At 44.5% G+C, this 55871-nt stretch carries 65 protein-coding genes and 1 tRNA gene (1 of these 66 running past the window's edge); 22 read left to right on the top strand and 44 right to left on the bottom strand.

Going from position 1 to position 55871, the window contains the following annotated elements; genetic code table 11:
* Positions 1-319: the beginning of a succinate--CoA ligase subunit alpha gene (gene sucD, locus BP688_RS03825; protein WP_290623231.1), read on the bottom strand. 545 nt of this gene lie to the left of the window's left edge; only the first 319 of its 864 coding nucleotides appear in the window; the start codon lies at positions 317-319; the stop codon falls past the left edge of the window.
* 4 nt (positions 320-323) lie between these two features.
* Positions 324-1457 carry an ADP-forming succinate--CoA ligase subunit beta gene (sucC, locus tag BP688_RS03820; protein ID WP_290623233.1) on the bottom strand — a complete coding sequence of 378 codons (1134 nt, stop codon included), beginning with the start codon at positions 1455-1457 and terminating at the stop codon, positions 324-326.
* 104 nt (positions 1458-1561) lie between these two features.
* Between sucC and BP688_RS03815 the strand changes: the two genes are divergently transcribed.
* Both BP688_RS03815 and BP688_RS03810 read left to right on the top strand, forming a co-directional pair.
* Entirely contained in the window at positions 1562-2401 is an 840-nt protein-coding gene (locus tag BP688_RS03815; RefSeq protein ID WP_290595585.1) for a triphosphoribosyl-dephospho-CoA synthase, read from the top strand.
* Positions 2389-2967 carry a DUF447 domain-containing protein gene (locus tag BP688_RS03810; RefSeq protein ID WP_290624512.1) on the top strand — a complete coding sequence of 193 codons (579 nt, stop codon included), beginning with the start codon at positions 2389-2391 and terminating at the stop codon, positions 2965-2967. The genes BP688_RS03815 and BP688_RS03810 overlap by 13 nt, the downstream gene beginning before the upstream one ends.
* Here BP688_RS03810 and BP688_RS03805 read toward each other — a convergent pair.
* The 13 genes from BP688_RS03805 to BP688_RS03745 form a co-directional block, all read right to left on the bottom strand.
* Positions 2964-4034 (bottom strand): Coenzyme F420 hydrogenase/dehydrogenase, beta subunit C-terminal domain, encoded by a 1071-nt coding sequence (locus tag BP688_RS03805; protein WP_290595588.1) that lies wholly within the window; start codon positions 4032-4034, stop codon positions 2964-2966. The two genes, BP688_RS03810 and BP688_RS03805, sit on opposite strands and share 4 nt — an antisense overlap.
* Positions 4031-4786, bottom strand: a complete 756-nt coding sequence (locus tag BP688_RS03800; protein ID WP_290595589.1) for a 4Fe-4S binding protein — start codon at positions 4784-4786, stop codon at positions 4031-4033. The genes BP688_RS03805 and BP688_RS03800 overlap by 4 nt, the downstream gene beginning before the upstream one ends.
* Positions 4783-5889, bottom strand: coding sequence for an NADH-quinone oxidoreductase subunit NuoH (gene nuoH / locus BP688_RS03795; protein WP_290595590.1), 1107 nt, complete (start codon positions 5887-5889; stop codon positions 4783-4785). The genes BP688_RS03800 and nuoH overlap by 4 nt, the downstream gene beginning before the upstream one ends.
* A 9-nt stretch (positions 5890-5898) precedes the next feature.
* Entirely contained in the window at positions 5899-7131 is a 1233-nt protein-coding gene (locus BP688_RS03790; RefSeq protein ID WP_290595592.1) for an NADH-quinone oxidoreductase subunit D, read from the bottom strand.
* A 4-nt stretch (positions 7132-7135) separates the two neighbouring features.
* A complete protein-coding gene (gene nuoB / locus BP688_RS03785; protein ID WP_290595594.1) occupies positions 7136-8188 on the bottom strand; it encodes an NADH-quinone oxidoreductase subunit NuoB in 1053 nt (350 codons plus the stop codon).
* Positions 8181-8555 carry an NADH-quinone oxidoreductase subunit A gene (ndhC, locus tag BP688_RS03780; protein ID WP_290595596.1) on the bottom strand — a complete coding sequence of 125 codons (375 nt, stop codon included), beginning with the start codon at positions 8553-8555 and terminating at the stop codon, positions 8181-8183. Before ndhC ends, nuoB begins: the two co-directional genes overlap by 8 nt.
* 3 nt (positions 8556-8558) lie before the next feature.
* Complete coding sequence (locus BP688_RS03775; protein ID WP_290595599.1) at positions 8559-9773, bottom strand: NADH-quinone oxidoreductase subunit N; 1215 nt, start codon at positions 9771-9773, stop codon at positions 8559-8561.
* A complete protein-coding gene (locus BP688_RS03770; protein WP_290623235.1) occupies positions 9770-11725 on the bottom strand; it encodes an NADH-quinone oxidoreductase subunit 5 family protein in 1956 nt (651 codons plus the stop codon). The genes BP688_RS03775 and BP688_RS03770 overlap by 4 nt, the downstream gene beginning before the upstream one ends.
* Positions 11722-13185: a complex I subunit 5 family protein gene (locus BP688_RS03765; protein ID WP_290595603.1), complete on the bottom strand. Its 1464-nt coding sequence runs from the start codon at positions 13183-13185 to the stop codon at positions 11722-11724. Before BP688_RS03765 ends, BP688_RS03770 begins: the two co-directional genes overlap by 4 nt.
* Positions 13182-13502 (bottom strand): F420H(2):quinone oxidoreductase, encoded by a 321-nt coding sequence (locus tag BP688_RS03760; RefSeq protein ID WP_290595605.1) that lies wholly within the window; start codon positions 13500-13502, stop codon positions 13182-13184. The genes BP688_RS03765 and BP688_RS03760 overlap by 4 nt, the downstream gene beginning before the upstream one ends.
* Entirely contained in the window at positions 13499-13963 is a 465-nt protein-coding gene (locus tag BP688_RS03755; RefSeq protein ID WP_290595606.1) for a hypothetical protein, read from the bottom strand. Before BP688_RS03755 ends, BP688_RS03760 begins: the two co-directional genes overlap by 4 nt.
* Before the next feature lie 72 nt (positions 13964-14035).
* On the bottom strand, positions 14036-14851 hold the full coding sequence (locus tag BP688_RS03750) for a metallophosphoesterase (RefSeq protein ID WP_290623237.1): 816 nt from the start codon (positions 14849-14851) through the stop codon (positions 14036-14038).
* 118 nt (positions 14852-14969) lie between these two features.
* Positions 14970-15698, bottom strand: coding sequence for an enoyl-CoA hydratase/isomerase family protein (locus BP688_RS03745; protein ID WP_290595610.1), 729 nt, complete (start codon positions 15696-15698; stop codon positions 14970-14972).
* A 260-nt stretch (positions 15699-15958) separates the two neighbouring features.
* Here BP688_RS03745 and BP688_RS03740 point away from each other — a divergent pair, with 260 nt between their 5' ends.
* Positions 15959-16903 carry an inorganic phosphate transporter gene (locus BP688_RS03740; protein WP_290595612.1) on the top strand — a complete coding sequence of 315 codons (945 nt, stop codon included), beginning with the start codon at positions 15959-15961 and terminating at the stop codon, positions 16901-16903.
* On the opposite strand, the gene BP688_RS03735 is transcribed toward BP688_RS03740, so the two are convergent.
* Complete coding sequence (locus BP688_RS03735) at positions 16875-17570, bottom strand: DUF72 domain-containing protein (protein ID WP_290595614.1); 696 nt, start codon at positions 17568-17570, stop codon at positions 16875-16877. The two genes, BP688_RS03740 and BP688_RS03735, sit on opposite strands and share 29 nt — an antisense overlap.
* A 113-nt stretch (positions 17571-17683) precedes the next feature.
* On the opposite strand from BP688_RS03735, the gene BP688_RS03730 reads away from it, so the two are divergent.
* Positions 17684-18310, top strand: coding sequence for a Yip1 family protein (locus BP688_RS03730; RefSeq protein ID WP_290595616.1), 627 nt, complete (start codon positions 17684-17686; stop codon positions 18308-18310).
* Here the strand turns inward: BP688_RS03730 and BP688_RS03725 are convergent.
* Positions 18246-19253 carry a phosphate signaling complex PhoU family protein gene (locus tag BP688_RS03725; protein WP_290595618.1) on the bottom strand — a complete coding sequence of 336 codons (1008 nt, stop codon included), beginning with the start codon at positions 19251-19253 and terminating at the stop codon, positions 18246-18248. The two genes, BP688_RS03730 and BP688_RS03725, sit on opposite strands and share 65 nt — an antisense overlap.
* A 107-nt stretch (positions 19254-19360) precedes the next feature.
* Between BP688_RS03725 and BP688_RS03720 the strand changes: the two genes are divergently transcribed.
* From BP688_RS03720 to cofH, 4 genes are read left to right on the top strand one after another with little or no spacing between them, the layout of a single operon-like run.
* Entirely contained in the window at positions 19361-20224 is an 864-nt protein-coding gene (locus BP688_RS03720; protein ID WP_290595620.1) for a KaiC domain-containing protein, read from the top strand.
* Between the two features lie 14 nt (positions 20225-20238).
* The gene (locus BP688_RS03715; RefSeq protein ID WP_290595622.1) at positions 20239-20844 is read left to right on the top strand and encodes a KaiC associated regulatory domain-containing protein; all 606 of its coding nucleotides are present in this window, start codon (positions 20239-20241) and stop codon (positions 20842-20844) included.
* Positions 20845-20881: 37 nt separating this feature from the next.
* Positions 20882-21856, top strand: coding sequence for a 7,8-didemethyl-8-hydroxy-5-deazariboflavin synthase subunit CofG (cofG, locus tag BP688_RS03710; protein ID WP_290623239.1), 975 nt, complete (start codon positions 20882-20884; stop codon positions 21854-21856).
* Positions 21831-22847, top strand: coding sequence for a 5-amino-6-(D-ribitylamino)uracil--L-tyrosine 4-hydroxyphenyl transferase CofH (gene cofH / locus BP688_RS03705; RefSeq protein WP_290595626.1), 1017 nt, complete (start codon positions 21831-21833; stop codon positions 22845-22847). Before cofG ends, cofH begins: the two co-directional genes overlap by 26 nt.
* Before the next feature lie 80 nt (positions 22848-22927).
* Here the strand turns inward: cofH and BP688_RS03700 are convergent, their stop codons facing one another.
* The 5 genes from BP688_RS03700 to BP688_RS03680 form a co-directional block, all read right to left on the bottom strand.
* Entirely contained in the window at positions 22928-23473 is a 546-nt protein-coding gene (locus BP688_RS03700) for a YfcE family phosphodiesterase (RefSeq protein ID WP_290595628.1), read from the bottom strand.
* Positions 23470-24729 carry a diaminopimelate decarboxylase gene (gene lysA / locus BP688_RS03695; protein WP_290595630.1) on the bottom strand — a complete coding sequence of 420 codons (1260 nt, stop codon included), beginning with the start codon at positions 24727-24729 and terminating at the stop codon, positions 23470-23472. The genes BP688_RS03700 and lysA overlap by 4 nt, the downstream gene beginning before the upstream one ends.
* A 30-nt stretch (positions 24730-24759) precedes the next feature.
* Entirely contained in the window at positions 24760-25218 is a 459-nt protein-coding gene (locus BP688_RS03690) for a 30S ribosomal protein S15 (protein WP_290595632.1), read from the bottom strand.
* Positions 25219-25353: 135 nt separating this feature from the next.
* Positions 25354-25428: transfer RNA gene (locus tag BP688_RS03685), tRNA-Arg, on the bottom strand.
* A gap of 27 nt (positions 25429-25455) precedes the next feature.
* A complete protein-coding gene (locus tag BP688_RS03680; protein WP_290595634.1) occupies positions 25456-25965 on the bottom strand; it encodes a type 1 glutamine amidotransferase domain-containing protein in 510 nt (169 codons plus the stop codon).
* A 32-nt stretch (positions 25966-25997) separates the two neighbouring features.
* Between BP688_RS03680 and BP688_RS03675 the strand changes: the two genes are divergently transcribed.
* From BP688_RS03675 to trxA, 3 genes are read left to right on the top strand one after another with little or no spacing between them, the layout of a single operon-like run.
* Positions 25998-26585: a hypothetical protein gene (locus BP688_RS03675; protein WP_290595636.1), complete on the top strand. Its 588-nt coding sequence runs from the start codon at positions 25998-26000 to the stop codon at positions 26583-26585.
* 22 nt (positions 26586-26607) lie between these two features.
* Positions 26608-26913: a hypothetical protein gene (locus tag BP688_RS03670; protein ID WP_290595638.1), complete on the top strand. Its 306-nt coding sequence runs from the start codon at positions 26608-26610 to the stop codon at positions 26911-26913.
* 53 nt (positions 26914-26966) lie between these two features.
* Positions 26967-27368, top strand: a complete 402-nt coding sequence (trxA, locus tag BP688_RS03665; RefSeq protein ID WP_290595640.1) for a thioredoxin — start codon at positions 26967-26969, stop codon at positions 27366-27368.
* Here the strand turns inward: trxA and BP688_RS03660 are convergent.
* Complete coding sequence (locus BP688_RS03660) at positions 27365-28423, bottom strand: AAA family ATPase (protein WP_290595642.1); 1059 nt, start codon at positions 28421-28423, stop codon at positions 27365-27367. The two genes, trxA and BP688_RS03660, sit on opposite strands and share 4 nt — an antisense overlap.
* Before the next feature lie 233 nt (positions 28424-28656).
* Between BP688_RS03660 and BP688_RS03655 the strand changes: the two genes are divergently transcribed.
* Positions 28657-30105, top strand: coding sequence for a flippase (locus BP688_RS03655; protein WP_290595644.1), 1449 nt, complete (start codon positions 28657-28659; stop codon positions 30103-30105).
* Here the strand turns inward: BP688_RS03655 and BP688_RS03650 are convergent.
* The 14 genes from BP688_RS03650 to BP688_RS03585 form a co-directional block, all read right to left on the bottom strand.
* Positions 30094-31296: a sulfatase-like hydrolase/transferase gene (locus BP688_RS03650; RefSeq protein WP_290595646.1), complete on the bottom strand. Its 1203-nt coding sequence runs from the start codon at positions 31294-31296 to the stop codon at positions 30094-30096. The two genes, BP688_RS03655 and BP688_RS03650, sit on opposite strands and share 12 nt — an antisense overlap.
* A complete protein-coding gene (locus BP688_RS03645; RefSeq protein ID WP_290595648.1) occupies positions 31293-32216 on the bottom strand; it encodes an alkaline phosphatase family protein in 924 nt (307 codons plus the stop codon). The genes BP688_RS03650 and BP688_RS03645 overlap by 4 nt, the downstream gene beginning before the upstream one ends.
* A gap of 24 nt (positions 32217-32240) precedes the next feature.
* A complete protein-coding gene (locus BP688_RS03640) occupies positions 32241-32930 on the bottom strand; it encodes a class I SAM-dependent methyltransferase (RefSeq protein ID WP_290595650.1) in 690 nt (229 codons plus the stop codon).
* Positions 32917-33954, bottom strand: a complete 1038-nt coding sequence (locus BP688_RS03635; protein ID WP_290595652.1) for an ATP-grasp domain-containing protein — start codon at positions 33952-33954, stop codon at positions 32917-32919. The genes BP688_RS03640 and BP688_RS03635 overlap by 14 nt, the downstream gene beginning before the upstream one ends.
* A complete protein-coding gene (locus tag BP688_RS03630; protein ID WP_290595654.1) occupies positions 33944-34837 on the bottom strand; it encodes an NAD-dependent epimerase/dehydratase family protein in 894 nt (297 codons plus the stop codon). Before BP688_RS03630 ends, BP688_RS03635 begins: the two co-directional genes overlap by 11 nt.
* A complete protein-coding gene (locus BP688_RS03625) occupies positions 34834-35550 on the bottom strand; it encodes a PHP domain-containing protein (protein WP_290595656.1) in 717 nt (238 codons plus the stop codon). The genes BP688_RS03630 and BP688_RS03625 overlap by 4 nt, the downstream gene beginning before the upstream one ends.
* Before the next feature lie 39 nt (positions 35551-35589).
* On the bottom strand, positions 35590-36582 hold the full coding sequence (locus tag BP688_RS03620; protein ID WP_290595657.1) for an NAD-dependent epimerase/dehydratase family protein: 993 nt from the start codon (positions 36580-36582) through the stop codon (positions 35590-35592).
* On the bottom strand, positions 36583-37749 hold the full coding sequence (locus BP688_RS03615) for a DegT/DnrJ/EryC1/StrS family aminotransferase (protein WP_290595658.1): 1167 nt from the start codon (positions 37747-37749) through the stop codon (positions 36583-36585).
* Between the two features lie 20 nt (positions 37750-37769).
* Positions 37770-38882 carry a glycosyltransferase family protein gene (locus BP688_RS03610; RefSeq protein WP_290595659.1) on the bottom strand — a complete coding sequence of 371 codons (1113 nt, stop codon included), beginning with the start codon at positions 38880-38882 and terminating at the stop codon, positions 37770-37772.
* Between the two features lie 789 nt (positions 38883-39671).
* A complete protein-coding gene (locus BP688_RS03605) occupies positions 39672-39800 on the bottom strand; it encodes a hypothetical protein (RefSeq protein WP_290595661.1) in 129 nt (42 codons plus the stop codon).
* 126 nt (positions 39801-39926) lie between these two features.
* Positions 39927-40847 carry a glycosyltransferase gene (locus BP688_RS03600; protein WP_290623243.1) on the bottom strand — a complete coding sequence of 307 codons (921 nt, stop codon included), beginning with the start codon at positions 40845-40847 and terminating at the stop codon, positions 39927-39929.
* A gap of 433 nt (positions 40848-41280) precedes the next feature.
* Complete coding sequence (locus BP688_RS03595; RefSeq protein WP_290595664.1) at positions 41281-41670, bottom strand: DUF473 domain-containing protein; 390 nt, start codon at positions 41668-41670, stop codon at positions 41281-41283.
* A 4-nt stretch (positions 41671-41674) separates the two neighbouring features.
* Positions 41675-42394 (bottom strand): proteasome assembly chaperone family protein, encoded by a 720-nt coding sequence (locus BP688_RS03590; RefSeq protein WP_290623245.1) that lies wholly within the window; start codon positions 42392-42394, stop codon positions 41675-41677.
* 25 nt (positions 42395-42419) lie between these two features.
* The gene (locus BP688_RS03585) at positions 42420-43859 is read right to left on the bottom strand and encodes a pyruvate carboxylase subunit B (protein WP_290595668.1); all 1440 of its coding nucleotides are present in this window, start codon (positions 43857-43859) and stop codon (positions 42420-42422) included.
* A gap of 79 nt (positions 43860-43938) precedes the next feature.
* Here BP688_RS03585 and BP688_RS03580 point away from each other — a divergent pair, with 79 nt between their 5' ends.
* Together BP688_RS03580 and BP688_RS03575 are read left to right on the top strand one after the other, a co-directional pair.
* On the top strand, positions 43939-44142 hold the full coding sequence (locus tag BP688_RS03580; RefSeq protein ID WP_290595670.1) for a hypothetical protein: 204 nt from the start codon (positions 43939-43941) through the stop codon (positions 44140-44142).
* Positions 44143-44224: 82 nt separating this feature from the next.
* Positions 44225-44755, top strand: coding sequence for a GNAT family N-acetyltransferase (locus BP688_RS03575; protein WP_290595695.1), 531 nt, complete (start codon positions 44225-44227; stop codon positions 44753-44755).
* Here BP688_RS03575 and argF read toward each other — a convergent pair.
* Genes argF through purQ form a run of 6 tightly spaced genes read right to left on the bottom strand, consistent with a single transcriptional unit; the run spans position 44752 to position 49013 of the window.
* Positions 44752-45675 carry an ornithine carbamoyltransferase gene (gene argF, locus BP688_RS03570; protein WP_290595672.1) on the bottom strand — a complete coding sequence of 308 codons (924 nt, stop codon included), beginning with the start codon at positions 45673-45675 and terminating at the stop codon, positions 44752-44754. The two genes, BP688_RS03575 and argF, sit on opposite strands and share 4 nt — an antisense overlap.
* 24 nt (positions 45676-45699) lie before the next feature.
* On the bottom strand, positions 45700-46068 hold the full coding sequence (locus BP688_RS03565; RefSeq protein WP_290595674.1) for a response regulator: 369 nt from the start codon (positions 46066-46068) through the stop codon (positions 45700-45702).
* A 40-nt stretch (positions 46069-46108) separates the two neighbouring features.
* Positions 46109-47074, bottom strand: coding sequence for a TIGR01177 family methyltransferase (locus tag BP688_RS03560; RefSeq protein ID WP_290595676.1), 966 nt, complete (start codon positions 47072-47074; stop codon positions 46109-46111).
* Entirely contained in the window at positions 47071-47379 is a 309-nt protein-coding gene (locus BP688_RS03555; RefSeq protein ID WP_290595678.1) for a signal recognition particle subunit SRP19/SEC65 family protein, read from the bottom strand. Before BP688_RS03555 ends, BP688_RS03560 begins: the two co-directional genes overlap by 4 nt.
* A gap of 3 nt (positions 47380-47382) precedes the next feature.
* Positions 47383-48162, bottom strand: a complete 780-nt coding sequence (locus tag BP688_RS03550; protein WP_290595680.1) for a CBS domain-containing ParB/RepB/Spo0J family partition protein — start codon at positions 48160-48162, stop codon at positions 47383-47385.
* Between the two features lie 35 nt (positions 48163-48197).
* Entirely contained in the window at positions 48198-49013 is an 816-nt protein-coding gene (gene purQ, locus BP688_RS03545) for a phosphoribosylformylglycinamidine synthase subunit PurQ (protein WP_290595681.1), read from the bottom strand.
* A 120-nt stretch (positions 49014-49133) separates the two neighbouring features.
* On the opposite strand from purQ, the gene BP688_RS03540 reads away from it, so the two are divergent.
* From BP688_RS03540 to BP688_RS03510, 7 genes are all read left to right on the top strand, one after another.
* The gene (locus tag BP688_RS03540) at positions 49134-49391 is read left to right on the top strand and encodes a SpoVG family protein (RefSeq protein ID WP_290595682.1); all 258 of its coding nucleotides are present in this window, start codon (positions 49134-49136) and stop codon (positions 49389-49391) included.
* Positions 49392-49473: 82 nt separating this feature from the next.
* Positions 49474-50448 (top strand): 2-hydroxyacid dehydrogenase, encoded by a 975-nt coding sequence (locus BP688_RS03535; protein WP_290595683.1) that lies wholly within the window; start codon positions 49474-49476, stop codon positions 50446-50448.
* Positions 50449-50452: 4 nt separating this feature from the next.
* The gene (locus tag BP688_RS03530) at positions 50453-52090 is read left to right on the top strand and encodes a thiamine pyrophosphate-binding protein (RefSeq protein ID WP_290623247.1); all 1638 of its coding nucleotides are present in this window, start codon (positions 50453-50455) and stop codon (positions 52088-52090) included.
* Between the two features lie 34 nt (positions 52091-52124).
* Entirely contained in the window at positions 52125-53393 is a 1269-nt protein-coding gene (locus BP688_RS03525) for an NfeD family protein (RefSeq protein WP_290623249.1), read from the top strand.
* Positions 53383-53622 carry a DUF357 domain-containing protein gene (locus BP688_RS03520; RefSeq protein ID WP_290595687.1) on the top strand — a complete coding sequence of 80 codons (240 nt, stop codon included), beginning with the start codon at positions 53383-53385 and terminating at the stop codon, positions 53620-53622. The genes BP688_RS03525 and BP688_RS03520 overlap by 11 nt, the downstream gene beginning before the upstream one ends.
* Entirely contained in the window at positions 53609-54352 is a 744-nt protein-coding gene (rsmA, locus tag BP688_RS03515) for a 16S rRNA (adenine(1518)-N(6)/adenine(1519)-N(6))-dimethyltransferase RsmA (RefSeq protein WP_290595689.1), read from the top strand. Before BP688_RS03520 ends, rsmA begins: the two co-directional genes overlap by 14 nt.
* Entirely contained in the window at positions 54333-54866 is a 534-nt protein-coding gene (locus BP688_RS03510) for a HemK2/MTQ2 family protein methyltransferase (protein ID WP_290595691.1), read from the top strand. The genes rsmA and BP688_RS03510 overlap by 20 nt, the downstream gene beginning before the upstream one ends.
* Here the strand turns inward: BP688_RS03510 and BP688_RS03505 are convergent.
* Positions 54847-55422: a metal-dependent transcriptional regulator gene (locus tag BP688_RS03505; protein ID WP_290595693.1), complete on the bottom strand. Its 576-nt coding sequence runs from the start codon at positions 55420-55422 to the stop codon at positions 54847-54849. The two genes, BP688_RS03510 and BP688_RS03505, sit on opposite strands and share 20 nt — an antisense overlap.
* 159 nt (positions 55423-55581) lie before the next feature.
* Here BP688_RS03505 and BP688_RS03500 point away from each other — a divergent pair.
* Positions 55582-55871: acyl-CoA dehydrogenase family protein (locus BP688_RS03500; RefSeq protein WP_290624509.1), on the top strand; the 290-nt coding region annotated here is incomplete at its 3' end.

Genomic DNA, 55871 nt, shown 5'->3' with positions numbered 1-55871 from the left:
TCAGCTCATCATGAACAGGAATGCCCTCGGTTATGCAGACTATAACACCCAACCCTGCATCTACAGCCTCCATCACTGCATCAGCAGCAAATGGAGCGGGAACGAAGATAACAGAAGCGTTCGCATCCGTTTCCTTTACAGCCTCCTTAACACTGTCGAAAACTGGCACACTGAGAACCTCCGTACCACCCTTCCCCGGAGTGACGCCTGCAACAATTCTTGTTCCATATTTGAGCATCCTCTCCGTATGGAATTTTCCCTGATATCCAGTTATTCCCTGCACAATAACTCTTGTGTTTTCATCAACGATTATCGCCATTTTATCACCCCAGACTAACCGCCTTCTCTGCTCCCTCCTCCATCGTCTCGACGATGTGGAAGTTGGGTCTGTCTTTTGCAAATTCCTCCATAATTTTCCTCCCCTCTTCCTCGTTTGTGCCTGCAAGTCTCACAACCACGGGAATCTTAACATCGCTCAGTGCCTCAACCAAGCCCTTAGCAACTTCATCACACCTCGTTATTCCCCCAAATATGTTGATGAAGACCACCTTAACGTTTCTGTCACTCAAAATCACATTCATAGCTTCTCTAACTACCTCTTCTGAGGCTCCACCCCCAATGTCGAGGAAGTTTGCCGGCTTCCCACCGTAGAGGTAAATCAAATCCATGGTTGCCATTGCCATTCCAGCTCCGTTTGCAAGTACTCCAACACTTCCATCGAGCTTTACGTAGTTCAAACCCTTCTCCATTGCTACTCTCTCCATCTGATCAGCTTCTGTGTAATCTCTAAGCTCTTCAAGCTCCTTGTGTCTGAACAGAGCACTATCGTCAATGTTCAGTCTTGCATCTGCCGCGACGAGCCCGTCAGGAGTTGCAACGAGTGGATTTATCTCAACAAGCTCCGCCTCGTAGTGAACCATTATTCTATACAGGGTTTTCAGGATTGAAGTAACTTCCCTCCAGTATTCCCTTGGCATTTCGGACTTTATCAAAAGCTCCCTTATCTGATAATCCCATAGACCCCACTTCGGGTTTACTGTAACTCTCGCTATCTTTTCAGGATACTTAACGGCGATCTCTTCAATGTCCATTCCACCAACGGAGCTCAAAATGGCTGCAATACCCTTATTGGCTCTATCTATGGTCAAACCGGCATACATTTCTTGCCTAATGTCAACCATCTCCTCAACATAAATCTTATCAACCACATGGCCTTTGATTACAGAACCGAACATATTCTTGGCTTTTTCAACAGCCTCTTCAACACTATAAACCCTCTTTATTCCACCTGCCTTCCCTCTGCCTCCAACAAGAATCTGCGATTTCAGCACAACTTTCCCACCGAGGTCTTCTGCAATCCTCCTTACATCATCAATGGTAGTCGCAAGTTCTCCCCTTGCAACCTTTATACCATGCTTTGAGAAAATCTGCTTCGCCTGATACTCGTGAAGTCTCATGGAGTTAGTTGTCGAGAAGTAAATTAAATTTCCCATTTCAATCTTTAATTGCACAGGATTGGCAGGCAGAAAGAATTTTTATTGATTGACAAGAAAATCAGAACATGTTCAAAAGCCCCGTTGATGCAGCCATTGCTGCGAGTCTTTCTCTGTTGCTTGAGGTTTCCGGCAACCCCAAAGCGGGGAATGTGGATAGGGAGCATGACCTTGAAGATTTGAAATACGAGCACTTTATTGCCTCCTCGGTAGGAGCTTTTCCAGCTTTTCTGATGGTTGCTGAAAAGGGTAAAATCGGTGAAGGTGTATTTTTAGCGGTTAAGGAGAGCATGAGGTGGCATAAAGCTGAAAACGTTCATTTTGGGGCATTCCTACTTCTCATTCCTCTGATCGCATCTTGGAGAGGGGCTGGAATGAGGAGGATTGCAGAAAAAGCGGTTGGAATGCTTAAAAATACAGGATATGAGGATAGTCTGAGGGTTCTTGAGGCTTTCAAAATGTGTGGTGCGAGGGTTGTAAGGGCTGAGAAGCTGAATCTTCAGAACGAGAAGACCGAGAAGGATATAAGAGAGAAAAAAATAAACCTCTACGAGTGGATGAAAATGGCTCCTGAAGAGAACCTGATAGCCAAAGAGCTTGTTGAAGGTTATAAAATCAGCCTTTACGGAGCAGATTTTATTCTAAACTCGAAAATGGATGTGAACGCAACCATCACTGCACTGTACCATGATCTTCTTTCCAAGTATCCTGATCCACTTATCATGGCAAAGAAGGGAAGAGACTACGCACTGAAAGTTGTGGAGTGGGCAAAAAGTGCGAATGGTAATCTGGAAAAACTCAGAGAACTTGACGAAAGGCTCATAAGGGACGATGCAAACCCCGGAACGATAGCCGACCTTACCGCTTCGTCAATTTACCTCGCAATTTCAGAGGGGTGGAGAATTTGAGACTTGCAGATTTCGGATTCGTTGAGGGAATAAACGAGATAATCGCAATAACCAGAAATGCTGACGGAACCTGGAACACTGCACCGATCGGAGTTATGGTTGAAGACAGCAGTTCGACATCGGCAAAGGCAAGACTCTACAGGTCACATACGAGAGAGAATGTAAAAAGAGAGGGGATTATGTATGCAAACGTTGTATGGGACGCTGAAATCTTCGCCATCGCATCCTTTGACGATCTTGGAGAGAGCTTTTTCGAGAGTCTCAATCCACCAGTATTGAGAAACTCTGCGGGATGGTGCAAATTCAGAGCCATGCTGAAAGGAGCTTATGCTAACCTTGAGCTTCTCGATGGAGAGATTCTGAGGAGAGAAATCAGGACAGTCAATAGAGGATTCAATGCTGTGATTGAGGCTTTGGTTCACGCAACAAGACACGTCATTCTGAAGGATGAGAAGATGAGAAAAGAGTTGCTTGAAAAAATCCTTTATTACAGAGAAATCGCTGAGAAATGTGGGGGAGAGAAGGAAAAAAAGGCATTTAAAGTAATTATGGATAGATTGCGCTAACTCTGCCCTTCCCCTTCCTCTCCCTTCTCCTCTCCCTTCTCTTCCTCCTTCTTCGGAGGCCATGGGTGAATCTTTATTTTGTGGTCACATAGCTTCTGCACTATTTCGAGCTTTGGTTCTCTGAATTCAGCATAGTCCTTCTCCCTGATGTAGTCAAGAATCTCCTTGGCTACATCTGTTCTGACCATCACCGTGGAAAAGCGGTTGGCACTGCCAACACTTCCTACGCTGACGTCACTCTCCACTGCTGCAAAATCCTGACAGACTTTGCAGCCTGAAGGTATTATTTCCTCAAAATCTTTGACGGGAATTCTCACCTTGCTTCCATCCTTCATTTCCACAATAAACTTGCCCTTTTTTATGTCAGTCTTAACGGCATTCCTCAAATCAGCGTTCGCCTTCTCCAGCAAGAAGTTGTATAGATCGTGATGATAGAAGTTTTCGGTGCAGAACAGACCGATTGCAAGTTTAACTCTTTCAAACTTCTTGAAGGCCTTTTGCATTTTTCTCACAGCAGATACCATGCAGGGAGTACCGACAAATCCAACAGCCTCAGATTTAAGCACCGCTTCTTTCAGAGCGGGCAAAACATCAGCATAGCAGTACTTCGTCCCTGTTATCTTGCGGTCGTAAAGTTGCTCTGCCGATTTTATAGTGACGATCTTTGTTCTCCAGTTGGAATCTCTCGCAACAAAAATCGCTCTCTCTATCACACCCATTTCAAGGGCTGAAGCTGTGAACTCAGTAACCATTGCTCCATCCTGCCCGACAAACCTCTTTGACCTTGCTGCCACAATTTCTTTGTACTCGCCAAGCCCACTTAGCGGAGTGTATTCCCATCTCGGGCATACCTTAATGCAAGCTCCACAGTCAACACACTCCTTTATCCAGTTCGGAAAGTCAATGGGGACGTCTCCGGCTGTTATGCCATCAACAGGGCATATTGATGCACAGGCAGCGCAGTGGCAGCATAAACCTGTGTCAATTACCTCAGCCTTCAAATTACCAAAATACTTTTTCTTGTGCTTTTTCTCAGGCAATGGAAACTGCCACTCCCTCGCGATCATTCTCCCACCTCTTCAAGCGTCAGTATCTGCATCGGGCACTGCCTCACGCATAATCCGCATCCCGTGCACAGCTCTGTCTGAACTTCCAAAATACATCCGGTGCCCGTAACCTCTTCTTCTATAGTTATCTCACACCTCTCAACCTTTATTGCATTCTGCGGACAGACGTTTACACACAGCCTGCAGCCAAGACAGTTCTCTGGATCGGCACATGCAGCCTTTCTTGGCTTGACAACGACGGGTTTTGGTGCAACCTCCAGCTTATCCATCTCTTTCTTTCTTACCAGCTTCCAAGTGTTTCTGTCAACGTAATACTCTACCGTCTGAATCTCCTCCCTGACAATTTCAGGAAGCTTAGCTATATGCTTGGCGCTCAGCCTCATCTCCTCCATTGCCTTGAAGGCAATATCATGAACCTTGCTCGTGTTCAAAGCTCCGGTTGGACAGCTATCCACGCAGAAATGACAGAAAATACACTTCGCATAATCTATCCCCGGATAGGCATTTTCAAAGTATTCCATCTGAATTGCATTGGCAGGGCAAATCTGGGCACAGCGGAAGCAGCTTATGCACTTTTCCTTGTCAAAGACGATGAATCCTCTGAAGCATTCAGGATACTTTCTCCTCTCTCTCGGATACTCAACCGTGATTCTGTCGGGCTTGATCGCCTGCCTTACAGCCTCACCGAAGGCTTCAGCATGCCTTTTGAGAGTTTCTACCGGATCAGTCTTAACTTTCTCCAGCCTGATCATGATAACCACACTCCTACAGCCCCTCCAATAATCAGGGCGACAATCGAAAGGGCGAGCATTGAAGTCCAGCCTATTCTCAGAGCCTGATCGAGCCTGTATCTGGCGTAGATTGACCTAACGATTACAAGTATCGAGATCACAACGACTGATTTGATGAAGAGCCATAATGGTCCGTTGAGGTCGCCGAGAAGTGGACAGTAAATCCCACTCCAACCTCCGAGAAACAGTATCGTGAACAGTAATGTCATTATGTATAACTTCTCGTACGCAAGAACCATGACAAGCCCAAAGAGAATCCCCGAATACTCAACGAAAGGCCCAAAGGCTATCTCCTGATCAGCTTCGGGAATCTCAAAGGGCAAACGGGAGGTAGCCATTAACATAGCGATGATATAGACTACGAAAGCAATCGGGTTCAGCAGAACTCCCGGAATCGTGCTCTGTTTCTCAACAGCTATGTAAGCATCACCACTGCCGTATAGGAATATCATCGAAATCACAGCAATAATGAAGGGAACTTCGTAGGCAAAATACATGAAAGCCTCTCTAACTGAACCTATGTAGGCAAATCTGCTGTTGGCTGCCCATCCAATGGCAACGATTGTAATGGGGATCAGAGCAATGAAGGTAACAATTAGCTGGATTGAATAGGGTGTGTATATCCCAACAGCACTGCCAGCAGGAATGAAGAGTATTGGCAACAGCACAGGAATGAAAGCAAGTATCGGAAGCTGGACATAGTAGGGGCGGTGAGCTTCCCTGTGAACAATCGCCTCCTGGAAGAAGTATCTGATACCATCCGCCAAAGCCTGAATGGCTCCTCTGATCGGCCTCGCTACTTCAAGCGGACCGACTCTCCATTGAATCCTTGCGGTGAGCTTTCTTTCATACCAGACGATGTAAAGCAGGTAGAGTGTAAGCACACCCAAACCCGGCATTATCACAACGGCAAAGAAGGGTTTCCAGAGTATTAGAGCCACAAGAATGTTCAGCAAGGGAATCTGCATCAGATAATCTACTATCGGTGCTATCAGCGGGATGTCCATCATGTCCGATGAGAAGATTTCAAAGAAGTAATTCAGTATCTGGAAAATGTCAATCATCTTATCACCTCACCTATCCGCTTCAGGCGGGAAGTATCCAAAGCTACCGTAAATCGCCTGCAAATCTGCCAGTCTTTCACCCTTCATGGACTCCATGAAGCCTCTCAGGTAAAGCCATCCCGGAGTGACTATTCTAACCCTATATGGCACATTGGACTCGCCATCGCTTATTATGCTGTAAATTATCGTCCCCCTTGCTCCTTCTGTGAGTGTTGTGTACTCTCCCGCAGGAAGAACTAAATCATAAAGGCTGTCGTAGAAAGAACCTCTTATGTCCTCTCCATTCTCAGCTATCTGCTCGCTTATAACCCTACCTTCAGGCATCTGCTTGATGCACTGCCTAACAATGCTGAGACTCTGTGCAACCTCATTAACTCTGACGAGAAATCTGTGGTAGCCATCTCCTGCATCCGAGACCGGTATATCCCACGTCAGTTCATCGTAAACCTCGTAGGGTTCGATCTTTCTGACGTCATACTCAACACCACTCGCTCTCAGGAAAGGCCCCACAACGCCGTACTTTATCGCCTCTTCTTTTGTAAGGACTCCAACATCCTTCAGCCTTGCTATAACTGTGGGGTTCTTGATGAATATCCTCTCAAAGGACTTCAGCCTCCTCTCCATTGCCAAGGTCATGTCGTAAATCCATTTAAGCGTTGAATTGTCAACATCTCTCCTTACACCACCAGGAATTATGAAGGAAGACGTAAATCTTGCACCCGTAACTCTTACAAGAGCCTCGCAGATTAGCTCTCTGATTCCGAAGGGATACATGAATCCGGTTGTATGTCCGAGAAAGACTGCAAGGATTGCAGCATCATATAGGTGCGTTCCAACCCTGCACAGCTCTGCAAGCATGGTTCTGATGTATTTTGCCCTCTCAGGAACCTCTATGTCGAGAGCTTCTTCTATCACTCTGATATAGCCAAGATTGAAGTTAGCCGCATCCATTATAGCGGGTCTTTCAACAAGAGGTATGTTCTGGATATACAGTCTATTCTCGGCGAGTTTCTCTATTGACCTGTGAACGTAACCCGGATCGGGAATTACTTCTTGAATAATGTCTCCCTTAACCCTCACGATTAGCCTCATGTGTCCGCTTCCCGGATGCTGGGGGCCAACAAGAATTAGGAAGTCATCGCTTTTGTAGACGTCCTCAACATAAGCTGGAGGTATCGGGATAAACAGAGACCTTAGCTCCTTTGGAGGCTCTACCGGAATGTCAAGCGTATACTCTTCCATATTATCACCTCACGTAAACCTCCTCTTCAAGCTTGAAGTCCTTCCTGAGCGGATATTCAGGAGTATCAGGAGCAAGTAAGAACTTTCTGCCTGTCCACGGGTTTCCTTCGAACACAACACCAAAGAAGTCGTGCATTTCCCTCTCCAAGTAATCAGCACTCGGAAACATCTTTGCAAGGCTCTTGACCCTCGGCTCATCTCTCGGAACGTCGGCAAAGATATTAACTATGACTGGCATCAGCTCCTTCACACTGTAGCTTGAGAAGTGGTATTCAACTATGAACTTATCCTCGTTGGGTACATCCACAACATTTACGTTCTTTACATGATCAAATCCCATATCTCTGAGCTTAAGTGCAGCCTTCGGTATGTAATCCCTCTCAACCTTCACCGCTATCCTGTTTTTGCCAGTGATGGTGACAGACTTAGCCTCAATCTTAGCCCTAAGCTCTTCCACAAGCTTCTCTCCGAAGTCCCATTCCACCTGCTTCGGAACGTTCACCAAGACTGCCGGAGCCTTTGAAACCTTTTTTGGGGATTTTGGAAGCACTCTTGGCTTCCTTCCCGGTTCAAGTGGTATCTCAGGGAAGGTTGCAGATGTTTTTGCCTCTCCCGTTATGATCTTATCCTGAAGTTGCCTTATTCCCCTCAGCAAGGCTTCAGGTGTTGGGGGACAGCCGGGTATGAAGAAATCAACAGGCACAACATCGGAGGGCTTTACCATATGATAGCCATTCCAGAAGAGGCCTCCCTGCAGACCACATGCTCCCATCACAATCACAAACTTTGGATCAGGCATCTGCTCCCATGTGATTCTTAAAACCCTCGCCATTTTCCTTGTAATGGCTCCTTCAACGATGATAAGGTTTGTCTGCCTTGCGATACCGTAGTTGAGTGCTCCAATACGCTCACCATCGTAACCACATGCAAAAGCGTGGGCGAGTTCAGCACCACAGCATGCAGTAACGAGATGAACAGGCCATAAACTCCATCTCGTCCCCCACTTCTTTATCGGGCCAAGTGGCCCTCCTCTTACGAAGTCAATAAATTCATCCATTTATACCACCTCTCAGCTTGGCAATTTCCAGTGAGTAGTTATACGCCACATACAATGCAGGAAGGATCAAAAGGAAGGCGATGATTGTCAATGCAAAAACATCGAGGTTTGGAGTTGCTGAAAATAGCAGCAGGAGGACGAGAATCGGCTCAAAGGCCATGAACATGATCATGAAACCGATGTACTGCATCGGCAAAGTCCACTTCTGAGGTCCGAGTGGTGGGTTACCAGCTTCAAAACGGGAAATCTTTACATCCGTCGGGCGGTATCTCGGCAGTATCTTCGCCAGTATCAGGACTGCAATGTCCGTAATCAGTGCAACTGCGACAAGTATTACCACTATCAGAGTATTTTCGATCAGCGCCATTTTTCACACCCCCCTCATCATTGACATCACATCCACAAACCATGTTGGAGGAATCAGTGTTATCAGCATTGCCAGTGATGCGAATAGCACCACTGCATTTGCAAGCGAGAACTTCCAGCCGGTGCCAAGCAACCTTGCGAGTCTGACGTAATAAGGAACAGAGATTGCCGAGTTAAGCACGAGGATTACGGCGAGCCAGATGTAGCTTGAGAATACCAACGAGTAGATGATGAACAGCTTGCTCCAGAAGCCCATCAGCGGTGGGAGACCGATAAAGGAAAAGGTCAAAAGATAGGCTGTGATTGGCGAAGTTCCACCGTTCTTTATGCTTGTAAAGAAGCCTATCTTTCCGAAAGAGTTCACGAACAACTGAAGAATGCCTCCAGCGATGGCAAAGTAAATGTACTCTTTTCCTGCTGTAATCGCTGCAAAGGTTGCAAGTATATAACCCATATTTGCAACAGTAGAGTAGGCAAGAATTCTGCTCGGATCGTTGGTTGTCAGTGCACCTATGTTTCCAACAAACATTGATGCTGCAGCTATCAAACCTACAACCAGTATCAAAGGCCCGATTGCAGGTGTTGCTGTTGCGACAATTATCTTGTATGCAATTATGAAGGGGACGAATTTGGCAAGCGATGCAACAATTGAAACGGGAATTGGGTCTGCAGAGGAGAAAACGTCTGGCACCCACTCATGCACAGGAGCTATTCCGACCTCCATGCTCAGGCCGACGATCAGCATCAGGAATGCAATCGAGTAGATCATTGAGTTTACACCCACTGAATACAGCAGAACCGCTCCAATCATGAACAGGACTGTGGCGATAACCATGAAAGTTACATACTTTATGCCCACATCAACCTTCATCTCCCTGTCACTGACCATTATCAGCAGATAGGTCGGAACTGAAACAACAACGAACAGTGTGAGCATCACTGCCAAATCGGTAGCGATGAATGCATACAGAGTTGCGATACACATTATCGCAATCATTGCATAATCAACACCCGCTATATGATTCCCCCTTATCACTAAGAGTGAGAATGCATTCAGCAGAGCCACGCCAAAAATCAGTGCCGAGTAGATTGCATTGCCTGAAGCCGCTACAGGGATAATCGCGGCAAGGCTGAGTATGAAGGAAAGTCTGTAATCTTTGTAGCTTAAAGCTGCTGCGATCGTTAAAACAATCAGCGAAACGAGAATTTCCAGCATCATACTATCCACCCCGCTGCAACTGCTACCACCACTATCAGCATCACAAAGCCTATTACTATCCTCAAATACCTCTCAAGGCTACCATTCTGAACAAACCTGATTCCGGCTGAATACACCTCGAACATCTGTGGTATCGCCTGATGACAGGTGAAGTCTATCAGCATGTTACCGTAGTCAACGACCTTTGCAACTGCCCAGCCGATTTTAGGAACGATGTAGTCGTTTAGGAACATCACATACATTCTGTCACTGAAGAACTGTCCAATCGGAGATTCCAGCTGAGGTTTGAAGAGACCTATCGAGTATGCAACGAGCACAATTAGACCAACAGCAAAGGAGGATGGTAAAAGCCCCTCGTGGAAGAACTCAACGAAAGGTTCTTCGTGTGAGGTTAGATAAAGGCCAAGAATTACGATAAGCATTGAAACCATCAACACGTAGGCCGTGCTCATTATCCCCCCACCATGGAGATGCAGATGAACCTTTTTGCCCTTGAAGAAGTTCATGCTCAGGAACTTTCCGAGGAATCCAGAGTAGATTGCTGAAATAGTTACCAGCAGTGCAAGGGGCAGCAGCCCAAACTCATGCTCAAGGTGGTGCATCACACCATCCATTCCTGATTTAACCCAGTAGGCTGTGAAAGGTGGAATTCCTGACAGGAAGATTGTTGCAATCACAGTTGCAACGAAAGCCCATTTCAGCTTTCTCGCCACTTCCATATCACCGCAAAGAAATCTGTCGTGTGTTTCGTGGATGAGGTGACCGGCAACAAGGAAGAGTGTTGCCTTTGCAAATGCGTGGGTGATGAGATACCAGAAGGCAACGAGGACTGCAAATTTACCTATCCAGTAGCTCGCTGCTGCGGAGGCGAACATCAAACCAAGGCTCGACATCGTTGAGGCTGCAAGCAAAACCTTCCTCTCACGCGTGCTCGTTGCAACAAGGGCTGCATAGAGTGACGAAATCAAGCCAAGGAACAATACAAGGATGTAAACGTATTCATAACCCTCCAGATGAAGCTCCCACGGCTGAATGTACCAGCTAAGTCTCATGAAGACATAGGTTCCTGCAGCAACCATCGTCGCTGAATGAAGCAGTGCGCTGACAGTTGTAGGACCGGTCATGGCCGTCATCAACCACTCGCTGAAGGGGAGCTGGGCGGACTTTGTGAATGGGCCCATCAGAAAAGCCGCCATGAGGACTACAATGCCTACAACCCCTATCTTTTCTTCGAGTCCTGCCCATGGAATTTCACTTATGTTCAAATTACCAGTCAAAGCAAACAGCGCACCGAGAGCAAAGAACATTGGCATGTCTCCGATTCTAATTGTCGAAATGGCTCTCCATCCACCCGTGCTGGGTGACCAGAACATGTTTAAGCCAGCAACCTTCCTCTTCAGAACTCCTACATAACTAAGCTCGTCATCATCCCTGAACCAGTGGCCTATCAATCCCCACGAGGCGATTCCAAGACCCTCCCAGCCGATTAAAAGCATAAGCAGATTGTCACTGTAAACGACAAGGAGCATTGATGCCGTAAAGAGGTTGAAGAAGAACCAGTACCAGCCAAGTCTGTAGTCATCCCTCATGTATTCAAGACCATAAACACCGATCAGAAAGGCTATCACAGCAGTCAAAGCGCCCATCAGCTTGCTGAGATAGTCAAAGATGAAGACGAAATTTATGTTGAAATCTGGAAGCCAGTAAACCGTGTATTTTATCGGCTCAGCCTCAGGTGAGAGTTCGCCGACGTTAAAGAGAATGTAGAGTGCTACACAAAGCGAGACAAACAAGCCAAAAACTGAAAGCACTGGCAGCTTTCTTGCCCACTCAGGTCTTGGGTCAATTCCCCACGCTATGGCAATTGGAAAGCTCGCTATAATTGGTGAGAAGAACAACAAGGCGAGAAGCTCGCCCATCATTGGGAGTTCTTCAATCATTCCCTCTGTCATGGCATTCCACCTCCGATTCCGAGAAGAATCTTCATTCCGCTAAGCAGTGCTGTTGATAGCGGGGGGAAAATGAAGGCAACGCTGAAGAAGGCTATTACGTAAAGTGGAAAGTCGAGAAGTTTGCTGAACCGTGGCTTTTCGTAGCCCGCTGGCTGCCCATAGTAGATGATTTTCATTGTGTAGAAGCTGTAAAGACCTGATATTATGAAAACCAAAACAACCGCAAGGATTACAGTGAGATTGAAACCATAAACCTTGGTTAAACCTGCAAGAATGTAGAATTCGCCAAACATCCCTATCGTAAGAATTCCGCTCAGTGTCATGAAGCCAATGAGGGCTGCGTTTGCAATGGTGGGGACGTATTCATGCATTCCCCCCATCTTCGCCACATCTCTGAGGCCATGGAAGGTTGCGATTATCGCACCAGCCGTCATGAAAAGAATGGACTTGCCAAAAGCGTGACTCATATACTGGATTACCACTCCTATGAGACCATAGCTTCCCAAACAGATGGCAATTAAAACGTAGCCCATCTGCGAGACGGTTGAATAGGCGAGCAATCTCTTGTAATCTTTCTGTTTGAAGACCGAGAAGCCAGCGTAAACGCTTGAGATTATGGCGTAGGCAATTATTACGTCTCTGTATTCAACAATGAATGATGGGTCTACGAGATAAACTCTCAAAAGAACGTATCCGGCAAGACCGACAGTTAGTGGACTTAGGAGGGCGCTGACGGGTGTTGGTGCTTCAGCATGCGCCCACGGCAACCAGATATGTGGTCCAAGTCCCGGAAGCTTGACGACCATTCCAAGGAAGATTAGGAGCCATGGTAGAAAGCCTATCGTTGACAGACTGTGAAGAGCCAACGTCTGATTGCTGAATCCCACCATGAGGAATCCAAGTAAAGCCAAAACACCTGCTATGTGAGTCCACACGAAGTAAAGAATTCCCACCCACTGTCTGTTACCGTAACCGTACATGTAGATAAGCAGGAAGGATGCAAGCAGTGAGATTTCGAGGAATATGTAAAGCAGTATCAAGTTGCCAGCGTAAACAAGCCAGAGCATCGAAACGGCGTAGAGGTTGTATAGGAACCAGTATTTTCTGAACTCCCATGTAATGTCCTTAATTTCTCCAGCCTCAACCATCTCCTCAAATCTGTGCTTCATGTATGGCAGGGAATAGAGGGCAACCATCGCAGAGACAAGACAGACTGTGAAGCCGAAGGCGTTGCTTATTGGGTCTGAAAGAAGATAAAAGTCACCTATTGGAGCGTTTAGAGCCAAAATGGGAACTTCGAATTCCTGAAGGGTCAAAAGCAGAGCGAGTATGACAACCATTGGAATGAGGAAGGAGAGAGCAGAAATCCATGTCGCCACCCTTGGCTTTAATGCAGGCAGAACAAATGTGGCAATTAGAGGAATCAGGAGTGATACCACGAGAGAGTATTCGGAAATCATAGGCTATCCCCTCCTACCGCCACTTTCTCAACATCCATTCCTCTCTTCCTCCTGTCAAGGAGTATTATTGCCGTAACCAATACCAGAAGCTCGGTGCTGCTCGTGAAAGCGGTTATAATCACCAACGCATACCCGGTCGCTGGACTAATCGTGAACAGTGGCAATATGGCGAGAAAAACTGCGGCAAACATCAATTCGAGGCTTATAAGCAGTCTGATGAGGTCTTTTGCGGATATCGCTGTTAGATATGCCACCAGAAGAATTGCTCCTGAAACCGTTAAAATTACAGTAAGTTGGGATACATCCACATCTATCACAGGTCAACCCTCCGTGCAAGCTTTATAGCGGAAAGCATCATCAAAACAACGAGCGAAAAGAGGAAAACAACAACAAAGAAGTAATCGCTCGCTACCGCGGGAAATACCCCTTGGCCAGTAATCTCAAGGTCTTGTGTGGCGAATTTATAGTAAGCATAAGCCAGAATACCGAAAACGATCACAACTGGAGCTGTCCAAGCCAGACTCACCTGCCTCGAAGGTCTTGCCCTGTATGTTGCAGCGATTGCAATTGTGACGATACCAACTGCTCCGACGAATATCAGCGCAATTATAACGACCACTGGCTGCAGATTGAACACCGCGTAAATCGCTGCAACGAAAATCATCGTTACCGACATGTACAGTGCTGCGTAGAAGTTATCTCTTGTCAGTAGAACACCGATGGATGATGCAACAGCAAAAATGCCCGCAACAGCAATAATTACTGTTTCGATGTTCATGTCACGAAGTCAAAACCATAAACTAATAAATTTTACTAAATTAGTAAAAGCATCCTATCTTTTCAGAGCAGTTTAAACGTTATAAATAGAGAATCTTATTCCGAACTTTCTCGCAATATCCCATCCATCTCTGAAATCCTTTGTGAGGTCTATTTGAAGTATTGCAAACTCATCAATTGAGTAGGGATTCGCACACGAGCCGACAGTAACAACCCTGCCATCCTGCTCAACCCTCAAAACCTTGGCCGGCTCATGAGACCTGATTATCGTCTTCACATTGAGTTCTGAGAGCAGGACATCTGATGCCCTTTTCCCGTAGAAATACATCACTCCTCTGTTATAATTTTCACCACACTCCCTTCTTTCCCAAGGGTCGTTCCACATAATCTCAAGAGCTGTGTAGTCGTCCGGTTTTGATATTTCCGAAAACCTCAAGCCCTCCTCATCAATCTTACACTTCTTTGTTGGTACTCCTCCGTGAGCAAGCCATATTTCCCCCTCAACAATTGCTGAAATCGGCATTTTCTGCCACAACTTTACCAACATCCCATAAATCTCTTCTCCCTCATCCCCAAGTTTTTCTTCAAGCTGATAGGGTAACTGGTGAGGGTAAACTCCGGTACTCTCGTGATTCCCCCTTAAAAGGAGAGCCTTGCCGTTGATGAATAGGCTCAAAATTCTTGTGTAACATTCAATCGGATAATCTCCCCTGTCAGCATAGTCGCCAAGAAACACTGCATACCCTTCAATATTTTTCTCGATTATTTTTAGAGTCTCAATATCAGCATGCACATCCCCAATGACTGTAATCTTCTCTTCATTCAGAAAAACCATTCTTTCTCTGGGCATGAGGCTGATGGCATCATCAATCATCTCAGCTAAGTCCATGGCATAAATGATGTCTCAGAGGCTATAAATTCAGTGTAACTTGACATGTCATGTAAAGATTCTGGGATATGCGGTGGGTGTCAAATTACTATACGCACAAGTCAGCAAGCTCCAAGAATCAGGATTTGAAGATTCTGAGTGACTCCCTTATGCACCTAAGCTGTGCTTCCTTTGTAGATTTCAAGCTCTCTTTGAAGCTAACTCCCCAGCCGTATTCGATTTGCTTTTTAGCCTCTCTCAGAGTGTGTACAGGTACTGATAGAAGCTTTTGTGTATACTCCTCAATCCCCTTTTCCAAGTCCTCGTAAATTTCGTTGACCAGTCCAATCACCTTTGCCTCTTCAGCCGTCAACTGTCTTCTTGTGTAGACCATATCCCTCGCTACTCCATCCCCGACAAGTCTTGGTAGAATGTAAAGAGCACCCATATCTGGTATTATACCAAACTCAGGCTCTCTGAGGAAAAATATCGTTCCCGGAGTTGCAATACGTATATCCGCAGTCAAGGCGAGTTGCATCCCACCACCTATGGCATATCGCTGCACAGCAGCTATTACCGGTATTTCGAGAGTTCTGAGATCGTAGATGAGTTTCTGAACGAATTCAACAGCCTCTTCAAATGCCCTTATATCCATATCTACAAAGCTCATCAGCAGATTCCTATCCAAACCCGCACAGAAGGTATCACCCTCTCCTGTGAGGATAAGGACTCTGGCATCGGAATTTTTCACCTGATCCACAGCCTCTCTGAGCTCTGTTAGAAGCTGAGTATCGAGTGCATTTTTCTTTTCCGGCCTGTTGAGGCTTATTCTCGCCACTTCACCCAGAATAAGTTTTACCTTCTCCATATCATGGGGTTGGGGTTGTGTTTAAAATCCTTTAGAATTGTGGCACTTCAGCATTTTCCACATGAATCAGTGCTAAGTTGCCCACTAAGAACTCACGAAGAGAGAAGCTACCCCTCAATTCGAAGCCATATCCCCAAACAGCCATCACAAAAATAAATCGAACATTATCATGAAATTCCTTGGGGATTTTATATTGACAATATAATTCACAACCAGTTTTGAAAGAAACAAATAAGTAAGTCAACTCTATATCTTCACCAATGGACTTCAGCCTGCCACTGCTCGCAGCTTTTGCAATTGCATTCGCGATTGGGTCGAACGACACAAGCAATTCTTTCGGAATTTGTGTAGGCTGCGGTTTGTTGACAATAAGAAGAGCAATTTACCTACTTTTCATTCTCGTCTTCTTTGGACTTCTTTTGGGTGGTAGTAAGGTTCTCCACACTGTCGGTGGAGAAATCGTGGAGCCCGACGAGGTTATTGTGTCTATATCTCTGCTTGTTTCATCCGCTGCGATTGTTGCCGCAAATTATCTCCGCACCCCCGTTTCAAGTCATCAGGCGATTGTTATGAGCTTAATCGGCTCCGCATTTGCACTCGGCAAGGAGATTGAAATTTCAACCGTAATCAAAATTGTCCTCTCATGGATCATCTCTCCTTTCGGCGCACTTGTTTCTGCAATCGCAATATACTGGTTAATGGAGAAATCACTATCAAAGAGACCTCTACTGCAGGTTGAGAGGGTTTTGAGAATCCTACTAATTATCGGAGCATCTATCATCGGATTCAATACGGGAGCCAATGAACTTGCTACAGCCTTGGCTCCAGCAATATGGTTTGGAACCATGAACCTTCTGGAAGGTGCAATATTTGGCTCCGCAATGCTTTTTCTGGGTGCATGGCTTGTAAGTGTCAGAGTTGCAGAGGTTGTTGGAAAGGGAATTACAGCCCTTGACCCCTTCTCAGGATTTGCAGCCCAGTTCGCTGCGGGAATAACAGTCCTTGTATTCACATTCCTTGGAATGCCAGTATCAACGACTTACTGCACAGTAGGGGCGATAACAGGTGTTGGTCTTTACAAGGGGCTGAGTGGTGTAAAATTTGCCTTTATAAAAAGAATTGTGGCAAGCTGGATGTTAACTCCGGCAACAGCCTTTATTGCCAGCTTTGCAACAACTACTCTTGTTCACCAACTAATCCTTTAAACCGGAGGGCATCATCAAACATGTGGACGTTGTTGAACATTACATATCCATCTTTTCTCAGCAAACCTCGCAGTTTCATCAGTTCTTCATCCGTGTATTTGTGCCTGTAGTTAAAACCGTGCAGTCTGAAATAGCAGATGTCCCCATGAAGCTGCTCAGAAACAAACGGATCAACAACATGCACAAGATCGAGCTCTTCACAGATTTTCTTTATCCTCTCCTCCCTCCAACCTCTTGGCTCGAATCCGAATGTGAAGTTCCCCTCAATGCTCCCAAAGAACTCTCTCATATTTTGCAAGTTCTCATCCGTATCTTTGAAGCTTTTTGGAGTTTGAAAGAGGATGAATTTCGCTTTGAGAATTTCGGCAATTTCTCTTGTTACATCCCAGGCGCTGTAAACTTCATCTGTGGGTCTGAAGAATCCACAATTACTTGCTTCAATCCCTGCCTTCCTGTATGTCGGGCTGTTTGGTGGATGGGTTATGACTTGCCATGCTTTAATAGTGAATTCAAAGTTTTTCGGGGCTTCACTTCTCCATTTCTCTGCCGTTTTTAGTGAAGGTGGCTTGTAGAAGGTCTTCTGCACTTCTACAACCTCAAAATTCTCAAAATACTTCTTCATTCCAACAGGGAATCCGCAGCACCCAACTTTCACTTTAATGTCCATGTACTTAGTTACACTTCTATCTATCTATGTTGCGCTGCAATTGCGCTGCAATGCATCTTGACATTGTCAATTGATAACCAAAAGAGATATATGCATCAAAATCTAATCGAAGCATGGATTTTCTCACAAATCCTGACAGATTCTTGCTGAGTCAAAGGGACAGAAGTTTTCTAATCCCTATCGTCCTCGTGACAGTCGCCGCATTGCTTTCATCCATTGCTGCTTACGTCGTTGCTCCCTCCACGCTTGAGTTTGTCAAGCGACAGATTTTGGAGTCGGGAGCACCCATAGAAGAAAGCCAGTTGGATATTATCCTTCAGGTGACCTTTTACAGCATGGTTATAACACCTTTCATTGCAACCTTTGTGATCTGGCTAATCATATCCTTAATCCTGTATGCAATTTCGGGAATTTTCGGGGGGAGTGGAAAATTCTCGACACTTGCGAAGCTCGTGGCATACAGCCACATACCTCCGATAATCCTAAGCCCCATTTCAATATATCTTGCCTACGAATCAACGAAGTACGTACTTTACGGGATGAAAAGTTATCTGATACCATCTACCACCATCCAAATTGCCATAGTTGCTTGGCAGGCTGTCTACTGGACATATGCAGTTAAAAATGCAAGAAACCTCGAATTGAGAAAATCGGCCATCACAGCGTTGGTTGTATTCATCGCGTATCTACTTCTGACCGCATCTTCTCTGATTTTCTCATTTCTCTCAGGGACTCTCTGACCGATTTATTAAAGGCGATCTCCCCTATTGATTTCATGTGTCTGCACGCACTTAGAAGTGTCTCTAATGCTAATCTGTAGTAAACGCTGCCCTTCATATTGCTCAAAAGCGTCTCCTCCAGCTTCTCTAAGTCCTCAATCGACTCCTCCGAAAGAGAAACATTTGAGTTGAAATATGCTTTTGAAAGTTTCTCAAACGCCACGTTAAGCTTCTCGAAATACTTTTTGACTTCCTTTAGTTCATCATACTTCATTTCGATGGCGTAGGTCGAGAAATTATACAGTGCATCAGATATCTCCTCAAGCAACTTCGCAACAGTCCTTATTCCCAAAATGAGTCTGAGTTCATTCCATTTGCTCGGGCTGGAAAACTCTCTGACAAGTCTATGCTCCTGCCTTACTGCAAGGAGATAGAGCCTGTCAGAATCTTTTTCGAGGTTCTGAATATCCTTCAATGCTTCGGTGTCACCCTTTTCAATACCATCAATAACTGTCTCTATCATGCTCTGTATAATCTGAGTCATCCTTCTGACAACTCCATAAACATCGAAATCTGTGGAAGTGAGACACTTCAGAACAACTTTTCCTTCACTCGCATCAATTATTTCCATTCCAATCAGGTCCTTGACAATCTCACCAATTTTGCTAACAGCCCTTGCATTGATTTTCTCGTCAGTTATGACGATTTCATCTATACCCTGAAGATAAAGAGCGTAGATGTATCTCCTCACGAATCTTTCGTCCAGTCGTGGAAGTTCGTCTATCTGAACACTTGTGACTCTTGCGAAATCTCTGAAGCTTTTTGGATAAAGGGTTATCACACTGTCCTCGACCTGCAGGAAAATATCGTCTCCCTGCTTGAGTTCGTTGGACTTTACCCAGGTTTTGGGTAGACTCACCATGTAGCTTGAGCCGCCTATAAGCTGAAGCTTTCTTACCTCCATCAATACAAATCCATATTAAGGTGTTAAAATACGTTTTCCTTTTTGAATAGCTTGTTAGTGTCAAACTAAAAGATAGACATAAATGCAGAAGAAACATAAAATAAGACATGTATAGGTACTATGAGTTAAGGGAGCTTGAGAGTAGAGCTCCTAAGCTCTTTGGAATTCCCACCGGAACCAAGCTCGATGAAATGTTCTTCAAAGTTGAAAAGGAGAAAGAGAAGTACGTTAAAAAGCCTCTTGGCGGGATACCCCATCTCGCTGTAATAAATCTCACCGGTGTGCCTGATACAGGAAAAAGTCTCCTCGCCGAGCAGTTCGCAATCACTCAGGCGAGCAACGGTTACAGGGTCCTTTACGTAACAGTTGAGAGTCCGGCAAGTTTTCTCTACACGGCAATGAAACAGAGGAGTGAAGCGATGGGGGTAGATTTCAGCAAGGTTGAAAGCAATATCGTTGTGATTGATGCGAGCGAGAGCGATGAGTTGAGGGAGAATCCAAAAGCGCTGATGGAGACTATGAACTACGCGATAAAGGAGAAAAAAGTTACAAACACGGTCATTGACAGTATTACTGGCTTATACGAGCACAAAGAAGTCATGGCGAGACAGATAGTCAGACAGTTCTACAACTTCATGAAAAAGAGTCGCCAGACTGGCATTTTTGTGTCCCAGAAGAGATCAGCTCAGGCAAGTGAGACTGCAGAGGCTGCCGGTGGACTAGCTGTGGCACACATCGTTGATGGAACCATAGTCCTCGACAAAAAGCTGATAGAGTCACGATGGGATGTGAATCTCTACGGATTACCTCTTGGGAGTGTTCTGAGGACAATAAGAATTGACGGCTGCAGAATTGCCCCGCATGACTCAAGAACGTGGGTTTTCGAGATCACAGAGATTGGAACAATCAAGATAATCGCTCCGCTAAATGAGTTCATAAAAAGGAAAGCTAAGGAAGAAGATAATGAATGATCGGGGGTGATACAATGGGGTTTGAGGTTATTGCGAGACCGAAGGGTGGAGATGCTGATAAAATGGCTGAGAAAGTTTTTTATGAGAGTATAAGACTTCTTGGGGGATTAAGAAAGCTCGTAGACTACAGAAATCTCACTTGGCTGCCAAGTTTAGCTGAAGCAGCTTATGTAGTGGTTTTGAAGAACGAGACTTTCAAAACTTACAGTGAGATTGCGAGGGAACTTGGAATTACGGAGCAGACTGCCAAGAACATAGCAACCGCCGATGAGGAGGAAGTGAGGAAATACATTGAGGGAGAGCTTGACGAGAAACCAAAGGAGCATATAGCCGGCGGAATAGCGAAGCTTGCCTACAGAAAGCTCAAAGAGGAGGGAAGGCTTGACACGGAAGAGGTGGAGATTAGGCAGGAGGAAATGGAGGTTCTGGACATAGACTGGGCTGTCCATGTCCTTGCGAGAATTAAAGGCCTTGATTTTCCGGTTGGCAAAGAGCAGCTTGCCGAAAGGCTTGAAGGGTTGATAATTAAGGGTAAGAACGTGGAGGAAATTCTGGAAAAGCTTGAGTATCCTGTCAAATCGCCTGCAGAGCTTCTGCATAAGATTAAGCTTCGGCTTTAACCAAATCTTTTTTTAAACGCCTGACAACACATTTTGCGTGGGAATTGTCACCTACTCGAGGAACGTTTTCATACCACTCACAAGGAACTGTCGCAATCGCTGTGCTTATTGCGGATTCAGGAGTGATGAGCCTTATTTAATGGGAGAGAAAGAGGTTAAAGCATTGCTTTCGAAGGCGAACGGAGCCAAGGAAGCTCTCTTCACTTTCGGTGAGAAGCCGGATGAAGTGTATCCTGAAATCAGAGAATGGCTGAGAGAAAAAGGCTACTCGGATTTTGTTGACTACATTGCCCGCATGAACAGCTTGGCGGTGGAAATGGGTTTCCTGCCACACACGAACGCAGGAATTCTGAGCAAAGGAGAAATGAGGAAATTGAAGGACTTGAACGCGAGCATGGGGTTGATGCTCGAACAGGCTGTAGAGCTTGAATGCCATGCAGAGAGTCCGGGCAAGAAACCAGAGATCAGGATAAAAATGATAAAAGAGGCTGGAAAGCTTCAAATTCCCTTTACAACGGGAATACTAGTCGGAATTGGCGAGACCAGAGATGATAGGCTGTACTCTCTGGAAGTAATCGCAGACCTCCACAAAAACTATAGTCACATTCAGGAGGTTATCGTGCAGAATTTCAAGCCGAAGAAGGGGACTGAGATGGAATCTGCTCACCCTCCATCTCCTGAAGAGATACTTGAGGCCGTTAAAGCAGCCCGCCAGATTCTACCTGAGGATGTGGCAGTTCAGATTCCCCCAAACCTCGTGGACGACATCTACCCCTTCCTGAAGGCGGGAGCTAACGACATCGGAGGGATTTCTCAGGTCACTCACGACTACATCAATCCGGAATCGCCATGGCCAGAGCTTGGGAAGATTAAAGCGTCGCTCAGGGGCGAATATGTTTTGAAGGAGCGGTTGCCAGTTTATCCAAAATTCGTAAAGCTTAAGTGGTATGGCGGCCTTCTTGAGCCGCTGATTGAAAGGTACTCGGATGCTGATGGCTATGCTCGCCCTTGACGATTTGCTCAAAAATCCATTTGAAACGTTCAGGATTGCAGACGAGCTTCGCAAGGAGCTTGTTGGAGATACTGTAACCTATGTGGTGAACAGAAATATCAACTTCACTGATATCTGTATCAACGACTGCAAGTTCTGCTCCTTCAGAAACAGGCGGAGGTATCTTCTCTCAATCGAGGAGATTAGGAGAAAGGTAGAGGAGGCGGTTGAATTCGGGTGCACAGAGGTGTGCATTCAGGGAGGATTGCTGCCTGATGCTGACCTTGACTTTTATGTCTCAATTCTTCATGCTGTGAGAGACGTGGACAGGAAGATTCACATTCACGCCTTCTCTCCGATGGAAGTCGTTCATGCTGCAAGAAACAGTGGCATGCATGTTGAAGATGTTTTAAGAACTTTCAAGAAGGAAGGTCTGGGTTCGATGCCCGGTACCGCTGCTGAGATACTGGATGACAGAATAAGGACCCACATCTGTCCTAAAAAGCTAAAAACGGCTGAGTGGATCGAGGTTATCAAGCTTGCACACAAAATCGGGATTCCGACGACTGCAACAATAATGTATGGACACATGGACGGATGGGATGAGAGAATTCAGCATATAATGCTGATAAAGAAAATTCAGCAGGAAACAGGAGGGTTTACGGAGTTCATACCTCTACCATTCATGTGGCGGAACAATGAGCTTGGTAAGCATTTTCGGGGCAGTTCGGGTTTTGAGGATCTGCTTATGATCGCAATATCGAGGATACTGCTATATCCTGAGATCAGGAACATCCAAGCTTCGTGGGTTAAAATGGGGCTGAAGCTTGCTCAGGCAGCCCTTCATGTTGGGGCAAACGATCTTGGTGGGACGCTGATGGAGGAGAACATCTCGAAGTTAGCCGGGGCGACTGCTGGTGAATATCTCACCCCAGAAGAGCTCAGAGAGCTTATAGCAGTTGCCGGAAGAGTTCCGAGACAGAGAGATACACTTTACAACCTGATTGAGTAGTCAAGCCTCAGACTCTCCCTTTCATCACATCTCAGGTCGCCCATCAGTCATCATCGGCATTCCTTATTCTACCGATGGCTTTATTTAGATTGTGTCAGGTCAAACTGCTCTTCGATTACTTCTCCTTTAAAAAGCCTGTAGAGGATTCCCTTAACAGAGTCCTCTACATCCACGTGCATAAAAGCAGGTAGGATTTCTCCAACTGCTCCTCCACCCCAGACTCCTGTCGCTGAACCGGGATTCAGCAGTACAATCCTACCCCTGTAAATATCTGGAGAGTGGGTGTGACCGGAAATGAGAATATCAACTCCCATATCCTCCCCTATATCCTGAAGCTGCTCCCTGTCCCCTCTCGGATAAACCTGATATCCGTGAATAACCCCTATTCTTGCTCCGCCCACCTCTATAATCTCAGATTCCGGCAAAGGCAGAGTGTCCATATTCCCTTTTACAACGTAAACATTTCCGCTCAAATTTTTAAGATATGTCAAAACAGCCTCTGATGTCAGATCTCCGGTACAGATTATTGCATCATAGTCTAAGGATCTGAAAAGCCTTTCAAACTCCTCTGGAATCCTTGAGACTCTTCGAGGAATGTGCGTGTCCCCAAGAATCAGAAACTTCATAGCAACCATTCCGGTATCTTCTGCTTAACTATCAAATCTCCGTAGGACTCCCTCTCCCTAATCACATCCCACCTGTCTCCGCTGACCAGCACTTCAGCACATCTTGGCCTTCCATTATACTGACTGCTCATCACAAAACCGTAGGCTCCAGCGTCGAATATGGCAACGAGGTCTCCCGGTTCAACCTTTGGAAGTTTTCTGTCTCTCGCCAGCACATCTCCGCTCTCGCAGATTGGCCCGACGATCGTGTAGGTCTCTTCCGCCCCTCTGTCCATCTTGTTCGCAACAGCAACCCTGTGATAGGCACCATACATTGCTGGGCGGATGAGCAGATTGAAGCCTGCATCAACTGCGACAAAATTTCTGTAGCCCTTTTTTACAGCATTCACTCTGGTGAGCAGAATTGTTGTGTTTCCAACTATGCTCCTTCCCGGCTCAAGCCAAAGCTGAGGATCTGACCCGAGTTCACTCTTTCTTCTCTCAAATTCTGGAAGAATAGCCTTTGCAAAGTCCGCAGGAGATGGAGATCCTTTTCCTTCGTAGTCTATTCCCAGACCACCACCCATATCAACGAAATTCAGCTCAACCCCCTCTTTTTCAATTTCAGCCGCAATGTCTATCACCCTGTTCAGAGCGTGGACGAAGGGTGAGAGTTCGAGAATCTGACTCCCGATGTGACAGTGAATTCCCACTGGAACAACTCCGTCAAGTTCCAAGGCTACTCTGTAAGCTTCCACGGCCATGTTATGTGGCAGACCGAACTTGGACTCTTTAAGTCCGGTTGCTATTTTAGGGTGGGTTTTCGGATCAACATCCGGATTTATGCGGAAAGCTATTTCAACCTCCTTTCCGTACTCCTTTGCAACCTCAGATATCGTTTTAAGTTCATCAAGGCTGTCAACGCTGAATTTCACACCACTTACAATACCAATCTCAATCTCTTCCCTGCTCTTTGAATTTCCGTTGAAAAGAATTCTCTCTTTCTTGAATCCGGCAAGGAGGGCGAGGTAAAGTTCACCATCGCTGAACACGTCTGCACCAAAACCTTGGGAAGAGATAATCTTCATCAGAGCAAGGTTGTTGTTGGCCTTCACCGCATAAAGCAACCCAGCGTCGGGAAAAGCTTCTCTGTAAGCCCTCGTGTTCTCCTCAAGCCTCGCTCTGGAGGTTATGTAAACAGGAGTTCCTGTCTCCTCTACGATCTCTGTAACCGGCACATCTTCTACAGTCAGAACACCGTCCTTTTGAGAGAACATATCAAAAATTTGCTTAAGAAGATTAAAAAATTATCTCGAAAGCTCGATCTTGAGCCTCTCAGGATTATACTTCCAGTCTGCTGGCAGCACGCCCTTCTCCTTGTAATAGTTGGAGAGTCTCCAGATTTTCGCCTCAATTAGCTGCAACCCTCTTCTGTTGTGTTTATCCTTTCTGTGGACCTCAAGGTGCTTTCTGAGCTTCAAAGCCTTCTTAATCAGTGATTTCAGATCCTCTGGATACTTTATTTCAACCCCCTTCTCCTTCAGAATCTTTTGAATCTTCTTGCCAGTTACCTGCTTAACCGAAGGAATCCCATAGCGGTCTCTGAGAACCATGCCAATCTGGCTCGGCTCGTATCCTTCAATGTAAAGCTCCACAACCTTCTTTTCAACCTCCTCAGGGGACATATCCACCCATTCCGGTGGACTGTCCCTGTAAACCCTTTTTGATCCTGATTTACCCCTTCTTCTTGCGTGAATTCTTGCCATGATCGTCACCTCCTTAGCACTCTACCGGGGTTGAATATATAACTTTGTTGTCTTTGTGGTGTGGGACGAAACTTAGACTTTAGCGCTAAGAATCGCACTCCACGATGCGAAGATACCACTTGAAATAAAATTAAGCGGACCCGGCGGGATTTGAACCCGCGATCTACGGCTTAGAAGGCCGTCGCTCTATCCATGCTGAGCCACGGGCCCCTACAAACTCTTTCCCATGCAGTGAACTTAAAGGTTTCTCTTGAGCATTCTCAATAGTTCCCTGCAGAAAGCTGGCAAATCGTCTGGCATTCTGGAAGTTATGATATTGCCGTCAACAACTACCTCCGTGTCAACATACTCAGCCCCCGCAGCTATCAGATCATCCCTTATACCAATCCAAGAAGTCATCCTTCTACCCTTGACGGCTCCAGCAGATATCAAAAGCTGGGGGCCATGGCAGATTGCAGATACTGGCTTTCCAGCCTTAATAAACTCTTTAACGATTTCAACAGCCTTGCTGTTAATCCTAACTCTCTCAGGTGACTTTCCGCCCGGAATAACAAGGGCAGAAAAATCTTCGACTTTAACATCGTCGTATGTCAGATCTGGAGTTATGGTGTAGCCTCTCTTTCCTGACTTCGTTTCAGTGGAAGAAGAAGCAACTTTAACCTCCCATCCCTCCTCTTTCAACCTGTAAAATGGATAAAACAGTTCCAAGTCCTCGAAGCCGTTCTCAACCAGCATCAGAACCTTCATAACCTTAACTCTCAAAACGCTAATAATACTTTATGCCGATTGAGGATGTGGATATATCGAGAAAGATAAAGGATTCTGAGCTGGCGGAAAAGGTCAGAGCAGTTGCCGAGAAAGACCTAAAGGTTGCAGCCAAGGTAGTTGAAGATTTGAAGGACAGGGATGCGAAGATTTTTGGTTTAGTATGCCTTTACAACTTTTCCAAGGACAGAAAGTTTCTGGATGATGCTTTGGCTATAGCGGAAAACGATGATGATTTTCTGAGGATCGTTGAATACTCAGAAGATGTTTCAGAATTGTCAGATGTGCCTCTAAGGATCAAAAGCAGATACAAAAGAGATGTTGCTTATTCAATTTTGCTTGAGAAAACGGGCGACATGAATATCGCCTCTAAAATAAGAGATTTGCGGATACTCTCGGCCAGTATGAAAAGAGTTGCTTTAAGAAAAACCTATCCCGAGAACCTAAGCACGGCAAGGATGATTCCAGAGCCCTACTACAGAGCCTTAGCTCTTATTGAAATATCCAAGAAGGATAATATTGACTTAAGAGAAGAAATAGACGATGCAGTTCAGCAAATAAAAAATCAAGCTTTGCAGAGAAGGTTGAGGGAAAAATATTAAATCCTAAAAAAGAACATGAAATATGGGAGAGACTACGGTAACGCTTATCGGGCTTTTGGTCGGGCTGATGTTTGGTCTTAGTGGCATTGCAACCCTTCTCAGCCTCATGAGTGATGTGGTGAGTGATGCACAGGTTCAGCTCTCGCAGCTTGGTGTTGCTTCAACACTGGTTCTCCTTGTAATCGCTCTGATTCTCATAATCAAAGTGAGGGTGCTTTCTGCTCTTATCGTAGGGGCAATAATAGGAGCTGTGCTGAACCTGATTCTGGAGGCAAACGGCATTCACATTTTAGAAGCTATCAGAGCAGCGGTGTTTGGATCGATTTGAGTTTAAGGTTCAAAACATCGTAAATGCTAAATTTACCACCTCCAACTTTGAATATGGATGAAATAGAGAAGATCAGGCAGAAGAAGATGAAGGAGCTTATGGCAAAGATTGGTGGTGAGAAGTCTGCTAAGGTTATTGACTCTCCCATAAAGCTCAATTCAGCAAACTTTGACGAAACGCTTAGAAACAATGAAAATGTAGTGGTGGATTTCTGGGCTGAGTGGTGCATGCCATGCAGGATGATTGCCCCAGTGATCGAAGAACTTGCAAAGGAGTATGCGGGAAAGGTTGTCTTTGGGAAGCTTAACACGGATGAGAACCCAACAATAGCTTCAAGATACGGAATCTCAGCAATACCAACTATGATCTTCTTCAAAGCCGGAAAACCGATTGACCAAATAGTAGGAGCTTTACCCAAGAGCGAGATAAAGAGGTGGATTCAGAGAAATATTTAAACGAACATCTGCTTCGGCGGCTGCCTTGAGGGCATTTTTACTTTTTCCGCCGCACTCAGTAAATCTTCCGTTTCAATTCTGTTTTTGCCTTCAGCAATGGCTCTATGCAAGGAGGACTTTATGACCTTCTCCACAATATCTCTACCGCTAAATCCTTCAGAAGCGGCAGCAACGAGTTCAAGCCTTGCCTTGACCTCAACCGGAAACTCTCCAAGGTTCTTTTTCAGGATCTCAAGCCTCTCCTCAAAGCTTGGGAGTGTAAATTCTATTTCCTCCTCGAACCTGCTTCTAATTGACGAGTCAAGAAGTTCAACTCTGTTGGTAGCTGCAATCGTACAGATTCCATCATTGCTCTGAATTCCATCAAGTTCCGTAAGCAGGGCATTGACGATTTCAGAAACATCCCCTCTTATCTCCTGATAACTTCTGTCCAGTCCGATGGCATCGAACTCATCGAGAAAGACTATGCAGGGAGCAAGCTGTCTCGCCCTGTCGTAAAGTTCATGCACCTTCCTTGCCCCATCTCCAACATGCTCTCCTATTAGTTTCGTGGATTTTACAGAGAGGAAGGGCGTTTTGGCCTCATTCGACAGGGCTTTGGCCATCATGGTCTTGCCAGTTCCGGGAGGGCCGAAGAACAGAACATTCTTCGGTGCCCATTTACCGAACTTATCGGGGTTCTTGAGATACTCGAGTATTACCTTGGCCTTTTTCTTTGCCTCTTCCTGCCCAACTACATCGTCGAGCGAGATGTCCCTCACGATCTCGGTCTCGATTATCTTTGAATCGCTCTCAACCAGAATAATTGTTGCATCGGAGATGTAGCCCGATTGAGGCTCACACTCGACGACCTCAAAGGCGAAGTCTGGAAACATTCTGACATCGAATATGAGCTTGCTTTTGTGCACAAACTCACCTTTCCACTGCTCTTTGGCATAAACGTCAAAAACCTTGGGGTTATCCACCTGCGGATACTCGTGGTAGCTCGCTTTGAGCGGATAACCTAAAGGGCGCAATATCAGATACTTCACTTCTGCACTTTCCTTTTTTGGCATTCAAATAATAGTGTATCAGCAGCTTAATATTTCTTTTTCTTGCAGTCAGATTTTAAGATATTCCTTACCAACAAATCTCAAGTAAAATTCCCACCTTCCTCGTCAGCAGGTGAAACTCGAAGGGAGTTTAGCTTTGATCATAAACTGCTTATTTTCTACAATAGCTAAAAGGGGAAATGGAAGAATAAGATGCTTTCAGGAAAACAGATATTAATAGGTGACTGACTTTAGCTGTGGAGCTTGCAAGGAGAGTTGCGAAAAACATCATGTACAGAACTCTCGCACAGATCGTTGCTAATGTTTCCGGGCTCCTTGTAACAATTTACCTTGCGAGAGTTCTGAAACCGGAAATGTTCGGAGTTTACAGCCTCGCAATATCAATAGCCATGATAGCCATTTCAGTGGCAAATTTGGGAATAGACGGATCCATATCGAGATATGTTGCTTATTTTTACTCGAAAGGTGATATCGGGCAGCTTAGAAGTTATTTTTGGTATTTCCTTAAGATAAAGCTTTACATGGTTATTCCAGTTTGTGCTGCACTTGTGCTACTTTCAGGTCATATTTCAACACTCTTTGGCAATCCTGAGCTGAAGCTGCCGATAGTCTTTGCAAGCTTCTTTGTTTTCTCCACAACTCTCTCAAGATCGCTGAATGCTTTTTTTTCAGGATTACAGAAGTTTGAATACGTTTTCATTAGGCAGACGGTTTACGAGGTCTCAAGATGGGTATTTATCTTCCTTTTGGTCGCTCCTCTGCTTGCGTCAGGCGCAGTTTTGTCCAATGCCATTGGAAGACTCGTAGCCTTTACCGTCCTCTTGTTTTTCGTGCTCGGATCTTATAGGAACTACGTTTTTGGTAGTACGAGTAAAGTGGACAAGGACGCCAGAGCCTTTGCGGGATACATGTCAGTCAGCCAGCTCGGTGCGAGAATTTATAGCTACATAGATATTCTGATGGTTGGCATGCTCCTATCCACGACAGATGCGGGTTACTACAGGGCGGCTCAAAATCTGATTTTTATAGCCGCGGGGATGATTGCTATGTCCGAGGTCTTTCTTCCTCTCTTCTCCCAGCTTGACGGAAAAGACCTCGAGAACGCATTCAAAAGGATTACGAGATATACATCTGTAATGTCCTTCCCCCTAACCGCAGCAGGAATCTACTTTTCAGCAGAGATAATGAGTGCCATTTATGGTAGAGACTACTTAGCAGCATCCATTCCATTCTCAATACTATCCGTCGCCCTCCTTTTGATGGCTTACAACTACCTGACAGCCATGCTAAACGCAAAGGGTAGACCTGAAATTTCTGCAAAAATCATTCTACTCAGCATCCTGCTGAACATATTGCTGAATTACGTCCTGATCACAAAAATTGGAATTGGTGGGGCAGCAATAGCTACAGTAATTTCAAGGGCATTTACGATTTTCACAACGTCTTATTTCATATTTCAGATTTTTAGCCTCAAAATTGATCCGACGAGCATCGTTAAGCCATTCTTCTGCGCTACCACAATGCTTGCGTTTCTGTATCTGCTCCCACATCCAGTAAACATAATTACTGGAATTTTAGAGCTTACTGCGGGATTTGTGGTTTATCTGATTTTAATTTTTGCCATAAAAGGTCTGGAAAAGGATGACCTGAGATACTTTGCCAGTCTATTGGGTCTAAAGTCTTAATTTCACAAGCTTTACCGATGCTTTGAGTTCAAACTCCCGTATATATTTTCTATGCCTCTCGAGTTTTAACATGTACTCTTTTAAAATATCCGGCTCATCTCTCGCCAAATTCACCTGCTCTGAGGGATCTCTCCTGAGATCGTAAAGCTCCACCCTTTTCCTATTTTCATCCAAAATTACCTTATACTCCTTATCTCTAATTGCGTAAATCCCGTAGTTCTCCGCGTAGATGTATTCTTTTTCAGCGTTGAGAACGCTCTCCCCAATATAAACGGAGGGTTTTTTGATGCCTGCAATATCGAGAATGGTTGGTGCTATATCAGTGTGGTCTGTTAAACTGTCAATTTTGCCTTTATCAACACCATGGATTATGAGCGGAACCCTAATCAGCTCATCGTAAAGTTTTCTCTGGTGCGACTCTCCGCCATGCTCCCAGAACTCATCTCCATGATCTGACGTTATAATGTATATCCAGTCATCACCCAATTCTTCAACCAGCAGTCCAAGCACGTAATCTACGTACTTAACCGTTAATTCATAGAGTTTTTTGATTTTCTTTCTTTTCTTTTCTGATTTAGTTGCCTCTTTTCTCCCATAACCTTTGAAAAGCATTAAAGCCCTCGCCCTCTTTATCGGATTGGTCAGCATACCCTCCGAGAATTTAGCGGGTGGGAGGTATGGGTGGTGGTTGTCCATAAAATGTAGCCACAGGAATACCTTTTCTTTATTCAGCTGTCTTACTTCTTTTACTGCCCTTTCAACGACCTCTTCGGCTCTTGCATATGCCAGAACTTTGTCGTTCAATATATATTTCAGATAAATTTTCATTCTGGAATTTCCCACATCGTGCCGTATATCTACACACTTGGCAAATCCTTTTGTATATCCGGGTCTTGTAGTTATCAGAGCGTTGCTGTGCAAGGCAAGGGTGAAGAATCCGTTTTTTGATAGTATCTCCGCAACATTCATCCTCTTTGAAATTCCCTTCCTGAATCCGCCAAACATCAGAGGATAGGAAGAAGTGAGGATTGAAGCTACCGAGGGAAGAGTGAAATTGGAGGTTGCAAAGTGGTTAAATACGTAACTTCTTTTGGATAGTTTTTCGATTGTCGATGTAAATTTTAGATTATGGTTATACGGACTCAGGTGGTCGACTCTTAAAGAGTCAAATGTTACAAGTGCTATTTTCATGATGTCTCAGATTTCCACCAGTTTAAAACCCTATCGAAGAGGTCTAAATGAGTATCAACAAGCAATTTTGGATTTGTTGAAGCTATTATACCCTGCTTGGAGTCGTGGATGTGAACCCACTTGGCTCTTTTCTCCTTTTTCATTCCATGGTCACTTAAAATTACGACTTCTTCAGGCTGCATATGCTCTACAAGCTCTCCAGTACTTTCATCCACGATTTCATACATTTTTTCTATCTTCTCCCACTCCTCTTCAACATGCATAAATCTGTCGGGTAGTGTGAACACGATAAATGCAAAATTGAAATCAAAATTATCATAAAGCCACTTAATAGCCTTCACTTCTTTGAAGTGCTCCTCAAACATCTTCTTCTTGTACTCTTTCAGATCTGAACCTCTTTTCAACTCGCCAGAATAAATCTTTTTGAGCTTACCTTCAATTCTCTTTGGATAAACCCCGTATGAATCTGGATACGGCATCCCGGAAACCCACACACCGTATATCGGCTTTGGCGGGTGAGTGACAGGAACACCCCATGCTAAGGAGTTTGGAATCAGTTCCCATATTCTGGGGAATTTGACGTCATTGGAGAGGGGAGGGTGCTTGTAGAAAAGCTTGCTCATAAGCCAGAATTTAACGGCCTTGCCGAACAGGTTTGAGGGGATTAGAAAGTCCAGTTTGGAAAATAACTTAAAAAGGGTTTCGTTCTCGAGTTTTCCGGAAATTGATAAAACTTTATGCTCGAAGAAGGACTTTCCGGTTGTTATCGTCGTCCAAGCTGCGCCAGAATCTACCTCCCTTTTCTGCCAGAAAGGTTCTGGAAGGAATATTTGTCTATGCAGTTTTCTGTAGAACTTTGGCTTTATTTTTTCCAGATGGTTGTAGGTTGCACCGTCCCAGCCTATTATTAGAAGCTTCATACACCCACTATTTTTCTGAAATTTTTATTCCTTTCGACAGAAAGCAAAGAGCTCACTACCAACCTTAGGGAAAAGTCTGTGGAGAACCTTGTAACTCACGAACCTTCCAACCGACTTTGGAAACCACCTGTAGAGCGGGAAATCAACGAATCGCGTCAGAATCTTCTCGATCTTCCAACCATTTACTTCGAGCACCTGCTTGAATAAATGGTAGTCCCAGCCTTGTTTGTGGCCTTCCACTTCTCTTATTTCCTTTCCTCTCATAGCTGCAAGCAACCTATTTGGTCTCCCAAGATTTGGTACCACGAACACTGCTTTTTTTCTGCAAACTCTTCTTATCTCATTTATTAGAAATGTGGGATTTGAGACGTGCTCGAGAATTTGTATAGCGGTTACACAGTCAAACGAGTTATCTTTGAACGGGAGGCCCAGATCTGCATCACAGATAATAAAATCTGCAGAAATATTAGATTTTTTAATTAACTCTGGGTCAACATCAAGTCCGACAACCTCAATTTCGGGCATGTAACTCTTAACCATTTCAAGAAACTCTCCAAAACCACACCCGACATCTAAAAGGCTTCTTACATCCCTCCACTCCATGTTACCTATTATTAGTTTGTGGACTTCGAGACGAGGTTCATGATATTTTTTATGAACAATATGTTTTCCTTTAATAACTCTATTTTTATCTTTCATATCAAAACCACTCATATATTTCTCCACTATATCTTATCCACCCACTCTTTTCAAGCTCACTGAGTTTCTCGACTTCCACGAACAGCTCATTAAGATACCGAACCATAGCAATTCCCTTTCTGTAATTTACATTAAAAACTTTCTCGTCGTATAGCAGATTTCTGATCATTATATCAGGCTCGTTAAATTCTGCATATGCTCTCACCACAGTGGTTCCGGAAAAGCGGGGGTTTATTTCGAAAGTTATCGGACCCATTTCCGTCATACGCATCTGAATATTTACAGGTCCAATAAGTCCCGTCTTCAGAGCTATTTTCTCTGCTGCCTTTCGAACATCTTTAAAGTCATCTATGACTGCTCTGAAAGTTGATCCCTTTTTCAACTCTCTTTTGAGAGTAATAGAGCCGACCAAATCCCCATCTTTGTCAATCAGCACACCAGTCGTGTACTCTTCGCCTTCAATGTACTCTTGTACTATCGGTTCTTCAATCCGACTCATGAAGAACCTAAGCTCTTCCTCGTCTCTCGCAACATTAATACCGACAGAGCCTGAACCGTAGCGTGGTTTTATTAAAAGTGGAAACCCGACTTTTTCAACCAGCGCATTCACATTCTCTGGAAGTGCTGTCTCAGGGTAATTGAAGCCATTCTCTTTGAGAAACTCGAAGGTTCTCCATTTGTCGTAGCCTATTTTAACACTTTGAGGTTCCCCTACAAGAGGAATTATACCGTCGTTGGCAAATTCTCTCTTGTTTTCAGCCAGTACCGGAAGTTCAGGATCTGATCCAGGAATAAGGACTTGAACTCCCTCACTCTGTGCAATGTTCAAAAGCTTATCTACATAATCGGGCGATGAAGCAGGTGGGACTAGAAAACCCTTTTCAACTCTAAACAATCCCGCGGAGAGTGGTCTAATATCTGTTGTGTATATTTTATAGTCTCTACCATATCTCACGTTTGCAAGCTTGATAGCCTTAATTATACTCTGCCCAACACCCCCTCCACCAGCGGTTACAAGAATTTTTGCCTTATATTTCATTTTCACCACCTTTTAGAGTGTTCAAGCACATTTCAATACCGTTTTCAAGATTTATTCTTGGTTCATATCCTAACATCCCTCTTGCCTTGCTTATATCAAAATAAAACCTTCTTCTTTTCCCGTCAGATATCAGTATTTCACCCTTAGAATTTGTGACCTTTCTCACGACTTTAGCAAGCTCTTCGATACTTATCTCTTCGCCGCTACCAATGTTAAAGTCTTCAAATTCGTTTTCCATTTCGAATTTTACTGCAAGGACGTTAGCTCTTGCAATGTCGTCAACAAAAACAAAATCTGCTGTAGTATTGGCTGCAACTCTAACCTCTTCCCCATTTAGCATCTTTCGTATAAAGATTGAAACAACTTCATTTTCATTCATCTCAGGTCCATAAACAGAAGAGTATCTTAGCAAGATTCTTTCAATGCCTGCCCATTCTTCATTTTTGAGAATTAGCTCCCCTGAAAGTTTAGAAATTCCATAGTATGTCACGGGGTTTTTCGGATGTTTCTCGTCAACTGGGAGATACTCAGGTTTTCCAAAAACTGCCATCGAAGATGAGTGAACGACTCTCTGCACTCCTGATTTTCTGCATTTTCTCAATAATCTGTATACCCCGAGAGAATTAACGCTAAACATTTTTTCGACTTCTCTGCTTTTTTTGGGGAGCAAAGCGGCGAGATTTAGCACAGCATCGTAATTTCTGAGCTCAAAATTCCATGTTGAGAGATCAATTTCTGCAATTTCAACAGGCAATTCATTGAAGATTTTTTGTGCCTTCTTTATATCTCTTGCACCCGCTGTTACATCCCAACCCTCTTCAACACAAAATTTTACAACTCTCCTTCCGATAAATCCTGTTGAGCCAATAATGAGAACTTTCATCCTCTCCACCGAGAAACAACTTCGTTAATTTTTGCGTAATTTACTGAACCTAAATCTTCACAACTATGAGAATCTGTCCCAATTGTAAAAAGACTTCCTTTTTCAAGATAAAAATTGAGAATTTTTAGAGAACCCGGTAGTTTAATGTTCCACTCAAGTATAGCACCCATCTTAGCAGCATAATCAGCAATCTTGCAAATAAATTCTGGTTTTAAATCAAAGTCAATAGAGCACTTTTGTTTAAATTTGTAGAAAGTTCTCATTGGATGACCGATAATATCCACACCCTTTAAAATCATGCGTTTGATGAGTATTACCTCAATCTCCTGAATTTTCAGAGGATTCAAGTTGAAAAGGTCTTTAAAAATAGAATCTTCATCGGGCAATCTCCTGTGAACAACCCCCATAACAAAATCTACCTTTTTTCTGTCACTTTTTGAAATATCAACATTTCCATCGAGATCAATAGCCTTAGCCTCCAGTCCGGCATGAACTTTAAAGTTGTGTTTCTCTGAGAGCTCCCTTATCTCATTGACATAGTCGTCAACCCATTCTGAAGTTCGCCATATATGATCAGTTATCGCTATCTCCTTCAATCCAAGTTCTTTTGCCCGGATTATGTAGGACTCAATACTACTCTGACCATCGCTGTAAGTTGTATGTATGTGGTAGTCCACAGGTACGATTTTTTCTCCACGCTTAAAAACATGCATCACTGTTCTGCCAACTTTCCGCATCATCTTAATCGATTGTTAAATATAGGGATAATCCGAATTCCTATACTTCGGATCCCTGTAGTTCACGCCGCCGAGCTTTTCTATCTCTCTCTTCATCTCCCTCACTCCATCTTCAAGACTCCATTTCGCTTTCCATCCAAGCACATAGTTTATTTTATCGAACGATACTCGATAGTTTCTGTCATCCTCCTTGTGCTTAATGTACTTCACCTCAGCCTCCGGTATGATCTTCGCAACTATCTCCCCAACTTCACTGATTCTGTAGTTCAGGTCATTATTCCCCACATTAAAAATCTGTCTATCCACCAGTTCCCTGTCAGCTTCCATCGCAGCTATACAGGCATCAGCCAAATCCTGCACGTGGGCGAACGGGCGATATTGATTGCCACCAAAGATCGTTATCTCTCCATCCATCATCGCCTTCGCAGTTAGCAGATTGACGACTATGTCGAACCTCATCCTCCTCGACCATCCAAAAGCTGTAGCGAATCTTAGTATGACAGGTGTTATTCTGTTGACGTCGAAGTAACTTGCGTGATTGAATATTATCTGCTCCGAATCTATCTTTGTTTTGGCGTAGAGGGAGAGTGGGTTCAAAAACGATCCCTCGTTCAGCAATAGCATCTTTGAAGCCCCATAAACGCTACATGAGGAGGCGAATATGATTCGTTCAACACCGTAACGCTTGCAAATCTCCATAATAGCTTTTGTAGCTTCAACATTCACAGAAAGTGTCGCTTCTTCGCTAATACTACATGCAGGGTCGCCGACTATGCCCGCAAGATGTATAACAGCGTCAACACTCTTGGTCGCGTAAACGAGATCGCGAATGTGCCTTATATCTCCCTCTATAACCTCAAGGTTCTCGTTATCCCTGAAGGGCTTTAGGGCATCATCTCCGAAGAGCATGAGATCGAGAACCCTGACTTTGTAGTCCTTCTCGAGCAGCTTTTCAACGACTATGTTTCCGATATATCCGGCTCCACCCGTAACGAGTATTCTCTCCATTCAGACCCCTCTTCCTATTTTTTCAAGCGTTTCAACGACTTGATCAAGCTCTTCCTTGGTTAAACCGGGATGATTGGGCAATCCAATTATTTTTCCTGCAATTTTCTCGACGTTCGGTAGAAATACGTTGTGGTAGTCGATCTGCCGTCTGGCACAGCTGAAGGGGCAACCCTTTGGATAGGAGGAGAGGTCAAGCAAAACCTTCTGTTTGTAGAGAGGTTCTCTGTATCTATATCTAACCTCAACACCATGATCTTTTAACTTCTCTACAACTTTCGGAGTGGTCATTCCTATTTCTTTCTCCAGAACTATTACGGGACACCAGAAGAAGGTGTGTCTGACGTAATCTCTGATTTCCGGTACTCTCAGCCATTCAACTTCCTCCTTTATTCGGTCGAGAAGGTAAAGAGAGTTCTCTATCCTCTTCTCGTTCAGCTTCTCCAATTTCCTCAACTGAACCAAACCAATTGCTGCGTTTATCTCGCTCATTCTGTAATTGTACCCGAGCATCACATGCTGGTCTCTTCCAACCATCCCGTGGTTTCTGATGATCTTTGCCTTCTCAGCAATCTCATCGCTGTCGGTCGTAATCATCCCTCCCTCTCCAGTCGTCATGTGCTTCGTTGCGTAGAAGGAGAAGCAGCCAGTATTACCAATCGAACCTACCTTTCTGCCTTTGTATTCAGTTCCATGAGCCTGAGCGCAGTCTTCAATTACTTTAACGTCATTTTCCTTTGCTATTTTTACAATTTCATCCATCTCGGCAGCATTGCCAAAAATGTGAACCGGGATTACGGCTTTCGTGTTCTCCGTGATCTTTCTCTCGAAGTCTGCAGGATCGAGACAGAAAGACTCCAAATCTACATCCGCGAAAACTGGAATTGCATTTTGGTGCAAAACCGCTGAAACCGTCGAGAAAAATGTGAGAGGAGGGACGATCACTTCGTCACCTGGTCCGATACCTAAGGATGCAAGGGCGACGTGAAGAGCCGCTGTTCCGCTGTTAACTGCCACAGCATGTTTGATGCCGATGTATTCAGCAAATTTTTCCTCAAATTCTTTTACTTTTGGACCTGAGACGTAGTGGCCTGAAAGGAGAACTTCCTTAACTGCTTCAACTTCCTCCTCATCGACGAAAGGTTTTGCAACTTTGATGTTTTCACCCATACGCTTTCAACATCTTTAGCCTATATAATCTTTGATCTGTGTTTGCTGTAAATGATATCACATATCTGCACAAAGACATCATCATGGCGTTTCCTATCAAACCTTCGTCTGTTTTGGAGCAATTTTTTGATACTTTTATGAACTTTCTCAGTTTTAAAATCCAAAAATGCCTGAATTAGTTTTTCTGAGATGTCTTTGGGGTCGTCGTAGTCTGCTACATATCCAAATCTGTTCTTGAGAATGAAATCTTTAACCACGTAATCTTCCTTACATAACGCGAAGATTGGCCTTGCGTAACAGAGGTAGTCCCAGATCTTCAGAGATACGTTCTTTTTGTTCTCCGTTTTTGATCCCCCTATGTACAAAAAGAGGTGAGAATTCATAAAGAGAGGAATAATATCTTTTTTATTCATCCATCTTTTTATTTTAATATAACCCTGGAGATTTAATTTTTTAACTTTTTTTGAGTACTCTTCGTCCCAATCTCCGATAAAACGAACTTGAACATCTTCATCTTTCAAATTCAACTTTCCAACGAACTTATTGAAACCTACTAAAAAAGACAACGGTTCAATCCAGTCTTTGTAGAAAGATCCTGCATAAGTTATCGTGAAGGGCATTGTTTTTTTGCATGGTGAGGGATCACTGCAAATATCTTCCAAGCCTGCAAAAGGGAGAACAAAGATTTTCCCGTTCAATTCTCTATTGTAAATTTTCAAAAAATCAATTTTATCCACCTGCATGCCTAACACTATTACCACTGCATCTGACTCGCTAACGATCTCCTTCTCCACTATTCGGTAAACCATCCTGAACTTTTTAGGGTCTGGGTTCAGATAAATAGGATCCCTAAACTCAGCAATCCATTTGAAGTCGTATCCAGCTTTTTTTAAAATGAGGGGTGGCAAATGCAGGGTAAAAGGATTGTTCATCGACCATACAAGTTTAAAACCGTTTATAATTTTTCTTTTTAATTCAAATGTTTTCAGAAAAACATTGTGATGATTTTTGAGTATAAGTTGATCTACAATCCATCCATCCTTCTCCAGCGTTTCAAATCTAGTTTTCAAGGCTGCTGCTCGACCTCCAGGTTCATCGAGCCCAACATTCGTTACACATACTATCTTCTTCACTTTTACATCAACTGAAAGACTCGATTAAAAATTTGTGGTTGCCTATCATCGGATATGTCCACTTAGCACAAACACTCAATCAGCTATAATACAACATAAACCAGAACGGATGATTCCTAAAGTCCATTTAATCGCTTAATCCTCTGCTTTGAAGAAAGGTATGCTCACCAACTTCTTAAATTTTGTAGTTTCTTGGCGTGTTGGTATTCACCAGGTTCGCTTCTTTCAGTGTCTACAGCTACATAATAATATCACTTTTTAGTGCTTTGACAACATCTATTGGCATCAAGTTTCCTTGTTTTTCTGTAGTGGACAATATTTTCCTCAGCCCTTATTCGGCGATGAGCAGAGGAGTTAGAGGTATGATATCTCAGAGAGGATTATAACCTCCCTCAGAGGACGTTCGAATGTAGCCGAGAACTTTGACTTCCAAGACATGTTCCTCTACACTTTCCTACACTTACCAGCAAACTTCCTAAAAACTCTCACTGCTCCGTCGTTAAAACATGAAACTCAAAAGGGGAGTCGAAGAACATCTTCGTCAGCTTTCCAAACATGCCCAGCTTCTTATCCCTGTCTTTAAACTCATCCGAAACAACAGCAACGTCAATATCCGAAAGCCCGATGGGGGGTATTTCCCCTCAACAACGGACCAAAGAGATAGGTTTCGGCATCTTGGCACTCATCTTTCACTCGTCGAGATACTTTTCGATGTTCTCAAAGTACTTCCTCCCTACCTCACAAATTCTTCTCAGCCCCATAACGTCCCCCTCAGTTTACTTTAGAACTTCAAAGCCTCTTCGACCTCCTCTTTTCTGAGCTCTTCGGGCAAGTACTATAAGCGGTGTACGCAAACTTCAGATTTCTGAGGGTGTTCCAGTTCTCCTCTACAAAACTTTCAAGCTCTTGCAACTGCATTACTGCCGATAGGTCCCTGATTAACTTCTTTAAACTGTGCGTCTTCTCGGAATATCCCAAGATCAAGAAGTTTGGTTTTCACAACAAGTTGGAGTGAACTACAATGTAAAACATAAGGATAAAAGTTTATCTGCCCGCAACTTTCCCCCACAAATACCCCAAACCCACAACACCCGTGAAAAACAGCATGGCCACAAGCTTTAAGCCATCCTCCAGATTTCCTCTCGCCATACCCTTAAGCCTTGCAGCAACCCTCCCCCTAACCAGATACCCCAGAAAGGATTTTTCCTCACCAATTTTCCCTGCCACCCTCTCCATAACAGCCTTCGAATAGCCCTGCCAGAACGCCCTTCTTGCTAAAAATCCAAGTTTCGTCCTGCCCTCAAAAATCTTGTGGTACACAATTGCATTCGGGTTGTACATCACCCCCCTACCGTATTTCTTCCGCATCCTCTCGCAGAGCTCGGTTTCACCACCCTGAAGCATCCTTCTCCCCTTTATCCCACCCATTTCCGGATTGAAACCACCCAATTCCAAGAAAACGTCTCTCCTGAAGCTTATGTTCGACCCAAACGTGTTTCTGACCTCAGTAACGGTATCGGGAAACCCAAGATGTGTTGCTCCTATCATCCAGTAAAATTCTTCAGGGAACCATCTCGGCTTTTTGGCAACCCAAAGTGGGACAAGCTTTCCCCCGGCTGCTATGGCTCCATTTCTGTACATTTTAACAAGTTCTTCAATCCATTTTTCGTCAGCAACCGCATCATCATCTATGAACGCAACAACATCCCCCTCAGCCAGCTCAACCCCTCTGTTCCTCGATAAAAGCAGCCCCAAGTTTTTCTCATTTAAAAACAACTTTATGTTGTTTTCTCTGAAAAACTCACCGTATTTGTTTTTGATTTTATCGTAGTAGCCCCTATTCCCATCCACAATACATATTATCTCTGTATTCTCGTAGTTCTGGCTAATCAAGCTCTCAATGCACTCAATAAAGTGGTTCAGCATGGCTGGAGAGTAAGTGCACACCACAACGCTGACCTTCACCCCTATTCGTCGGCAAAAGACAATAAAGGTTTTACGTTAAATCAGCATATCCAGACTTCTCTGCATCACTGGCTCTTTCTAATTATCCATCTTCTTCCCGCCTTTCTCTGGACTCTCTCACGATATTTCCGTCGCTCTCAATCAATTGGATTGGTTTAGCACAAACATCTTATACTTTTTCACGAGCTTTCTGAAGGTTTCCACTGTTCTGATGTAAGGATACGAAACTCAAAGGGAAAGTCAAAGAGAGCTTTTGTCAACTCCTCGAAAATTTCAAGTTTCCTATTCCCGGTCTTCAAACTCATCCAAAACCAATCGTTGTCGGAGAGACCGACAGAGTAATCACCCTCAACCCTACTGAGCAATCTGAAATACCCCTATGGTTGTAGGATAGCTTTGCATCAAATATCTCGTCTTTTCTCCCTTCTCATGCTTATCTCGCGTTGAAATACGAGGTTTCAACCACATCTGCCTCAATCGTGTCGAGAAGCCCCCTTCTTCTGACCTGCAGTATTCTGCCAACCCCCTTAGGTGCCAATTTGAGCCTGACAACTGTAAGCTCACACTCTTCCAGGTAGTTTGGAGAGGAGTAGAAGATAGATTGGCTCATTATTTCCCTACCAGTAACCTCGGCAATCAGCCCACTTACACCCCTGCTGAGATCGTTTATTCTTGCTATTGTGAGAAAAACACAGTCACCAACATCTGCTTTCAAAGCCGTTGCAACATTGTGAGCACTCCTGACCTCCAGCGTTCTAATATTTCTCCTCAAAAGCTCATCAATAAAGCTTCTTGATATGCCCGTAAGCACGTAACACTTCATACTCTCACCCATACATCGGAAATTCCTCTTTTCTTTCCTCCTGTATCCTCGCCTGCTCCGCCAGCCTCTGCATCTGAGCCTCTATCATCTCTGCCTCCTTTATCAGCTTCTCAACGCTGATGTCCCAGCCCATAATCTTGTTAAAAGCATCAATCAAGCTTGCTGCCGCTCTTGGATCGGGATTGAAACCCGTTGTTTCCCCGAGCAGCACAATTCCCGGCATTTTTGTCGCCACACACTCGTTCATTATGCTACCAGCAATTCCTGAAATCGTGCCAGTTTTGAATATCTCTATGTGGTCCTTTATCTCATCCAGCAAGTCTTTTGTGGTTACAGCCCCAAAAACCCTCTTCTTATCCTCAAAAGTGGCAACGCCGGCAAATGAGAATATCTTTTGGGTGTTTATCTCAGCAGCCCACTGCACTATTCTCTTACTCATATCGTAAGCGACCTGGGGGATGATAGGAACGTCTGAGTGAATGAGAACAAAACCAAACTCAGTATCCTGATACACCCTTATAGGTGGTAGAATGACGCCATCAAAGGATGATGCTACTGGAGGAAGCATGCTCGACTCCACAACACCTATATTTTCCAGATTCAGTTCAAGAATAAAATGCCCGGTAGCTATCGTTCCGACAAGACCTATTCCCGGAAAGCTCGTGATAAGAATCGGTTTCTCCACATCTACCTTATCAATTATAATCTCAGTCTCCAACTGCATAAAAAGAATAATAAGTTATTGTATTTCAGCTTTCTGGCTTCACTTTGACCACATACTTTGCCCCTTCTACCTCTACCTCGAAACTGCCCTCTATCTTCCCTCCTCCAACAGGGAAGGGTTCCTCGCTCAGCTCTCCCTTCAAGAACTGCAGGCCAGTTTGCGGGAATAGTGCGTAAATCAAAACGTTCTCATCGCTCGCCTCAATCCCCATCTCCTCAAGCTCCCTCTTCCTCTTTTCAAACTCAGGCTCAAGCAAATCGGCAGGCCTGCAATCTATCGGTTCCTCATCTCCAAGTATTTTCTTAATCATCTCAGGCTTTATCGGTGCCGGAGTCCTGCCATACATCCCCTTAACCAAGTCCTTGGTTTCCCTCGTAACAACCTTGTATCTCTCCCCCACCAGAACATTGATCACAGCCTGCACACCAACAATCTGACTTGTTGGGGTGACAAGAGGTGGGTATCCCAAATCCTCCCTGACTCTCGGCACCTCCTCAAGGACTTCCTCAAGCTTGTCGAGAGCATTCTGCTCCTGCAGTTGCGAGATTAGGTTGGAGAACATCCCACCGGGAATCTGATATACCAGAACCCTCGTGTCGGGTATTGTTGAAAGTGGATTGAGATATCCAGAGTACTTCTCCCTTATCTTCATGAAGTAGTTTCTGACCTCCAGCAAAACGTCCAGATTCACACCAGTGTCGTATCCAAGCTCGTTCAGGGCATAGACCATGCTTTCTGTCGGAGGATGTGATGTGCCGCTACTCAAAGGAGACATGCAAGTGTCTATCATCTCTGCCCCAGCTTCAACACCCTTTAGAAGTGCCATTGACGCCATCCCGCTCGTGTAGTGGGAGTGAACGTTTATCGGTAATCCAACCTCCTTCTTCAAAGCTTTAACAAGATCATAGGCAACTTTTGGAGAAAGCAACCCAGCCATGTCCTTCAGGCATATGGAATCCACTTCAAGCTCTGCAAGCTCGTTGGCAATCTCAACATATTTTTCTGTAGTGTGAACGGGAGAAATCGTATAGCAAATGGTGCCCTGTATATGATCCGCATCATACTTTTTGGCTGCCTTAATTGATGAAACCAGATTTCTTACGTCGTTCAAAGCATCAAAGATTCTGAAGATGTCCAACCCATTTTCAATCGTTTTCTTAACGAATTTCTCAACCACATCGTCCGGATAATGCCTGTATCCAACGAGATTCTGCCCTCTCAGAAGCATCTGTAGCTTTGCGTTCTTCACCCTCTTTCTGATCTCCCTCAATCTTTCCCACGGATTTTCATTCAGGAAACGATGGCAGGAGTCAAAGGTGGCTCCACCCCAGACCTCAAAAGAGTAAATCCCAGCGCTGTCAAAGGTCTCAAGAATCGGTAGCATATCCCTCGTCCTCATCCTCGTCGCAAGAAGGGATTGATGGCCGTCTCTCAAAGTGAGATCAACAATCTTAACTTTGCTCATGGCGGTTATCTGTATGGGTCAAAAAAACTTTTTTGTTTTGGGGAAAATTTATTTAGTTGAGTGGGAATGCTAATCTTAGGTGATTGCGTTGAGGGAGGTGAAGATAATTCTGCCGGAACTTGAGGACATTCTTCCGGACGAGTTTGTCGAGCACATGCTGAAGGCAACAAAGGAAATTTTGCTGGCTGTAAGAACTATAATTGATTCTGGACTCGATAAGGTTGAAGCTCTTGAAGAGGTTGCAAAGGCAAAGAAAGACATAAAGAAGATTGAGATCGAGTAGAGATTTATCATTATATAAACGATTAATATTCTCCAGAAAATAATAAATACGTCCTTGACATAGATATTAACAGGTGTCTGAAATGGTAATGGCGAGTGAGAAGCCAGTGCACTTCAACTTTCCAAAACTTGAGAGTGTTTACGTCAAGGACAGGAAGGGTGAAAAAATTCTTATTCGCCAGTATGATCACAAGAAGGATAGAGAAAAGCTGATAAAAATGTATGAAACTTTCGATCCTGATTTTCGCTGCTTGGGTTTACCACCAATAAGCAGGAGAGCGATAGAGAACTGGGTTGACTATCTTGCAGAGTATGGATTCGCCATTGTTGCCGAAAAGGATGACAGGATCGTTGGGCATCTCGTAATAGTCCCTACAGAAGACAATAAGGTTGACCTAACGATCTTCATTCATCAGGACTATCAGAATCGCGGGCTCGGACAGGAAATGATGAAGCTGATAATTGATTACTGCAAAAAAGCAGGTTTTGATGGAATAATGCTCGTTACGGAAAGAACAAACGCAAGAGCTATACACGTTTACAAAAAGCTCGGATTCAAGATTGTTGCTCCCTACTACGAATGCGACATGTATTTGCCATTGAAAGAAGATTAGTAAATTTCATCCTCCCTACCCATGAGTTTTAACAGCACCGCCTTCTGAGCATGCAATCTGTTTTCTGCCTGGTCGAAGATTATTGAATGCTTCCCCTCGATGACCTCATCCGTTATCTCCTCACCCCTGTGAGCAGGCATACAGTGCATAACCACAACGTCATCCTTTGAGAGCTTCAGCAAATCATCTGAAACTTGATAACCTCTGAAATCTGCCAGTCTTCTGTTTTTCTCATCTTCCTGACCCATTGAAGTCCATACATCTGTGTAGATCACGTCGGCCTCCTCAACAGCCTTCTTTGGATCCCTCACGAAAAGAATTTTGCCCCCCATCTCCTTAGCCTTCTCCACTATTTTTGCATTCGGTTCATAATTTTCGGGAGTTGAAATCACCATCTTCATTCCTGTGAGAGCAGATGCGAGAATCATGGAGTTACATACATTGTTACCATCTCCAACCCACGCAAGAGTTACATCCCTGAAATCCCCTCTATATTCGTAAATTGTCAAAAGATCGGCAAGAATCTGGCAGGGATGCTCAAGGTTACTCAGGCCATTTATGACCGGTACCATCGAGTGCTTTGCAAATTCCTTTATCGTGCTGTGATCTCTAACCCTCATCATAACCGCATGCACGTATCTGCTCAACACCCTCGCAGTGTCCTTTATCGGCTCTCCCCTCCCAAGCTGCAACTCATTCCAGCCGAGATAGAGAGCATGCCCACCAAGGTCGGACATCGCAACCTCGAAGGAAACTCTCGTTCTTGTTGATGGTAACTCAAAGATCATGGCAAGGCTCTTATTTTTAAGGTAGTCCGTAACGATGCCCTTGTACCTCTCCTCCTTTAGTTTCTCAGCCAGCTTGAGTAGTTCAAACAACTCATCCCTGCTCAGGTCAGCGATCGAGAGGAGATGCTTCATACCTTGGTTAGAAAGGTTTGGGAATTAATTAAGCTTTCTATTTTTCAGGTAACTTTCTATCCTTTCGATAAGCTGTTTTCTTGTGAAAGGTTTCTCTATTATCTCCTTTGCTCCAGCATCGAGTATTTCCTTCCCTCTGTGTGTGGCAAAGGCTGTAACGCAGAGAATTATTGCGTTTGGGTCTCTCTCAAGTATCTCTTTCGTAGCCTGTACACCATCCATCTCCGGCATTGCGATATCCATGAGAACAATGTCAGGTCTAAACTTCTCATAAAGCTTTACAGCCTCAATCCCATTTACGGCAACAATCACTTCGTAATATTCTTCCAACATGAGTTTTAAGGCTTCAAGAACTGCAAAATCATCCTCCACAACGAGTATTCTTGCTTTCATAACTCTCCCCATTCTTCTTTACAGTTTAAAAATATAAATTTTACTTACATTGTAGTAGGTATATCTTCCTCGTCAAGCTTCCGTGAACGCGTTCCTCAAACTTGAATACAACCTTGAAATTTTCAAAATATCTCTCCAAGTCAATATTTGTTACAACTGCTGCATATCCTTCATCCTTCAGCACCCTACTCATCTCCTCACTGCTTTTCGAATAAAGCTCTTCAAGTGGTCCTGCCGATTTTGTTGATCTCAGATAAGGATAATCTGTTGCGATGCTTGAGACCGAACCGTCCTTCATAGGCATCTTCCTCGCATCTCCACGGATAACTTCTCCTTTGACTCCATAATGGTTCAAATTGATTCTGCAACCTCTTGCAATTTTCTCAAAGAATTCAATTCCGATTGGATAAATTCCCATCAATCCTGCTTCTATCAAGAAGGAACCCGTTCCGCACATCGGGTCGAGAAGAACCTCTCCCTCTCTAACCCCTGTAAGATTTACCAGTCCTCTTGCAAGTTTGGGTTTAATTGCCGATGGCATGAGGAAAGGTCTCCTATCAGGTCTTCTCAAAAAAAACTGTTTTTTATCTCTAACATACTTCAAAAATCCAACGTAGCACATATTTTCGCCAATATACACTCTATAAACGGTGTCCGGCTCTGACACGCTTATCTTCGCTCCCCTTCTCCACAAAATGGCACCAAGTTCCCTCTCAAGCTTAATTCTACCATCACCCTTGCCTTTAACTCTGACGCAGCATTTCCCCTGAACTGGTATATCCTTGAAAACCACTTCAAGCTCTTCTTGACTGCAAATGTCGTAAAGCTGAACCACTTCGTTCGTATACGCCAGTCTGTGGAAAAACTCTGACCCATCATACTCAAGAATCAGAATTCTATCATCCCGTCCCAATTCCTTTACTCTCCCATAGCTCTCCGCGAGCTGAAGAATCTCCATCCTCGCCAGATTAACATTTTCGCCTGAAAGATAAAAAAGCAGTTTCATTTCTTCTTTTTCTTACCCTTCTGCTCCTTCTTTTTCTCTCTCATCTCGGCAATTTTAGCTGCAATCTCAATCATCATCTTGGTTTTTGTGTCTCTCTTCTCAACAACCACTCTCCCGCCGTCCTCCCACCAGCATCTCGGATATCTCTTCTCCTCAACTCTAAAGGGAATTCCGAGCTCTTTGCATGCCTCAGCCAGCTCATTCAACTTGACATTTGGAATTGCAAGTCTCCTTGGTATTCTTCTTCCCTCTGACCTGCTCTTCTTGCTATCCAGATTTACCGTCCAGATCACGCACTCCTTCACGTTTCACCTCATGTTCCTGAAGGTTATCTCAACCAAGGGATGAGGGACGTCCTCTATTATCTCGATATCCCTTACAGATTTTAACCCCTTCTTTCTCACCAGTTTCTCTATACCCAGCTCAACATTTCTGGGAACTTCGATAATATAGGCATCAAGTTCCCTGATCCCAAGTTTTGTTGCCGCAATGACTCTATGATGTCCATCCACTAAATAATACCTCGAATCCTTCTTTATCACAACTATCGGCTCCGCCAGACCCCTCTTGATTTCATGTATTCTTCCCCTCAGCTCATCAGCATATATTCTCGATTGGGTCGGTATGAGTCTTGCTGTCTCAACCTTGCCCCTTCGAACGTTCGTCTTCACACCGTGAACCTTTTCAATCGTCTTTTTCAGCTTCTCCACCTTATCCGGATCAACCTTCTCAATCTGACTCCTTATAACATCAGCATTTGAGATTATCCCAACAAGTCTGTTGTTCTCGTCAACAACCGGCAGCTTAGAATGTCCAGTTCTGAACATTACTCTTGCGGCATCCCTCAAATCCATGAAATCTCTTGCCACGTAGAGTTCTTTCGACATTATATCTTTTATCTTCGTCTTCGGGTCTTTATCTATTATATCAACAGCGGAAACGTATCCCACAACACGATTCTCGTTATCCACAACGGGAAAGCTGTCATGACCCGTTTCCTTAACGAGCTTGATTGCATCTTCTACAGTATCATCAGGTTTGATTGTGTTGACGTTTTTCGTCATGTATTCTTTAACTTTAATGTTCATTGGAAGAAAAACTTCTGACAGGCTAAAAATTTTTGCTAAAGCTTTTCCAGATAATCAATTACACTCCTGAAAATGCAATATCCATCCCCGTATCCCTCTCTCTTACCGACCTGATAACCGAAAAAGGCTCGTTCAGGGTGAGGCATAAGCCCAAAGACGGTATGGGTAGCATTGCATATCCCAGCAATGTTGAAATAGCTCCCATTCGGGTTCCAAGGATATCCTGCGTAATTCCCCTTATCATCCACATATCTAAAGACTATCTGATCGTTTGAAAGCAGTCTTTCCACATACTCATCCTCTTTTCCTGATGGAAAGGTAACTTTGCCCTCCGCGTGAGCAACAGGGAACATTACGGTATTCTTATTAACCTTCCGGGTGAAGACGCACTTCTTGCTCTCCTTTTTCAGCAATGTGGGACGGCACTCAAATCTGCTCGAGTCGTTGATTGCAAGAGCCATCTCCGGTTTGTCGGATACTGGTCTATCTTCATCGAATCCTGGCAAAGCCCCAAGCTCAACCAGAACCTGAAAGCCGTTGCATATCCCCAGAATGGGGTATCCCATCTTTATGAACTCTTCAATATCCTTCCTGAGGGCGCTCTTAACTCTTGCGGAAAAAATAGCCCCCGCCCTGATGTAGTCACCAGCCGAGAAACCGCCTGGAAAAACGAGGCAGTGGTAGTCAAATATACTCCTCTGTTCTTCGAACCTTATCATGTCACTGTAAAATTGCTTTACATGAACAGATTCTGCTTCAACACCAACACTTCTGAAAGCCTTAACAGTCTCATCCTCACAGTTAGTTCCCTCCATCCTCAGAACCGCCACTCTTATCTCGTCTCTTTCCATCACAAAATTTTCTGAGCCATAATTTTTTAAAGTTTTGTTCTTGAGACCATATTCCAACTCAACAAAAACCCTTATATATCTCCTCCTCTGAGAGTTACGAAATTCAAAGGAGGGTTAGAATTGGCCGAAATAACAGAAGTTAGGATATACAAAGCGAAAGGAAATGGAAACGTGAAGGCCTACGCGTCTGTAAGCTTTGACAACGAGTTTGTTGTTAAGGGCTTGAAGGTTGTAGAAGGTGAGAGAGGTCTCTGGGTTAGTATGCCCAGCAGAAAAATGAGGGATGGAAGTTTTCAAGATATTTTCCATCCAGTAAGTAGAGAGGCAAGAGACAAAATTGTGGATGCTGTTTTAAAAGCCTATCAGGAGCAGGAGTAAAACTTTAAGATTTTTCTTGTTTTTAGCTTTGTTTTATTTTACATCTGAAAAATTTTTAAACTCTCACATTTTAAAATCCCTCATGGTAAAAGTTGTTTGTTTCTCACCAATAGCAGAGCCACTTCTGAAAGCCCTGCTATCTTCTGTCTACAGCGGTGAGGTCGAGATAGAGGTTATCAATGAGTATGATGAACAAAGAATCCTTGAGGCAGTGAGAGATGCAGATGTTATAATTGGTGACTATACCTTCAAGATACCGGTAACAGAGAAAATGATGAAGGTGATGGAGAAAGTCAAGCTGATTCAGCAGCCCTCAACAGGCTACAACCATATTGATGTTAATGCAGCAAAAAAGCTTAATATTCCTGTTGCCAATGTCGGTGGTGTTAACGCTCTGAGCGTTGCAGAACACACAATAATGTTCGCCCTCGCTCTGCTGAAAAAGCTTCTCTACGCTCACAACAGCGTTCTCGCTAGGAAATGGGAGCAGGATGAGATGGCAAATCTTGGAGTTTACGAGCTTTACGGAAAAACATGGGGAATACTCGGCATGGGGGCACAGGGAAGAGAGGTTACAAAGAGATTGCAGGGATGGGATGTCAGGATTATCTATTACGACATTCGAAGAGCAAAAGATGTTGAGGAAAAATACGGGGCAGAGTATAGGGATTTTGAATCTCTGCTCAAAGAATCGGACATCGTGAGCATACATCTGCCCTTAACTGAGGAAACAAGGGGGATGATTGGCGAGAAGGAGCTAAAGATAATGAAGAGTTCGGCTATTCTGATAAACGTTGCGAGGGGGGAGATAGTTGATGAGGAGGCATTGGTTAAAGCTCTCAAGGAAAAGTGGATTGCAGGAGCTGCTCTTGACGTTTTTGCCAAAGAGCCACCCGAAGGAAGCAAATTGCTTGAGTTGAAGGACTGCAACGTAATTTTCTCACCACACATTGCCGGGGCGACGAATGAGGCGAGGCTGAGGATTATAAGGGAGGCTATGGAAAACATTGGCAGAGCTTTAAGGGGGGAAGAGATCAAGCATGTTGTGAGCAGGTGATAGTATGGATGCAGCGCATGCAGTGGCGGAATGCCTACGGAGTTTTGGTGTAAAGAGAATTTACGGCATTATTGGAACCTCAGTCGTTGATTTCGTGGACGCTCTTTATGATTACAGAGACGATATCCGCTACCTCTCTTGCAGGCACGAGCAGGTCGCTGCCTCGATGGCTGACGCGGAAGGAAGACTTACAGGCTTTCCCGGAGTTAGCCTCGTCCACGCAGCACCCGGAACTCTGAACACAACGATAAGCGTTGCCAATGCCTACAAGGATGGCTCTCCGATGGTTGTGATAGCCGGTGGGGCGAAGAGGGAGCTTTACGGGAAAAACACCATGCTCGAAGTTGATCAGCAGGCTGTAATGAAGCCGATAACCATGGCGACCTTCAGAGTTGATAATCCTCTCAAGGTTTCTTCGGTGATCGCTGAAGCCTTCTCAATCGCAATGCGTGAGTGTGGGTCGGTTTATGTTGAAGTTGCCGAGGACATCTGGCTTGAGGAGAGTGCCGAAGAGAGAGTTGAGATTAGGGCTGAGAGGCCGAGAGCTGGAGATGATGACGTGGAGAAGGTTGCAGAGATGCTGAAAAAGGCAGAGAAACCCCTTATAGTTGCAGGGTTTGGGGTGAACAGTGAGGAGGGTAACAGGCTTCTGACAGAACTTGCAGAGAAGACGGGAATACCGGTTGCAACCACGGGAAACGGAAGAGGATCAATGGATGAAGAACATGAACTTTGTTTGGGAAGAGTTGGGTTTGGTGGGGGATGCATTCACGCCGACAACGCTCTGCTGAATTCCGACTTCGTTCTCTGCCTCGGATGCCAACTTACGGATGTTACAACCTACGGCTACAACTGGATGCCAAAGGGCAGAGTAGCAGCAGTTACTCTCGACAGAGAGGCGGGAGAGAAGTTCAACTATGCGCTTATAAGCTACAGCGATGCCGTGGACTTTCTCAGGAGGTTAGTAGAGAAGGTCGAAGGTCACAAGGCTCCCGAAAGCTGGTTGAAGGAGATTGCAGGATGGAGAAAGGCATGGGATACAATGGTTGAGAATGCAGTTAATATGAAATACGAGGGTTTTGCGAATCCTGCCCTCTTTTTCAAAAAGCTGAACGAGGTTTTGCCAGCGAATGCAGTTGTTGCAGCGGGTCAGGGAATGCATGTCCTATACGCCCAGACCTACTTGAAAGCGAGGAGGGCGAGAAGTTACTTGGCAGCCACGAATCACGGAGCTATGGGCTTCGGATTTCCTGCAGCCATGACCGCAGCACTGCTCGGAAAAACAGGAGTTGCAGTTGTGGGAGACGGAGAGTTCATGATGACCGTTCAGGATTTGGAGACAGCTGTCAGGGAGAATATTCCTGTAAAGGTCGTTGTTGTGAACGACAACAGCTACAGGGTTCTTTACTTCAGACAGAGGATTCAGAAAGGAGGAAGAGTCTACGGAACTCTCCATTCCAACCCGGATTTCGCGGAACTTGCAAAGATTTTCGGAGCAGAAGGTGCAGTGGTCTCTTCCGACGATGAAATCGAGGATTCCATAAAGGCGATGATGGAGTCTGAGAGGCCCTTTGTGCTGGACCTACGCATCTCTCCAGACTCCTTCGCTCCCTTCAACCCGGAGCCAAGTGTGAGGATGTAGCAAAGGTTAAATCCAGCTTGAGTATACCCATAACATGAAACTCTACCTTATTTTCACCCTCCTCCTGGTTTCAGTCGTTTACTCAACCACTATTGCCCAAGCTTCTGAACTCAAGATTGCGAGAATTGAAGTTAGAGGAGAAATTAACGAAGGTACTTATTTAACGCTCCAGCACGCCTACGATTTTGCCTTGAGGCAGAATTGCGACGTCCTATTTGTCGTTCTCGATACTCCCGGTGGGGTTCTTAGTTCTACACAGAAGATTGTTCTGCTGTTCATGAACAGCGAAATTCCAGTTGTTGTCTATGTCCCGAAAGGAGCAATGTGTGCTTCTGCAGGCTCTATAATCCTCCTATCGTCTCACATCGCAATCATGGCAAATGGAACGGCTGTAGGTGCTGCGACTCCAGTTACAATAGGTTTCGGAGCGGCAAAAGTCGAAAACAAGACTGTGAACTATCTTGCCAGCTACGTGAGCGATATAGCAAGATCGAGAGGGAGAAATGCTGAGGTGGCGGCGAGATTTGTAACCCAATCCCTTACCCTGACGGCAGAGGAAGCTTTAAAGAAGAACGTTATTGACTTTATCGCGAATAGCGAGGATGGAGCGATAAAAAAGCTGAACGGTGTCAAGCTGAATGGAATGGACATAAGGTTTGACACTTACCGAGTTCTGGAGGTTAACAAGCCTCTGCAAGCAACCATCTACGAAATCATCTCAAGCCCCCAACTTGCAGCGATACTGCTACTTCTCGGAATCTACCTCCTGATCTTTGGTCTCACCTCTCCTGGAATCGTTCCTGAGACTGTAGGAGCAATCTGCCTAATCCTCGCCCTTGCTGGGCTTGGTGTGGTGGGAATAAACTATATCGGAGCGCTCCTGATCATGCTTGGGATTTCCTTTCTGATTGCCGAACTTGCAACCCCAACATATGGCGTTCTCGGAGCGGCATCCGTTATATCAATTGTTCTCGGGTTGTTAATACTTTTCAACGAGCCATTGATGCCGGAATCTTTCTACGACGCTTTTCCCAAATTCGTGGCAGGTGTAGGGCTTGGACTTGGTGGGATAATGACTTTTGCGGTAATAAAGGTCGCTCAGATAAGGAAGAAGAAAAGTCCTGTCGGTGAAGTTGTCGGAGAGAGGGGAGAGGTGATAGAGTTTGCCGGTGGTAAGGGGTTTGCAAAAGTTAGGGGAGAGATATGGCGCATAGAGTGTGATGAGGAACTTGAGGAGGGAGATGAAGTTGAAGTGGTCGAGAGGGAGGGATTGAAGCTTAAGGTGAGGAAGATTGAGAATTGAGGATGAACTTAGGAGTGAGACTCTGAAGTGGCTTGAGAGGATAAAGGAGAGGATTAAAAAAGTTGAGGGGAACAGCAGATTTCTTGAGAACATTAAGGCATACGTTAGCGATTCCAGGTATTTTGTAGAAAAAGGCGACCTCGTAAGGGCTTTTGAGTGTGTCGTGTGGGCATGGGCATGGCTCGAGATAGGACTTGAAGTGGGAAAGTTGAGAGATGAGGATGCGTAGAACCTTGGGACAGCACATGCTTGTGAATAGGAGAATTATTGAGAGAATAGTTAGCTACGCCGAACTTGGAGATAATGACATCGTCCTTGAGATTGGATGCGGTACGGGGAATTTAACGGCAGAGTTGCTGAAACATTGCAGAGTTGTTGGGATTGAGAAAGATCGCAGAATGGTCGAGAAGCTTAAGGAGAGGTTCAGCAACGAGATAGAGAGAGAAAGGCTCATGCTGATTCATGGAGATGCCCTTAAATCTGAGTTTCCCGCTTTTACAAAAATCGTATCCAACATACCCTACAAAATTTCCTCTCCTCTCACCTTCAAATTTTTCAGACACAAGTTCGAGTTGGCTATCGTGACTTACCAGAAGGAGTTTGCTGAGAGGTTGTGCAGAGAGAATAACAGGCTTGGAGTTGTCGCCAGTGTTTACTGTTCTCCGCAAATACTGGAAATTGTCAAACCATCAGCATTCAGACCAAAACCAAAGGTTGAGTCGGCTGTTGTTAAAATTATACCCAAGCCACGGGTTAATGTGAAAAACAGGGAGCTTTTCGAGGAGTTTGTCACCTTCGCCTTCACCATGAAGAGGAAGAGGATGGGGAAGATAGTTGATGAGTTCAACAACAGGTTCGGGTTCAGCATTGAAATTGATGGCGAAATGGCTAAAATGCGTCCTGAAGAATTGGGAGCGGAGAAATTTAGGGAGATCGTGGATGATATACGAGCCCGCTGAAGACAGTGAGCTACTTCTTGAAGTTGCGCTGAGGGAAGTAAGGGAGGAGGATGAGGTAGTTGAGATAGGAGCAGGCAGTGGATTCGTTGCTGAAAGACTAAAGGGAAAATGCAAGTTTTTGCTCACCACAGACATCTCACCCTATGCAGCTAAGGAGTTGAGGAAAAAGGGACTCGACGTAGTCAGAACGGATATTGCCAAAGGGGTTAAAAAGAAGTTCAGCCTTGTTCTGTTTAATCCTCCCTACTTAGAGCTTGAAGATCATTTAAAAAAGGGCGACTGGCTTGATGTTGCAGTGGACGGGGGAAGAGGGGGAATTGAGGTTATAGAGCGTTTTCTGAATTCGCTGGATGAGATTCTTACCTCGAACGGAAGGGCAATTCTTATCGCATCATCATACAACGAGCCACAAATTTACGATTTGATCGAAGGGTTGGGATTCAAATATGACATAGTCGGGAGGAGAAACCTGTTTTTTGAGAAGCTCTATGCGATTAAAATTTGGAGAGAATAACGAACCTTTTCAACCTTTCATCTATCTTAAAAACACCCTTTTCAGTCTCAACATCCCCTTTAACCACCCTTATCTTAGATTGGGGGGCGATGCCTATGTCGGCAAGATTTGCCGGAGAAATTACCACCATATATTCTCCATCAGGCACCTCACTCAGCTTCAAAAACTCGTGAACACATGAATCACAAATCTCGCATTCACCAGCTATAACCTGACAGATTCGGATAAACGTTTCTTCATTTATGTGGTGCTCAAGCTCGCAGCTCAATTTCGAGGCCATCTCCTCATCTATTTCAAGAAAATTACGGAAAAAATCCAGCAAAGCAAGATAATACCTCTTGATCTTTTTTGCAACCTCTTCTCCCTTTCTCGTGAGCTTTGCACCTCTGTAGGGCTGGTAATCAACATACCCCAAATCTCTAAGCTTTATAAGCATTTCAGTAACACTTGATGGCTTCACATTCAAAATATTTGCAAGGTCTCCAGTTTTAGCAATCCTCTTCTCATTCTCCTGAATGTCATATATTGCCTCAAGGTATTCTTCAATTCTCTCCATTAAGAAAATTTTACACATGTATTTAAAAACCATTTCCCCCAAGAAACGAAAAGATAATGTTTAATGAATAGGAATTGAGAGGAGTATAAATTATTTTTCAATGGTTGAACTTGGCAAAATTTAAATAATCAAAAAGCAGCGTTCTGCCGGTGGTCGAAGATGCTTGCAGATTTTATCTTAACAGATGACCAGAAAGCCATAAAGGAGGCAGCGAGAGAGTTTGCAGAGAAGGAGTTTCCGAACTATGCAGAGGAATGCGATAGAGAGGAGAAGTTCCCCTTCGAGCTGTGGAAGAAAGCTGCGCAGCTTGGGTTTATCGGAATGGCCATACCAGAAGAATACGGTGGGCAGGGATTGGGTGTTTTGGATTCATGCCTCGTTGTGGAAGAGTTCTGGAGGGTTGATGGTGGACTCGGAATGATCCTCGCCACAACCTTCGGTTCAGAGCA

The organism is Archaeoglobus sp. UBA230 (genome assembly GCA_002507545.1).
Classification (GTDB): domain Archaea; phylum Halobacteriota; class Archaeoglobi; order Archaeoglobales; family Archaeoglobaceae; genus Archaeoglobus.
Note: the sequence above shows the minus strand (reverse complement) of the source record. Positions and strands in the feature narration are given on the sequence as shown.

Bases quoted from the DNA above. Each gene is read 5' to 3' on its own strand.
- sucC (WP_290623233.1), bottom strand. From the start codon at position 1,457: ATGAGACTTCACGAGTATCAGGCGAAGCAGATTTTCTCAAAGCATGGT.
- BP688_RS03815 (WP_290595585.1), top strand. From the start codon at position 1,562: ATGTTCAAAAGCCCCGTTGATGCAGCCATTGCTGCGAGTCTTTCTCTG.
- BP688_RS03805 (WP_290595588.1), bottom strand. From the start codon at position 4,034: ATGATCGCGAGGGAGTGGCAGTTTCCATTGCCTGAGAAAAAGCACAAG.
- BP688_RS03800 (WP_290595589.1), bottom strand. From the start codon at position 4,786: ATGATCAGGCTGGAGAAAGTTAAGACTGATCCGGTAGAAACTCTCAAA.
- nuoH (WP_290595590.1), bottom strand. From the start codon at position 5,889: ATGATTGACATTTTCCAGATACTGAATTACTTCTTTGAAATCTTCTCA.
- BP688_RS03790 (WP_290595592.1), bottom strand. From the start codon at position 7,131: ATGGAAGAGTATACGCTTGACATTCCGGTAGAGCCTCCAAAGGAGCTA.
- nuoB (WP_290595594.1), bottom strand. From the start codon at position 8,188: ATGGATGAATTTATTGACTTCGTAAGAGGAGGGCCACTTGGCCCGATA.
- ndhC (WP_290595596.1), bottom strand. From the start codon at position 8,555: ATGGCGCTGATCGAAAATACTCTGATAGTGGTAATACTTGTCGCAGTT.
- BP688_RS03775 (WP_290595599.1), bottom strand. From the start codon at position 9,773: ATGATGCTGGAAATTCTCGTTTCGCTGATTGTTTTAACGATCGCAGCA.
- BP688_RS03770 (WP_290623235.1), bottom strand. From the start codon at position 11,725: ATGACAGAGGGAATGATTGAAGAACTCCCAATGATGGGCGAGCTTCTC.
- BP688_RS03765 (WP_290595603.1), bottom strand. From the start codon at position 13,185: ATGATTTCCGAATACTCTCTCGTGGTATCACTCCTGATTCCTCTAATT.
- BP688_RS03755 (WP_290595606.1), bottom strand. From the start codon at position 13,963: ATGAACATCGAAACAGTAATTATTGCTGTTGCGGGCATTTTTGCTGTT.
- BP688_RS03750 (WP_290623237.1), bottom strand. From the start codon at position 14,851: ATGGACTTAGCTGAGATGATTGATGATGCCATCAGCCTCATGCCCAGA.
- BP688_RS03745 (WP_290595610.1), bottom strand. From the start codon at position 15,698: ATGGAGAAGGTAAAACTTATTCTGGGTGAAGTGGCGAGAATAAGCCTC.
- BP688_RS03740 (WP_290595612.1), top strand. From the start codon at position 15,959: ATGGACTTCAGCCTGCCACTGCTCGCAGCTTTTGCAATTGCATTCGCG.
- BP688_RS03735 (WP_290595614.1), bottom strand. From the start codon at position 17,570: ATGGACATTAAAGTGAAAGTTGGGTGCTGCGGATTCCCTGTTGGAATG.
- BP688_RS03730 (WP_290595616.1), top strand. From the start codon at position 17,684: ATGGATTTTCTCACAAATCCTGACAGATTCTTGCTGAGTCAAAGGGAC.
- BP688_RS03725 (WP_290595618.1), bottom strand. From the start codon at position 19,253: ATGGAGGTAAGAAAGCTTCAGCTTATAGGCGGCTCAAGCTACATGGTG.
- BP688_RS03720 (WP_290595620.1), top strand. From the start codon at position 19,361: ATGTATAGGTACTATGAGTTAAGGGAGCTTGAGAGTAGAGCTCCTAAG.
- BP688_RS03715 (WP_290595622.1), top strand. From the start codon at position 20,239: ATGGGGTTTGAGGTTATTGCGAGACCGAAGGGTGGAGATGCTGATAAA.
- cofH (WP_290595626.1), top strand. From the start codon at position 21,831: ATGCTGATGGCTATGCTCGCCCTTGACGATTTGCTCAAAAATCCATTT.
- BP688_RS03700 (WP_290595628.1), bottom strand. From the start codon at position 23,473: ATGAAGTTTCTGATTCTTGGGGACACGCACATTCCTCGAAGAGTCTCA.
- lysA (WP_290595630.1), bottom strand. From the start codon at position 24,729: ATGTTCTCTCAAAAGGACGGTGTTCTGACTGTAGAAGATGTGCCGGTT.
- BP688_RS03690 (WP_290595632.1), bottom strand. From the start codon at position 25,218: ATGGCAAGAATTCACGCAAGAAGAAGGGGTAAATCAGGATCAAAAAGG.
- BP688_RS03680 (WP_290595634.1), bottom strand. From the start codon at position 25,965: ATGAAGGTTCTGATGCTGGTTGAGAACGGCTTCGAGGACTTGGAACTG.
- BP688_RS03675 (WP_290595636.1), top strand. From the start codon at position 25,998: ATGCCGATTGAGGATGTGGATATATCGAGAAAGATAAAGGATTCTGAG.
- BP688_RS03670 (WP_290595638.1), top strand. From the start codon at position 26,608: ATGGGAGAGACTACGGTAACGCTTATCGGGCTTTTGGTCGGGCTGATG.
- trxA (WP_290595640.1), top strand. From the start codon at position 26,967: ATGGATGAAATAGAGAAGATCAGGCAGAAGAAGATGAAGGAGCTTATG.
- BP688_RS03660 (WP_290595642.1), bottom strand. From the start codon at position 28,423: ATGCCAAAAAAGGAAAGTGCAGAAGTGAAGTATCTGATATTGCGCCCT.
- BP688_RS03650 (WP_290595646.1), bottom strand. From the start codon at position 31,296: ATGAAAATAGCACTTGTAACATTTGACTCTTTAAGAGTCGACCACCTG.
- BP688_RS03645 (WP_290595648.1), bottom strand. From the start codon at position 32,216: ATGAAGCTTCTAATAATAGGCTGGGACGGTGCAACCTACAACCATCTG.
- BP688_RS03640 (WP_290595650.1), bottom strand. From the start codon at position 32,930: ATGAGTGGTTTTGATATGAAAGATAAAAATAGAGTTATTAAAGGAAAA.
- BP688_RS03635 (WP_290595652.1), bottom strand. From the start codon at position 33,954: ATGAAATATAAGGCAAAAATTCTTGTAACCGCTGGTGGAGGGGGTGTT.
- BP688_RS03630 (WP_290595654.1), bottom strand. From the start codon at position 34,837: ATGAAAGTTCTCATTATTGGCTCAACAGGATTTATCGGAAGGAGAGTT.
- BP688_RS03625 (WP_290595656.1), bottom strand. From the start codon at position 35,550: ATGCATGTTTTTAAGCGTGGAGAAAAAATCGTACCTGTGGACTACCAC.
- BP688_RS03620 (WP_290595657.1), bottom strand. From the start codon at position 36,582: ATGGAGAGAATACTCGTTACGGGTGGAGCCGGATATATCGGAAACATA.
- BP688_RS03615 (WP_290595658.1), bottom strand. From the start codon at position 37,749: ATGGGTGAAAACATCAAAGTTGCAAAACCTTTCGTCGATGAGGAGGAA.
- BP688_RS03605 (WP_290595661.1), bottom strand. From the start codon at position 39,800: ATGCAGTTGCAAGAGCTTGAAAGTTTTGTAGAGGAGAACTGGAACACC.
- BP688_RS03595 (WP_290595664.1), bottom strand. From the start codon at position 41,670: ATGAAGTGTTACGTGCTTACGGGCATATCAAGAAGCTTTATTGATGAG.
- BP688_RS03590 (WP_290623245.1), bottom strand. From the start codon at position 42,394: ATGCAGTTGGAGACTGAGATTATAATTGATAAGGTAGATGTGGAGAAA.
- BP688_RS03585 (WP_290595668.1), bottom strand. From the start codon at position 43,859: ATGAGCAAAGTTAAGATTGTTGATCTCACTTTGAGAGACGGCCATCAA.
- BP688_RS03575 (WP_290595695.1), top strand. From the start codon at position 44,225: ATGGTAATGGCGAGTGAGAAGCCAGTGCACTTCAACTTTCCAAAACTT.
- argF (WP_290595672.1), bottom strand. From the start codon at position 45,675: ATGAAGCATCTCCTCTCGATCGCTGACCTGAGCAGGGATGAGTTGTTT.
- BP688_RS03565 (WP_290595674.1), bottom strand. From the start codon at position 46,068: ATGAAAGCAAGAATACTCGTTGTGGAGGATGATTTTGCAGTTCTTGAA.
- BP688_RS03560 (WP_290595676.1), bottom strand. From the start codon at position 47,074: ATGAAACTGCTTTTTTATCTTTCAGGCGAAAATGTTAATCTGGCGAGG.
- BP688_RS03550 (WP_290595680.1), bottom strand. From the start codon at position 48,162: ATGAACATTAAAGTTAAAGAATACATGACGAAAAACGTCAACACAATC.
- purQ (WP_290595681.1), bottom strand. From the start codon at position 49,013: ATGGAAAGAGACGAGATAAGAGTGGCGGTTCTGAGGATGGAGGGAACT.
- BP688_RS03535 (WP_290595683.1), top strand. From the start codon at position 49,474: ATGGTAAAAGTTGTTTGTTTCTCACCAATAGCAGAGCCACTTCTGAAA.
- BP688_RS03530 (WP_290623247.1), top strand. From the start codon at position 50,453: ATGGATGCAGCGCATGCAGTGGCGGAATGCCTACGGAGTTTTGGTGTA.
- BP688_RS03525 (WP_290623249.1), top strand. From the start codon at position 52,125: ATGAAACTCTACCTTATTTTCACCCTCCTCCTGGTTTCAGTCGTTTAC.
- rsmA (WP_290595689.1), top strand. From the start codon at position 53,609: ATGAGGATGCGTAGAACCTTGGGACAGCACATGCTTGTGAATAGGAGA.
- BP688_RS03510 (WP_290595691.1), top strand. From the start codon at position 54,333: ATGATATACGAGCCCGCTGAAGACAGTGAGCTACTTCTTGAAGTTGCG.
- BP688_RS03505 (WP_290595693.1), bottom strand. From the start codon at position 55,422: ATGGAGAGAATTGAAGAATACCTTGAGGCAATATATGACATTCAGGAG.